We start from the raw sequence: 43,980 nt of genomic DNA, 5'->3' as shown, positions 1-43,980 counted from the left end.
GGTGTCCGGGGGGGCGGGGCGGGGGGGGGGGGGCGGGGGCGGGGGCGGGGGGGGGGGGGGGGGGGGGGCGGGGGGCGGGGGCGGGGGGGGCGGGGGGGGGGGGGGGGGGGGCGGGCCGGGCCCCGGGGCCCCGGGCCCGGCGTCTGTCGGTGCCGGGGACTACCGTGCTGTCCATGGAAGAGCTGCCCCCGCGCGAACGGAGCATTCTCGCCCTGGAGCGCCGCGGCTTCCCCGGCCCCGGCGCCAAGGAGCGCGCCATACGCGAACAACTGGGCCTGGCCCCGGTTCGCTACTACCAGCTCCTGAACGCACTGCTGAACGACCCGCGCGCCCTCGCGCACGACCCCGTCACGGTGAACAGGCTCCGCCGGGTCCGCGAGTCCCGCCGCGACGAACGCTGAGCACGGGCAAGATCCAGCCCCTCCGGCGTTTGAGGAGCGGGGGCCCGGGGGCAGCGCCCCCGTACGGGTCGGGTAGGGGCGGAGGGGGCGAGAGAAGGTCTTGGCGGGGCGGGATCCGGGCATTCAGGGGGGGGAGGGACGCCTGGCCGGGTGGAGTGGGGGTGCGTCCGGCGCCGCCCGGATAGGGTCGGCCCATGGGCAGCCACCCCGAATCCAAGGACTCCTTGCCGACTCCGTCGACCCCCGCAGGGCGCGACGCTCTGGAAGCGATCCTCACGCGCCCCGCCCGGACGGTCGTCGCACTCGACTTCGACGGAACCCTCGCCCCCATCGTCCCCGACCCCGACCAGGCCCGCGCCCACCCCGACGCGGTCCCGGTGCTCGCCGCTCTCGCTCCCGCGGTCGCCTCCGTCGCCGTCGTCACCGGCCGCCCGGCCGGTGTCGCCGTCCGCCACGGAGGCTTCGCGGGCGTGGCGGGGCTGGAGCACCTGGTCGTCCTCGGCCACTACGGCGCCGAGCGCTGGGACGCGGTCAGCGGCACGGTCACCGCGCCCGCCCCGCACCCGGGCGTGGCCGCCGTCCGTGCCGAACTGCCGGGGTTCCTCGACGGGATCGGCGCCTGGCAGGGCACCTGGATCGAGGAGAAGGGCCGGGCGGTCGCCGTGCACACGCGCCGTGCCGCCGATCCGCAGGCCGCGTTCGAGGCGTTGCGGGGGCCGCTGGGTGAACTCGCCGCCCGGCACGGGCTGATCGTCGAGCCGGGGCGCATGGTCCTGGAGCTGCGTCCGCCCGGTATGGACAAGGGGGTCGCCCTGCTGGAGTACGTTCGTGAGATCGGTGCCGAGGCCGTTCTGTACGCGGGTGACGATCTGGGGGATCTGCCCGCGTTCGCCGCCGTCGACAAGCTTCGCTCCGACGGGGTTCCCGGGCTTCTGGTGTGCAGCGGCAGCTCCGAGGTCGCCGAACTCGCCGAGCGCGCCGACCTGGTGGTCGACGGGCCCGCCGGGGTCGTCGGCCTGCTCGCCGCCATCGCGGCCCGACTCGCCTGACCCGGCCGGCTCTCGTCCCCCGGCGGGGGCGGGGCGGGCGCAAGCGTGTTTCGCCCCCGCCGCCCCTACCCGTCCCATCCCGGGGGCTCCGCCCCGGACCCCGCTCCTCAAACGCCGGAGGGGCTGAAACTTTCGCCCGCGGCCGGGGCTGAAACCCTCCACGGCCCGCAGCCGGAATCCGGCGCGAGGGGACGTGCCGGTACATCGATGCCCGTCGCCACCGACGGTCACGTCTCCGTCCAACGGCGACGGGCTGATGCACCGGCACGGCCCCGACCCGCCCACCGGCCGGACCCGCGACCGCCGCACGCTCCTCCTCAGCCCTCCAGTGCGTGCAGTTGGTCCAGGAACCACTGGGCCGGGGGCAGGGCGGTGGCCGCGGCGGCCAGGCGTTTGGTGCGCTCCGCGCGTTCGCCCGGCTGCATGCCGAGCGCCTCGTGCAGCGCCCGCGCCGTCCCGGTCACGTCGTACGGGTTCACGGAGATCGCGTCCTCGCCCAGCTCCTCGTACGCCCCGGCCTCCCGGGACAGGACCAGCACGCAGCCCTCGTCGGAGACGACCGGGATCTCCTTGGCGACGAGGTTCATGCCGTCCCTGATGGGGTTGACGAGGGCGACGTCGGCGAGCCGGTAGGCGGCGAGCGAGCGCGCGAAGTCGTCCTTCACGTGCAGCACCACCGGGGTCCAGCCGGGCGTTCCGTACTGGGAGTTGATCTCGTCGGCGACGCGCTGCACCTCGGCCGTGTAGTCCCGGTACACGGCGAGGTCCTGCCGCGACGGGTAGGCGAACGCCACGTGGACGACCCGCTCGCGCCACTCGGGATGGTCGTCGAGGAGCTGCCGGTACGCCAGCAGTCCCCGCACGATGTTCTTGGACAGCTCGGTCCGGTCGACGCGCACGATCGTCCTGCGGTCCGCGCCGATCTCCTCGCGCAGCGCGGCCATCCGTTCCCCGACGTCCGCGCGGTGCGAGCGCTCGCGCAGGAACTCGGCGTCCGCGCCGAGGCCGTGCACGCCGACGCGGGTCTCGCGCACCGGCGGCCGGGCGCCGTCCAGGTGCTCGATCGTGCGGGAGGCGCCGCCCGAGGGCCAGGTGGCCCGGTAGCGGCCGGCCTCGGTCCCCTCCGCGCAGCGCATGAAGGCGGTGGCCCACCGCCAGGTCAGGAAGGCCACCCGGTCCGCGCCGAGCATGCCCGCCATCAGCTCCGCGCGGATGTCGTCGGGGAGCATCCGGAAGTAGTCCTCGGGCGCCCACGGGGTGTGGGAGAAGTGACCGATGCGCAGGTCGGGGCGCAGCTCGCGGAGCATCCCGGGCACCAGGCACAGGTGGTAGTCCTGGACCAGCACGGCCGCGCCGTCGGCCGCCTCCTCGGCCAGCGCCTCGGCGAAGGCGCGGTTGTAGGTCCGGTACGACTCCCACTGGCGCCGGAACTCCGCGTCGAAGACCGGCTCCAGCGGGGTCTGGTAGAGCAGGTGGTGGACGAACCACAGCACGGAGTTGGCGATGCCGTTGTACGCGTCGGCGTGCGTGGCGGCGTCGATGGCCAGCATCCGTACGCCGTCCTCGTGGACTCCGCGCCGGACGGCCTCCCGGTCGCCGTCGCCGAGGGCGGAGCAGACCCAGAGGGCGCCCGCGTCCGGCCCGATCGCCGAGAGTCCCGAGACGAGGCCGCCGCCGCCGCGTCTGGCGTGCAGCGAGTCGTCCTCCCGTACCTCGTAGGTGACCGGGCCGCGGTTGGAGGCGACCAGAATCCTGTGGGCACCGTGCGTTGAAGCCATGCCTCGAAACCTAGCCCCGTCTCGAAACGCTCAAACGCGCCCTTCGGCCGTATGCGATCGGCGGCCGTCGGCGCCGGACTACGCGGCTCTGCGCGTCTGGTACTCGGAGATTTCGCTCATCGGCGGCCTTTCCTCCGTGTCCACGGAGTACGTGCGCGGCCGGAAACCGTCGCGGTCGCGCTCGAACTGGGTGAGGGCGGGGCGGATCAGGTGTCCGCGCGCGAGCCGGAGCTGTGCGGTGCGGTAGATCGCGGCGGCCATGCGGCCGAGTGCCTGGCCGTCCTGGTGGCGGTGCTTGCGGACCCCGACGTCGACCTGGGCGAGGGCGTCCAGTCCCACCAGGTGCAGGGCGTCGACGAGCATGCCCAGTTCGACGCCGTAGCCGACGGGGAAGGGGAGCTGTTCGAGCAGCGAGCGGCGGGCCGCGTACTCGCCGCCAAGCGGCTGGACGAAGCCCGCGAGCTGCGGCCAGTGCATGTTCAGGAGCGGGCGGGCCATCAGCTCGGTGACCCGGCCGCCCTGCCCGCCGCCGCCGGCCAGCGGGCGGTCGTACATGGCCTTGACCAGGTCGACGCCGGGTTCGGTGAGCAGCGGGCCCACGATTCCGGAGACGAAGTCGGACGAGAACTCCTTGAGGTCCGCGTCGATGAAGCAGACGATGTCACCGCTCGTCACGAGCAGCGACCGCCAGAGCACCTCGCCCTTGCCGGGCACGGCCGGGATCCGCGGGAGGATGTCGTCGCGGTGGACGACGCGAGCGCCCGCGGCGGCGGCGACCGCGGCGGTGCGGTCGGTCGAGCCGGAGTCGACGACGACGATCTCGTCGACGAGGGGCACCTGCTGCATCAGGTCGTGGCGGATGATCGCGACGATCTCTCCGACCGTCTCCTCCTCGTTGAGCGCGGGCAGCACGACACTCACCGTCGACCCGGTGACGCGCTTGGCTGCCATGATCCTGTGGAGCGGGCGGTCGGTCGCGGACCAGGAGCGTGTGCTCAGCCAGCTTTCGACTTCTCTCAGCACCGTCTGCGGCTCCTCACTGTCTGATCACACGCTCTCATCGGCGTGCCCGCTGCGGCCAGCGGCAGATCGATTGCCGTCGTCTCGCGGTTCGGACGACTATCTCAACTGTCCTGGCCTTCGGTTACAGTCTTGAACAACGCGCATGACCATCGCATGTCCTGGATCGTCGGCGCGTATCGTGTTCAACAGTTCAACAATCAAATACCGCTCATCCAGAGGGGCAGAGGGATACGGCCCGATGAAGCCCCGGCAACCCTCCAGCCGGTCTCGTACCGATCGATGTCGATCGCGTCGCGAGGCTCCCGGCTTGGGAAGGTGCCAAATCCGTCTCACGGCGAAGTGCGCCGTGAGGAAGATGAGGAGAAAGGGCCTCGCCTCCATGGCTGCGCAGACAGTTGCAAGCACCACGAACTCCACCGACGCGGTAGACCTCGGACCGGCCTCGGCGCTTTCCTGCCGCGAGTGCGGACACCGCGTCCCGCTCGGCCCGGTCTTCGCCTGCGAGGAGTGTTTCGGCCCGCTGGAGATCGCCTACGACTTCTCGGCCTACGACACCGAAGAACTCCGCAAGCGCATCGAAGCGGGACCCGCGAACATCTGGCGTTACGCGCCGCTGCTGCCCGTCCCCGCGGACGTGGCGGACAAGCCGAACATCAATCCCGGCTGGACCAAGCTCGTCCAGGCCGACAACCTCGCCCGCGAGCTCGGCGTCGACGCCGGAAAGCTCTTCGTCAAGGACGACTCCGGCAACCCGACGCACTCCTTCAAGGACCGCGTCGTCGCCCAGGCCATCGAAGCGGCCCGCGCCTTCGGATTCACCACCCTCTCCTGCTCCTCCACCGGCAACCTCGCCGGAGCGGTGGGAGCCGCGGCGGCCCGCGCCGGCTTCCGTTCCTGCGTGTTCATCCCGCACGACCTGGAGCAGGGCAAGGTCGTCATGGCCGCGGTCTACGGCGGCGAGCTCGTCGGCATCGAGGGCAACTACGACGACGTGAACCGTTTCTGCTCCGAGCTGATCGGCGACCCGGCCGGCGAGGGCTGGGGCTTCGTCAACGTCAACCTGCGGCCCTACTACGCCGAGGGCTCCAAGACCCTGGCGTACGAGATCTGCGAGCAGCTCGGCTGGAGGCTTCCCGACCAGCTCGTCGTGCCGATCGCCTCCGGCTCCCAGCTCACGAAGATCGACAAGGGGCTCCAAGAGCTGATCAAGCTCGGCCTCGTCGAGGACAAGCCGTACAAGATCTTCGGGGCCCAGGCGGAGGGCTGCTCCCCGGTGTCCGTCGCCTACAAGGCCGGCCACGACGTCGTACGGCCGCAGAAGCCGGACACCATCGCCAAGTCGCTCGCCATCGGCAACCCGGCGGACGGCCCGTACGTGCTCGACATCGCCCGGCGCACCGGCGGCGCGGTGGAGGACGTGAACGACGAGCAGATCGTCGACGCGATCAAGCTGCTCGCGCGCACCGAGGGCATCTTCGCGGAGACGGCGGGCGGTGTGACCGTCGGTGTCACCCGCAAGCTGATCGAGAACGGTCTCCTGGACCCGGCCCTCACCACGGTCGTGCTGAACACCGGCGACGGCCTCAAGACTCTGGACGCGGTGGCCTCCGACACCGGACTGACCGCGACCATCCGCCCGAACCTCGACTCCTTCCGAGAGGCTGGCCTCGCATCATGAGCGTCAACGTCCGCATCCCCACCATCCTGCGCACCTACACCGGTGGTGCCGCCGAGGTGACGGCCGAGGGCGCGACCCTCGCCGAGGTCATCAGCGACCTGGAGAAGAAGCACACGGGCATCGCCGCGCGCGTCCTGGACGACCAGGGCAAGCTGCGCCGCTTCGTCAACGTGTACGTCAACGACGACGACGTGCGCTTCGAGCAGGGCCTGGAGACGGCGACTCCGGACGGCGTGGGCGTCTCGATCATTCCGGCCGTCGCCGGAGGCTGATCGTTACCCTCGGTAATGCCGAACACATTGCGTTCACAGAATTGCCCCTTCCGTGAGACAAGCGGAGGGGGCAATTCTGTAGGGTTGAACGCGCTAGAGTTGGGGAAGTCGCTCCAATTTTGATGTTGGTTTCATGCCGGGCGCATATGAGTGACCGTTCGGCGGGCGACAAGAAGTAGCCAAAGTGGCTCACCTTTTTGGGCACTTTATGGCATTTACGGGGCCCGACTTGCCCTGAATCCTTGCGCATTCTCCGCATATCATTGATCGGCCATGCCCAGAATTCTCGTCCGATTGACCTGTTGCAGAGGGCAGTTGGACAGATACATTCAGCCGCGGTCGACGCGTTCCGGCGCACACCCCCAACCGTTGGGGGGTGAGGTCTGACCCGGATCCGCGAAGTGTGGATCTGTGCAAGGGCCAGTAATAGGGGAGTTAGGCATGGCTCAGGGCACCGTCAAGTGGTTCAACGCGGAGAAGGGGTACGGCTTCATCGCGGTCGACGGTGGTGCGGACGTCTTCGTGCACTACAGCGCGATTCAGATGGACGGCTACCGCACCCTTGAAGAGGGTCAGCGAGTGGAGTTCGAGATCTCGCAGGGCCAGAAGGGTCCGCAGGCGGACATGGTCAAACTCGCCGTCTGATCGGGCGCGAACGACCACCGACTCACTCACGCACGAGGGGCCCGCATCCCACCAGGGATGCGGGCCCCTCGTGCGTCCCCGGTCGGCCTCCCCGCCCCGCGTACGCCCGCGCGCCCTCGGCGTGGACCCGTGCGGGGACTGGGCCAGGGGGCTGTTTTCGTGAGAGGCGCTTGCACTCGCAGGGGTCGAGTGCTAATCATTGGCGTTAGCACTCTCCCAGTGAGAGTGACAGAACTTGGATCGGGCCGGCGAGGCCCGCGGGCCTGTGGGGCAAGGAACCACAAGGCTTGCAGGCCGTCCGTCGCGGGCGCGGGCGCGATCCGGAGCAATCCACCCCGTCCGGGAGGACCACTTCACATGGCCAAGATCATCGCGTTCGACGAGGAGGCACGGCGCGGCCTCGAGCGCGGCATGAACCAGCTCGCGGACGCCGTCAAGGTGACGCTCGGCCCCAAGGGCCGCAACGTCGTCCTCGAGAAGAAGTGGGGCGCCCCCACGATCACCAACGATGGTGTCTCCATCGCCAAGGAGATCGAGCTCGAGGACCCGTACGAGAAGATCGGCGCCGAGCTGGTCAAGGAAGTCGCCAAGAAGACGGACGACGTCGCCGGTGACGGTACGACCACGGCGACCGTTCTCGCCCAGGCGCTCGTCCGCGAGGGCCTGCGCAACGTCGCCGCCGGCGCCAACCCGATGGCTCTCAAGCGCGGTATCGAGAAGGCCGTCGAGGCCGTCTCCGGTGCCCTGCTGGAGCAGGCGAAGGATGTCGAGACCAAGGAGCAGATCGCTTCCACGGCCTCCATCTCCGCCGCCGACACCCAGATCGGCGAGCTCATCGCCGAGGCGATGGACAAGGTCGGCAAGGAAGGCGTCATCACCGTCGAGGAGTCCCAGACCTTCGGTCTGGAGCTGGAACTCACCGAGGGTATGCGCTTCGACAAGGGCTACATCTCGGCGTACTTCGCCACCGACATGGAGCGTATGGAGGCCGTCCTCGACGACCCGTACATCCTGATCGCGAACTCCAAGATCGCGAACGTGAAGGACCTGCTCCCGCTCCTCGAGAAGGTCATGCAGGGCGGCAAGCCGCTGCTGATCATCGCCGAGGACGTCGAGGGCGAGGCCCTGTCGACCCTGGTCGTCAACAAGATCCGTGGCACCTTCAAGTCCGTCGCCGTCAAGGCCCCGGGCTTCGGTGACCGCCGCAAGGCCATGCTCGGCGACATCGCCATCCTCACGGGCGGCGAGGTCATCTCCGAGGAGGTCGGCCTCAAGCTGGAGAACGCGGGTCTGGACCTGCTGGGCCGTGCCCGCAAGGTCGTCATCACCAAGGACGAGACCACGATCGTCGACGGCTCCGGCTCTGCCGACCAGGTCGCCGGCCGTGTGAACCAGATCCGTGCCGAGATCGAGAACTCGGACTCGGACTACGACCGCGAGAAGCTCCAGGAGCGTCTGGCGAAGCTGGCCGGCGGCGTGGCCGTCATCAAGGCCGGTGCCGCCACCGAGGTCGAGCTCAAGGAGCGCAAGCACCGCATCGAGGACGCCGTTCGCAACGCGAAGGCGGCCGTCGAGGAGGGCATCGTCGCCGGTGGTGGCGTGGCCCTGCTCCAGGCTTCCTCGGTCTTCGAGAAGCTCGAGCTCACGGGTGACGAGGCGACCGGCGCCAACGCCGTGCGTCTCGCCCTGGAGGCCCCGCTCAAGCAGATCGCCGTCAACGGTGGTCTCGAGGGTGGCGTCATCGTCGAGAAGGTGCGCAACCTGCCCGTCGGCCACGGCCTGAACGCCGCGACCGGTGAGTACGTCGACATGATCGCCGAGGGCATCATCGACCCGGCGAAGGTGACGCGCTCTGCCCTGCAGAACGCGGCCTCCATCGCCGCGCTGTTCCTGACCACCGAGGCCGTCATCGCCGACAAGCCGGAGAAGGCCGCTGCCGGCGGCGCTCCGGGCGGCATGCCGGGCGGTGACATGGACTTCTGATCGACCCCGGTCGATCAACCGTCCTGACGTTCCGAGGGCGGCACCTTCCCGCGAGGGAGGGTGCCGCCCTCGGGCGTTTCCCGGCCCGGCCCGGACGTCTCCCGGGGACGGCCCGGCCCGCGACGTGGCCCGGATCACAGGGATGAGTCCGGGGGCGGCGGAATGCACCGCCCGGTGCGGAGGTTGACGTTGACGAGCAGTTGATGCATGTGCACATACCGCACGGAATCTCCTGTATCGCAGACCACTCGACGTCATACCGACCACCTCTCCGAGGAGCCCCCACGTGACCGCTGACGCCGCGTCCCGCGCAGCCGAGATCCTGTCCCGTCCCGTCACCATCAACGGCCTGACCGTCCCGAACCGGATCGCCATGGCCCCGATGACCCGGATGTTCTCGCCGGGCGGTGTACCGGGAGAGGACGTGGTCGGCTACTACTCCCGCCGTGCCGCCGCGGGCGTCGGCCTGATCGTCACCGAGGGCACCTACGTCGGCCACGACTCGGCCGGACAGAGCGACGCGGTGCCGCGCTTCCACGGCGAGGCCCAGCTCGCCGGATGGGCGAAGGTCGCCGACGCCGTGCACACGGCGGGCGGCACGATCGTCCCGCAGCTCTGGCACATAGGCATGGTCCGCAAGGCGGGCGAGCCGCCCTTCGCGGACGCCCCGGCGGTCGGCCCCTCCGGCCTCTACAAGGAGGGCGCCGAGGTCACCGGCAGGAGCATGAGCCAGCAGGACCTCGACGACGTCATCGAGGCGTTCGCCAAGGCCGCCGCCGACGCCGAGCGCATCGGCTTCGACGGTGTCGAACTGCACGGCGCCCACGGCTATCTGCTCGACCAGTTCCACTGGGCGGGCACCAACCGGCGCGAGGACGCGTACGGCGGCGACCCGGTGGCCCGTACGAAGTTCTCGGCGGAGATCGTCGCCGCGGTGCGGGCGGCCGTCTCGCCCGAGTTCCCCGTCATCTTCCGCTACTCGCAGTGGAAGCAGCAGGCGTACGAGGCGCGGCTCGCGGAGACCCCGGAGGAGCTGGAGGCGATCCTCGCCCCGCTCGCCGCGGCCGGAGTCGACTCCTTCCACGCCTCCACGCGCCGCTACTGGGTGCCCGAGTTCGACGGCTCCGACCTCAACCTCGCCGGCTGGACCAAGAAGCTGACGGGCAAGCCCACCATCACCGTCGGCTCGGTCGGCCTGGACGGCGACTTCATCAAGGCCTTCGTGGGCGAGGGCTCCCCGGTCAAGGGCATCGACGACCTCCTCGACCGCATGGAGCGCGACGAGTTCGACCTCGTCGCCGTCGGTCGCGCGCTGCTCCAGGACCCGGAGTGGGCGTCGAAGGTCCTGGCCGGCCGCTTCGACGAGCTCGCGCCGTACGACGCGGCGGCGCTGAGCACGCTGAGCTGACAGCTTCCCGGAAACGGGGGGAACGGGGGAGGGACGGCGCCCGCTGTGACGCGGGTGCCGTCCCTTTTTTTGCGCTCTTCCGGTCAGCCGAGGTGCGCGACGAAGGCGCCCCAGGCTTCGGAGCCGAAAGCGATCACCGGGCCGGGGTTCTTGGAGTCCCGTACGGGGACGGGGCCGGGGTGGCTTTCGCCGAGGGCAACTTCCAGGCAGTCGCCGCCGCTTGCTCCGCTGTAGCTGGACTTGTGCCAAGTGGCCTTGCTCAGGGCGTACTCAGGGCTGTCGCTCATGCGCGTAATCCTCTGCCACCGAGTGGACCAGAGCCAGTGATTCGTGCGGTGAGAGTGCGCTGGCCGCAAGGAGATGGAAGGTCAGGTCGTGGTGGGCGACAGTGACCGGGTCGTCTTCCAGTCGGCCTGTTCCCAGACCTTGCAGGTAGGCGAGAGGTGCTGCGCCGTCGAAGGTCATCAGCTTGAGGGAGCCCTCCATGGCCATGTGGGCTCCTGCTGCGAAGGGCAGCACTTGCACGATGACCCTGTGCTCTTCGGCCAGGGTGGCAATGTGGCGTAAGGCCTCGGCCATGACCGGCCACGCCCCGACCCTTCGGCGCAGTACAGCCTCGTCAAGGATCGCCCACAACAACGGCGTTGTTGGATCGTCGAGCAGGCGTGCACGGTCCAGCCGGGCCGCGACCAAGTCATCGATGGCCTGCGCTGTTGCCGTCGGGAGACCTCGCCGGAACATCGCCTGGGCATACCCCCGTGTCTGCAACAGACCAGGGATGAGCGCCGGCGCATACTCCCTGATCGCCGCCGCCAAGGCCTCCGCCTCCGCCGCCTCCACGAAGTGGTCCGGGTACTTCGACCTCGCCAGCGCCCTGCAATTGCGCTCGAAGAAGCCCCTGGTCCCGAGGATCTCGTCTATCTGGACGGCGTATTCGAGCTGCAACCGCCTTGTCCCCGACTCCAGTTGGCCGATGAACGAGCCGCTGACGAAGAGCGGTTCGCCCAGTTCGGACTGGCTGAGGCCGGCGTTCTCGCGGGCGTGCCGCAGCTCCGCGCCGATCATGGCGCGTGGGGAGGAGGAGGGGTCGAGGTCCTTGGGGTTGGGCATGGCGACTTCCCGTCCAACAGGTGGGGTTGTTGGAGCGCCGACTCTGGCCAGGCTACGGGCATGCCGGTCACGCTGGGTGGTGAAAGGGAACACTCAGCGTGGAGGGATCGGTGGCCATGGAGATGACGTCCGGCGAGGAGTACGCGATCGACGTGCGGGACGGACGGCTCGGGCAGGTGATGGGGCGCGAGGGCGGTCTCGTACAACTGCGGCCGCCCGGCGGGGGGATCGAGTGGGACTGTCCGCCCGAGGCACTCGGGGAGGCTCCGCCGGGCGAGGTGCTGCGGGCCCGGGTGCGGCGGCTCAACGCGGAGGGGCGGCTGCCCTGACCCGGGGCCGCGGAGGGGGCCCGCTTCCGGGCCCCGGCCTGCCTAGAGATTCCCCATGGGCTCGATGTCGACCTTGACCGGGGTGCCCCAGATGCGCAGCACCTCGTAGTCGGTGAACTCGTGGACGAGGCGGTAGGCCATGCCGGGGCGAGGGGCCCGGCGCTCGGCGGCGAGGAAGCGCTCGGCTTCCTGGCGGTCGCGGCGGGGGGTGCCGCACAGGAGCCAGGTCTGGCCGTTCCAGATCTCCGGGAGCCAGCGCTGCTGGGGCTGGGGGCGGTCGCCGCGCACGCCGTAGCGGGACATCGTGCGGTCGGGCAGCTCGTCCGGGGCGGGCGCCCGGCCGTGCGTGTACGCGTCGTTGACCTCGGTGCGGCGGGCGGTGCGGCGGCGGGTCTCGCAGAGCAGACAGCGGTCCGGGGCGCTCTCGTCCACCGGGCCGTTCGGGTGCTCGGAGCAGCGGGTGGTCGGCTTGGCCGTCGTCACCGTCTCGTCCAGCAGGTCCAGGGCCCGCTTCAGGTCCGCCTTGACCTCGTGCAGCTTGGCGTCGGGGGTGTCGGCGTTCAGAGCGTCGCCGTGCTCTCCGAGCAGCCGCAGAGCACGGCCCAGGGCGGTCAGCTGTGCGTGGTTCATGCCCCCAGCCTCGCACGCGCCACCGACAGCGCGGCTACACGGCGGCCTGCTCCGCCCGCCGGGCCGGTGACCGGCCGTCGAGGCCGCTGTCGAGCCCGGCGTCGAGACCGTTGTCGCGGATGCCGCCGAGGCCGAAGAAGTAGGTGGCCGTGAAACCGACCGCGTACCCCGTCAGCAGACCGCCCGCGTAGATCGCCGCGGTGACGGCGAGGCCCCGGTTGCCGGACAGCAGCGGGAACAGGGCCAGGCCGGAGGGGCCGATGGCGGTCGAGCCGACGTGGTCGCCCAGCATCGAGAAGAAGCCGATGAACGCGCCGCCCGCCGCTCCGCCCGCGCAGGCCGTGACGAAGGGCCGGCCAAGTGGCAGGGAGACTCCGTAGATCAGGGGTTCGCCGACGCCGAGGAGACCGGCCGGGAGCGCCGATCTGATCGTCGTGCGCAGCGAGGTGTCGTGGCGCAGCCGGACGTACACCGCGAGGGCCGCGCCGACCTGCCCCGCGCCCGCCATGGCGAGCACGGGCAGCAGGACGGTGTAGCCCTGCTGCTCGATGAGGGTGGTGTGGATGGGGATGAGGGCCTGGTGCAGGCCGAGCATCACCAGGGGGAGGAACAGGGCGCCGAGGACGAGCCCGGCGAGGGCGCCGGTGGTGGAGAGCAGCCAGGTGGCGGCGGTGCCGATGGCGGCGGAGAGCTCACCGGCCGCGTACATCAGCGCGTACAGCGTCACCAGGCCGGTCAGCAGCACGGTCAGGGTGGGGGTGACCAGGACGTCCAGGGTCGGCGGGACCCAGCGGCGGCACCACTTCTCCACGTACGTCCCGAGCAGGGCCGCGGCCAGGGCGCCCAGGACACCGCCCTGGCCGGGGGCGAGCGTCACACCGAGGACGGTCACCTTGGCGACCCCCGCGTACACGACGACGGCGGCCACCGCGCCGCCGAGGACCGGGGTGCCGCCGAACACCTTGGCCGTGTTGTGGCCCACGAAGACGGCGATCAGCGCCATGAACCCGGAGGCGATGGCGGTCAGCGCGGGGGTGAGGCCCCTCAGCACGCCGAGGTTGATCAGCAGGCCGTTGAGGCCGGCGATCACCCCGCAGCCGATCAGGGCCGGGATCAGCGGCACGAAGACGTCCGCGATCCGCCGCAGGAACAGTTTGAGCGGGGTGGCGTTGCGGCGGGAGCGGGCGGACTTCAGCTCGGCGCCGCGCAGGGCGAGCAGGTCCGAGGTGGTCGTGGGTTCGGTGGCGTCCGGGGTGGCCGGTCCGGCGGCGGGCGCCGGTTCCGTGCCGTGCGGGGCGTTCGCCAGCAGGGCCTCGAACGCGGGGGTCACCCGGGCGACCGTGCCGGGGCCCAGGACGATCTGGTACGAGCCGTCGTCCGCGACGAGGCCGAGGACGGCGGGCAGGGCCCGCAGGCCCGGCTCGTCCACCAGGCCGGGGTCCCGCAGACCCAGCCGGAGCCGGGTCATGCAGTGGGCGACGGTGAGGACGTTCGCGGGACCGCCCACGAGGGGGAGGATCGCCGCTGCTGTGGTGGAGTCGGGGGTGCTCACTCCCCGAGCGTGCTGGTCAGCCGGCCGAAGCCGCCAGCGCGGCGCGCAGATGGCCCCCCGACTCCTCCAGAAGGCGGGCGGCGCTGGGCCCGTCCACTCCGCCGAGGATCGTCAGGATGGCGTTCTTCACCTCGCCGTCGGTGGCGGCGAGCGCGCGCTCGATCTCCTCGTCGGAGGCCCCGGTGGCGAGTTCGACGATGCGCCGGGAGCGGGCCCGCAGCTTCTCGTTCGAGGCCCGCACGTCGACCATCAGGTTCCCGTACGTCTTGCCGAGCCGGATCATCGTGATCGTCGAGAGCATGTTCAGGACGAGCTTCTGCGCGGTGCCGGACTTCAGCCGGGTCGAGCCCGTGAGCAGTTCGGGGCCGACGACGACCTCGATGCCGTGATCGGCGGCGGAGGCGAGCGCGCTGTCCGCGTTGCAGGACAGGCCGATCGTGAGCGCGCCCTGTTTGCGGGCGTGCTCGACCGCGCCGACGGCGTACGGGGTGCGGCCCGAGGCGGAGACACCGACCACGGTGTCGTCGGTCGTCAGGGCGAGCGCGTCCAGGTCGGCCGCCGCGAGTTCCCGCGAGTCCTCGGCGCCCTCAATCGAGGTGACCACGGCGTCGGGGCCGCCCGCGATCAGCCCGACGACCCGGGAGGGATCGGTGTTGAACGTGGGCGGGCACTCCGAGGCGTCCAGGATGCCGAGGCGGCCCGCGGTGCCGGCGCCCGCGTAGATGAGGCGGCCGCCGCGGGACATGCGCTCCGCGATGCCGTCGATCGCGGAGGCGATGTGGGTGAGCTGCGCGGCGACGGCCGCGGGCACCGTCGTGTCCTCGCCGTTCATGAGCCGTGCGATCTCCAGCGTGGGCAGCCGGTCGATCTCCGACAGTTCGGGGCGGAACGCCTCGGTGGTCAGCGTCTCCAGCTCTGCTCGAAGATCGCCGTGGTTGGACATGGAGGTCATGGAGAGGCGGCTCTTTCCGATGAGGTCGTGCGGAGCGGCTACCGGCCGCCGCGCGGGGAGTGGCGGTGCGCCAGGGCCTCGTACGAGGCGGACAGCGCGGGCGCCGCCGTGTCGTAGGTGCGCTGGGCGACCCCCACGAACAGACAGTCCACCACCAGGAGCTGGCTGGTCCGCGACGACATGGCCGCCGGGCGCAGCTCGCTCTCGCGGGCGGCCGAGGTGGTGAGGACGTGGTCGGCGTACTGCGCGACCGGTCCGCCCGGACGGCCGGTGATCGCCACCGTCGTCGCCCCGTGCTCGAAGGCGACGCGGAGCGGTTCGATGACGTCGCCGGTCGAGCCGGAGTGCGTGACGGCTATCGCCACGTCCTTGGCGCGCAGTTGGACCGCGCTGGTCACCGCGAGGTGCGGGTCGATGTGCGCGAAGGCCATGACCCCGATCCGCATGAGTTTCTGCTGGAGGTCCTGGGCGACGAGCCCGGAGGCGCCGACGCCGTAGACGTCGACGCGGCGGGCGGCGGCGATGGCGGCCACGGCGGCGGCGAGCTGGACCGTGTCGAGGGCGGCGGCGGTGTCGGCGAGGGTCTGCTGCTCGTCGTAGGCGAGCTTGGCGACGACGTCGGCGATGGGGTCGTCGACCGCTATGTCCGCGGTGACGGCGGGGGCCCGGCCCGACTGCTGGTGGGCGGCGAGCCCGGCGAGCGCGAGGCGCAGGTCCCGGTAGCCGGGGTAGCCGAGGATGCGGGCCGTGCGCACGACCGTGGCCTCGCTGGTCCCGGTGAGCTCGGCGAGTCCGGTGACCGTGAGGGCCGCGCATCCGGCCGGGTCACCGGCGACGGCCTCGGCGACCCGCTGCATGGAGCGGGTCATCGAGGGTGCGAGGGTCCGCACCTTGGCCGCGAGGGCCGCGGGGGCGGGGGGTGCCGCACCCGCGAAAATTTCCTTCACGTCATGGGTCACACTGTGAAAGATATTTTCCTTTGGGGTGCACGGTCAAGGGTGCGCACAATAGGGGCATGAACCCCACCGGTGACCCCCTCAGCCCCTTGGAGCAGGCGTTGCACGCGGCGCGCGCCCATGTGCTCGCCGACCTCGTCGCGGGCCGGGTGGCCGAGGCGGACGTCGTCTCCCTGGTCGAGGACTCGGTGGTGCAGCGCCGCTGGTGGGTCGAACAGTGGCCGGAGGGCGCCGGATTCGTCGCCGGTCTCGTCGCCCAGGACGTGCAGGACGCGCTCCTGGAGCGGTACGGACGGTGGCCGCTGTGCCCGGTGTGCTCCAGCGGCGATCCGCACGCCCTGGAGGTCGAGCCCGAACTCGGCCCCGACCCGCACTGGGTGTGCCACCAGGCGGGCGTGAAGATCTCCCCGGTCGGCTCGCTCGGCTCGGCGACCGGCACGAACCCGCCCTCGTGACCGTCTACATCGATCCGCCCACCTGGCCGGGGCACGGCCGTGTCTGGTCCCACCTGATCAGTGACGTCTCGTACGACGAACTCCACACGTTCGCCGAGGAGCTGGGCGCGCCCCCGCGGGCCTTCGAGCGCGACCACTACGACATCCCCTCGCACCGCTACGCCGACGCGGTCGCCGCCGGAGCGGTGGAGGTCAGCAGCCGCGAGGTCGTACGGCTGCTGCACGGCGCGGGACTGCGGCGCCGCAAGCGGGGCGCCCGGCCTTAGGGCGGACACGGCCCAGGCCGTGTCCTCAGGCCTCGCGGGAGTACAGCCTCAAGGACTCCTCCAGGCCGTGCAGTTCGTGGGCGGCCCTCTCCACGTCCTCGCCCGCCCGGGTGAACCCGGCGCGGGCGATGACCCGTTGCGAGGCGGCGTTCTCCCGCTCGATGGCGGCGAACAGGAGCTTGACGTCGTCGCGGGCGAGGGCCGTCTCCGCCAGGGCGCCCAGGGCCTCGGTGGCGTAGCCCCGGCCGCGGGCGTCCTCCGCGAGGTCGTAGCCGACCTCGGCGCGCCCCTCGTCGTCAGGCACGCCGTGGAAGCCGATCGCGCCGACCGCGAGTCCGTCCTCGCGCCGTACGAGCACGAACATCCCCCATTCCGGCCGGTGCACCCCCTTCTCGTAGGAGCTCGCGACCATCCCGGCGGCCTCCCGGGTGCCGTGGAACGGGCCGCTCTCGATCCACTCGAAGCCGCCCGTGCCGCCCGCGCGCAGCTCGGCGGCGGCGGCCGGGGTGACACCCTGGAGGGTGAGCCGCTCGGTGCCGATCACCAGGTTGTTGTTCCAGCGCCACTCGGTGAGCGGTTCACGGCCGGGCAGGTCGCCGCGCCCGGTGGCCCACAGGAGCGTGCTCCACGGGGCGTCGGGCTCGGGCCGCACGTGCGGGAAGATCCGGCCGAGGACCCAGGCACACAGCTCGGCCGGCGGCTCGTACGGCAGGTCGAGGCCCTCGGCGATGTCGTGCGTGTGCAGCAGGACCTCGGCGACCCCCATCGCCGCGAAGCCCTCACGGTTCGCGCTGCGGAACGGGTACGGGTGGAAGGCGCGGACCTCGCGCGGGGTCGTGCGGACGGTGGCGGCGAGCAGGGCGCCGGTCGTCTCGATCACGTCGACGACGCCCGCGTTGTCCGTGCCCTCGTCCATCGCGATCTCGAACGGTACGTAGGCCGTGGTGGCCCGGCCGGCCAACTGCCCGGCGTACGCGATGAGATCACCGGCGATGTGCTCGGCGGTGCGCCGGCAGCTCCACTCCAGGCGTCCCGCCCGTACGCCCTCCCAGTCGTGTCCGGCCGCCGCCCGCAGCAGCGTGGCGCAGCTCGCGACGGCTTCCTCGACCTGATCCCCACCCGTGTCAGTCATGCGGCCGAGAATAGGGCGGATCGCCCGGCCGGACCTACGGATTACCCGCCGTACCGCCGCACCAGCCCCACAAGCCTCTTTCGCCCCCTCCGCCCCTGCCCGTCCCGTACCTGGGGCTCCGCCCCAGACCCCGCTCCTCAAACGCCGGAGGGGCTGAAACTTTTCCGCCGGAGGGGCTGAACTCCTCCGCCGGAGGGGCTGAAATGGTCCTGCCGGAGGGCTGGATCACAGCGTTGTCAGTTCGGTCTCGATGTTCCGGCGGGCCGGGGCGGTCCAGGTGTGCCGGCCGTACGTGGTTCTGAACAGCCTCGGCAGGGCGAGGAGTTGGTGGAGAACGGCCGCACGGCCCGCGCGGAAGGCGTCGTCGGGGACGAAGGCGTACTCCTCGCGGACGGCGGCCGTGTAGGCGGCGTACGCGGCCGGGGGCGAGGCCAGGATCGCGAGATCCGCGTCGCACAGGACGGCACCGTCGGTGTCGTCGTCGGCGGGGTCGTGGGAGACGGTGAGGCGGACGAGCCGGGCGACCTCGGCCGTGCGGTCCGGGGCGACGCCCAGTTCGTCCAGCGCGCGTTCGGCGAGCCGGGCGGAGCGCTCCTCGTTCTCCGAGCGGTCCGGGAGGTACACGGCGTCGTGGAACCAGGCGGCCAGGCGTACGGCGGCCGGATCGGCGGCGCGCTCCCCGTGGGCCTCCAGCACGTCGATGTGGCCGAGGACCGCGAGGAGATGATCGGTGGTGTGGTACCGGCGCTGCGGTTCGGCCCAGCGGTCCAGGAGGTTCTCCGCGTACGGCCCCGGCGCGGGTCCGGACCCGTCGCCGTCCCGTGCGGCCAGGACGGTGTCCGCCCAGCGCTTCGTCAGTTCCTCGCGGGCCGGGTGGCGGTCGCTCTCTGCTGCCATGCGTCCATTGTCCCCGCCGGACTCCCCGCCACCGGAACCCCCGTCGTGGTGCCGTCCGTGGTGCCGTCCGCCGGCGCCGGGCCCGTCCGTGAGCGGAAGGTGCGGCGGTAGGCGTCCGGAGGCACGCCCACCGTGCGGTTGAAGTGCCGGCGCAGTGTCGTGGCGGTTCCCATGCCGGTGGCCGCCGCGATGGCCTCGACGCCCGCGTCGGTGGTCTCCAGCAACTCCTGGGCAAGGCGGATCCGTTGGATCAGCAGCCACTGGAGCGGGGTCGTGCCGGTGACGGACCTGAAGTGGCGGCCCAGATTGCGTGAGCTCATCCGCGCCCGGCGGGCCAGGTCCTCCACGGTCAGCGGACGGTCCAGCCGCTCGATGACCCAGGGGAACAGCTCGGCGAGCGGGTGGTGGTCGGGAGCGGGCACCGGAGTGCTGACGAACTGGGCCTGGCCGCCGTCCCGGTGCGGGGGTACGACCAGGTTGCGGGCGACGGCGTTGGCGACCGAGGACCCGTGGTCGAGGCGGACGAGGTGCAGACACAGGTCCATGGCGGCGGCCTTGCCCGCTGAGGTCAGCACGCCGCCGTCGTCCACGTAGAGGACGTCCGGGTCCACCCGCACCCGGGGATGGCGGGCGGCCAGCGTCCGGGTGTGCGCCCAGTGCGTGGTCGCGCGCCTCCCGTCCAGCAGCCCGGCGGCGGCCAGCACGAACGCGCCGGTGCACAGGGACGCCACGCGCGCACCCGCCTCGTGGGCCGCGCGCACCGCGTCGACGAGGTCGGCGGGCGGCTCCCGGTCGATGTCGGCCCAGCCCGGGACGATCACCGTGTCGGCGTGGGGGAGCCGGTCGAGGTCGTGGCCGGGCTCCAGCCGGAACGGGCCGACGCGCACGGCCCCCGGCCCGCAGACCGCGAGGTCGTACCAGGGGACCCGCACGGCGTCCGGCGCGGAGCCGAAGACCTCGCAGGCCAGGCCCAGTTCGAAGTGCAGCATCCCGTCGGTGACGGCCAGCGCGACAGAGGTCATGTCCGGAATTGTATGGGGCATGGCGTTCCGGACACTCGTGCGGGGCGCCCGTTCTCGCCAGGATGTCCTTACGGATCAAGGCAGTTCACTACGAGCACGGGGGAGAACCCATGAAGTCGGGTCAGGCGGTGACGGTGTTCGGCGCGTACGGGCACACGGGCCGGTTCGTGGTGGCCGAACTGCTGGAGCGCGGGTTCACCCCGGTCCTCTCCGGCCGGGACGCCGAGAAGCTGAAGGACCTGGCGGCCTCGTGGCCGGGCCTGGACGTCCGTCCGGCCACGGTCGGGGACCCGGCGTCCCTCGACCACGCGCTGACCGGTGCCGTGGCGGTGGTCAACTGCGCCGGACCCTTCGCCACGACGGCCGCCCCCGTGATCGAGGCGGCCCTGCGCGCGGGCATCCCGTACGTGGACGTGGCGGCCGAGATCGAGGCCAACCTCGACACGTTCACGCACTTCGCCGAGCGGGCCGGGGCGGCGGGAGCGGTGATCGTCCCGGCCATGGCGTTCTACGGCGGCTTCGGCGACCTGCTGGTCACCGCCGCGATGGGTGAGTGGACGGCGGCCGACGAGGCCCACATCGCGTACGGGCTGAGCGGCTGGCACCCCACCCCCGGGACGCGCGAGGCCGGCGCGGTCTCCCGGGAGCGGCGCGGCGGCCGGCGCGTCCGCTACACGAAGGGGCGGCTGGAGTACGTCCAGGACACCCCGCCCACCCTGGAGTGGCCGTTCCCCGACCCGATGGGTCCGCGTGCCGTCATCGGGGAGTTCTCGATGGCCGACGTGGTCACCGTGCCCAGCCACTTCGCCGTCCCCGAGGTGCGCACCTACATGACCGTCGAGGCGGCCGGGGAACTGGCGGCCCCGGACACCCCGGCTCCGCGCGCGGCCGACGAGCGCGGGCGGTCGGAGCAGACCTTCGTCGTCGACGTCGTGGTGCGCTCCGGCGGCGCCGAACGCCGGGCCGTGGCGCGGGGCCGGGACATCTACGCCGTCACCGCGCCGCTCGTGGTGGAGGCGCTCGCCCGCATCCTGAGCGGACGCACCAGGACGACCGGCGTCGCCTCCGCCGGCGAGATCTTCGACGCCCCGGACTTCCTCCGCGCGCTGTCCCCGCACATCTCCGTCGAACTGAGCGGGTAGCGGGGCAACGGACGCCGGGCCCTCGCGGACGGCAGCCATTCGCGTACGCCGACCTCTAGCGTGGAGTCATGATTCCTCAAGACGCACACGATGTACGGGACCCGGAACTGCCCGGTCTGCTCCTGCGCACCGAGCGCGACGCGCTGATCCCGCTGCTGCGGGCCCGCCCGGAGGACGACTTCTCCCGTCCGACGGCCGGGTGTCCGGCGTGGACGGTGCGGGACGTGCTGGCGCACTGCTCGGCCGTGCTCACCCGGGTCGTCGAGCGCCGTTTCGAACCGGGGGTGTTCGAGCCCGAGTCCAACGACCGTGACATCGGCGAGCGCGCCGACTGGCCGACGGAGCGGGTGATCGACGAGCTGGAACGCGGGATGACCGAGGCGGGTCCGGCGATCGCCCGGACCAGGGGCGCCCTCGACGCGGTCGCGCTCGGCGAGTGGATCCACGCCGGAGACGTGCGCGAGGCGTTCGGCGAACCCGGCGCCTACGAGGGCGAGGGACTTCCGCACGCCCTCGCCCTCCTGGTGCGCCACAGTCGGGAGAGCGGCCGGACGCCGCTGCACGCCGACCTCGACCAGCTCGACGACCCGCTCCTCCTGGGCGGCGTCCCCGGCGACCGTCCCCCGGCCCGCTACATCGGCGGCGCCGCGACCCTCGTACGGCTCTGCTCGGGCCGGCCGGTCCCGAAGACGACGGTGTACGAGCTGGTGGGGGCGCGGGAGGAGGAGCTCAACCTGTTCGGGTGACCCGGCCGGCCGGCTGGTCACCGGCTACTTGAGATACACGAGCCCGTCGGCCGTGACCGTGGGCCGGCCGCCGGTGCCGGCGACCACGAGTTTCACCGTGTGCTCGGCGGCGGTGGTCCACGTCTTCGCCCAGAGGGCGTCGCGGTACTTAGTGGTCGTCGACCTCAGATCCAGGGTGGCGGTCTTCTTGCCGTCCACGTACACGTACACCTGGCCGGAGGTCGCGGCGCGCGAGACCACCAGGGCCGCCGAGCGTCCGGTGAACGTCCAGGTCAGCGAGGAGTTCTTCGTGGAGCTGCCGTACGACTTGCCGCCCAGGTGGCTGCTCGACGACTTGGACGTCCAGGTGCCGGACTTCTTGGCCGCGCTCTCCTGGAGGATCACGGGGGTGCCGCTCACCGAGGCCGAGCGGGCGTTGCCGGCCTTGTCGTACGCGGTCATCCTCCAGGCCGTGGCGGCACCGGACTTGGCGGTGAGGCTCGCGCTCGTGACGGTCGGACCGTACGTCCTGGCGACCGGGGCGGTCAGGCGGACCTCCTTCAGCCCCTTCGCGTCGGTGGCCTTCCACTTCAGGGTGACCGGGACGGCCGTGGTGCTCACCGTGCCGGTGCGCAGGGCGAGATTCGGCTTGGTGGAGAAGACGGGCGGGGTGGTGTCGGCGGGGGTGGGGGCCTTCGTGGTGGCTGGGGCCGTGGGCGCGGGGGTGGTGGCCTTGGGGGTGGGTGAGGTGGTCGCGGCGGGCGTCGTGGCCTTGGGAGTGGGCGAGGCCGTCGCCGCGGGGGTCGTCGTCTTCGTCGTGGGCGAGGCCGTCAGGGTGGGAGTGGTGGCGGGAGTGGGTGCGGCCGTCGTGGGCGGGGCGGTCGTGGCGGGGGCCGTGAGGGTCGGGGTGGGCGAGGCGGACTCGGCGACGACGGTGACGTCCTCGGTGACCGCGGTCCTGCCGGACTGGTGGACGCCCCGCACGGCGACCCTGTGGGTCCCCGGGGTCAGGCTCACCTCGGCGGAGGAGGCGGTCCCGGCGACGGTGGCCGCGGCCTCGCCGTCGACCAGGACGTCGTACCGGCCGACCAGCGAGGCCGGGGTGGAGGCCGACCACTTCACGGTGACGGCGGTGTCGGCGGGGAGGGTGGTACCGGACGCGCCGGCACCGGTGACCGAGTCCAGCGTGAGCCCCTCGACCGTCCCGCCCGCCCAGGCACGGACCGTGGGCAGCAGGGCGTAGTAGGCGTCGCCCGGGCACACGGTGTTGTAGCCGTCGCGGTGGCCGTGGATGACGGGGAAGGTCATCCTGGCCCCCGCAGCCCACGTATGGCGGAAGTAGTTCGGCCCGCTCGCACCCGCCGTGAGGGTGGCGGTGCCCGTCGGGTCGACACCGTACTGGCCGAGCTTCCACGCGGCGAGCCGGGCGACCGAGGTCATCGCCTCCCTGGAGGGCGCCACGTCGCTGTAGTCACCGATGACGGCGACACCCGTGGTCTCGGAGTTGAAGCCGTAGGCGTGCGCGCCCATCACGGGCCGGTCCACGCCGCCCTTGCGGCCCTCGTAGATCGTGCCGCACCTGTCGACGAGGAAGTTGTAGCCGATGTCCTTCCAGGTCAACTGCTGCACGTCGTAGGCGTAGACGGCCCGGATGACGGCCGGGGCCTCCGCGCAGGTGTAGTCGTTGGAGGTGGCTGTGTGGTGCAGCACCACGGCCTTGATCCTCCCGCCCGGCAGATAGCCGGGCTCCTCCGGGCTGATGGACTCGTCGGCGCCCCAGCCCGCGCGCGAGGTGATCGGCGGGCGGGGCACGCCGGACTCCGGGGCCGGGGGAACGGTCGCGGTCGGCGAGGCCGGCTCCGGCGCGGAGCCGGTCGGGGAAGGGCTCGCGCTCCCGGTGGACGGCTGCGTCTGCGACTCCGTGGGTACGGCGGACGCCGTCGGGTTGGACGAGGGCTCGGAGGTCAGGGACGGGGACGGGTCGGGAGAGGACGTCTCCGCGGGCTCGTCCGTCGCGGTCGGGCCGGTCGGGTCCGTCGGGTCGGCCGGGTCGGTCGGGTCCGCCGGGTCGGTCGGGCCGGTCGGGTTCGCCGGGTCGGTCGGGTCGTCCGTCGCGGTCGGGTCCGCCGGGTCCGCCGGGCCGGCCGGGTCCATCACGAACCCGGCGGGCTCCAGCCGTGAGGCCGCGTCGCCGCCCGGGTCGATCATGTCCAGTCGCAGGCCCGCGGGCAGCCGCGGCGACGGCGCGCCGGACATCCGCACCTGCACCCCGTCGGACGGGCCCACCCACGCCGGAGCGGTGCCGCCGCGGGACGCGCCCTCCTCGCCCTCGCCGCTGTCACCGTCCAGCCGCAGCCACTCGGACCACGCGTGGCGCGCGGTGTCCCGGGTCCGGACCTCGATCGTGCCGGTCACCCGTGCGGACGGCTCGGCCCAGGTGATCCCGAGCATGCTGAAGGGAGCGGTGTCCCGCCGGTCCAGGCGTGCGGACGTGCCGCCGTCGGCCACGGTCAGCGCGGCGGTCGTCGTACGCGTGCGGATCGGCCCGGATGCGCCGTCGTTCCCGCCGGTCCCGCCGCCGGTCCCCTGGACCACCAGGGTTCCGGAGACCGCCGCGAGCGCCAGAACGGCCGCACCCCACCCACGTCGTCGCACTGCCCCACCCCTCCACACGGCCATCACATGATCTTCACACGCGAGGAGGTTATATGAAAGATCAACTAGAACGCCGGACGGGATCTTCTCGCACCCCCGTCCCCACCCGCGTACTCTTGGATTGGACTAGACCTATAGCGGCCCAAGGGAAGAGGTCCGATGACTGAGCGGAAGAGCGCGGTCCTGGAGGTGATCGCCCTCGGCGTGGAGGACGCGGTCGCCGCTCAGGCCGGCGGTGCGGACCGGCTGGAGCTGGTCACGGACATGGCGGCCGACGGACTGACCCCGTCGGTGGAGACCTTCGCCGGGATCCGCGCTTCCGTCGACATCGCGCTGCGCGTGATGCTGCGCCTGTCCGACGGCTTCTCGGCGGGCGGCACGGCGGGCGTCGACGCCCTCGTACGGGCCGCGGGCGGGCTGCGGGACGCGGGCGCGGACGAGTTCGTGCTCGGCTTCCTCGACGAGCACGGGGGTCCCGACCTGGCCGCCGTCGAGCGGATCGTCGCCGAACTGGACGGCTGCCGCTGGACGTTCCACCGCGCGATCGACCGCGCCGCCGACCGGGACGCGCTGCGCAAGCAGCTCGGTGACCTGCCCGGCCTCGACGCCTATCTGACCGCCGGGTCCCCGGCGGGTGTCGACGACGGGCTCTCCGTCCTCGCGGCCGAGGCCGCCCGCCGCGGTGAACCGGGGTACGAGCCGCGGATCATGGTCGGCGGGGGGCTGCGCCTCGACCATCTGCCGGAGCTGCGCGCGGCGGGTCTCGACGCCTTCCACATCGGCGGTGCCGCGCGTCCGGAGGGCTGGACGGGGCCGGTCTCCGCGGAGTCGGTGCGGGAGTGGCGGACCGCCGTCGACGCGTAGGCGGCCGGTTCTCCGGTCCGGGAGGTCACGGATCCATCTCCGCCTCGTAGTTGTTGTGTTGTGAGAGTCACGTGCCGATCACCGCACGGCTTTTCGCGTGCATATTTGATCTGCCTCGATCGCCCGGGGCATGACAATCACACGGATGTGCGTGCCGGAGAACGCGGTGCGGCAGCACAGCAGCATCAGGGGGACAGGGCTTCATGCCATCCATACGCAGCCGCACGCTCGCGGCGGCCGCCGCCGTGATCGCGGCCGTCATGATCACCACCACGGCCTGTGACAGCAAGAAGGACGACGAGGGAGCCGCCGCGCGGCCCTCGTCGTCCGCCCAGGCCGACAAGGGCGTCGACACCGGCCAGGACGACGGCTCCGCCTCGCTCGGCGGCTACAAGCTGCCCGACGGCCTTCCCACCGAACTCGGCGGCGCCGCCCTGGACAAGTGGAAGAACGGGGGGTGGCAGGACTACAGCGACTGGGCCTCCAAGGCGGAGGACTTCGCCAACCCGTACATCAAGGACTTCTGGTCGCCGGAGAAGATGGCCCAGGCCAAGGCCGGCATCCCCGTCGTCCGGGCGGGCAGCACCAGTTCGGGCTCCGGCAGCGGCGCCACCTCCTACCTGCCCGACGGCAAGGTGACGAAGCAGACCGCCGCCAAGGTCAAGAGCACCTATCACCACTACGCGCCGCCCGTCGGCAAGATGTTCTTCTCCTCGCCCCAGGGCAACATGGTCTGCTCGGCCGCCGTCGTCACCGACCCGGCGCACCCCGGCAAGTCCAACCTGGTGTGGACCGCGGGTCACTGCGTGCACGCGGGCAAGGGCGGCGGCTGGTTCCGCAACATCGCCTTCGTCCCCTCGTACAACAACAGCGCGAGCCTGACCAACCGGCAGATCACCAACCCGCGCGCCAAGTCCGTCTCCCCTTACGGCATTTGGTGGGCCGACTGGGCCACCACGTCCTCCCAGTGGATGAAGGGCGGCGGCCACACCGGCAACGCGGCCTCCGGATACGACTACGCCGTGCTCCACGTCAAGCCCGAGAGCGGCGGCAAGTCCCTTCAGGAGCAGCTCGGTTCGGCCCTGCCGGTGTGGTTCGCCGCGCCGGCCGCCAACAAGGTCGCGTCCATGAAGGTCCGCGGCTACCCGGCCGAGGCGCCCTACGACGGCTCGAAGATGTACGACTGCCACGGCGCCACCAAGCGGTTCGTGCTCGCGAGCAACGTCCCCGCCCAGTACATGATCGGCTGCACCATGAACGGCGGCGCGTCCGGCGGGCCCTGGTTCATGAGCCACAACGGCCGGACCTATCTGGTCTCCAACAACTCCCTGAGCGACCGCAAGACGTTCATCACCGGGCCGCGCCTCGGCGAGAACGCCAAGCAGGTCTACCTGGCGACCAGCCGAAAGTTCAAGTAGCCCCTCGCGCACATCGGTTCACGGCCCCCGGCATCCGTGCCGGGGGCCGTCCGCGTCCGTACCGGGGGCGCCCGGGTCCGCGCCGGGTCGTCGGCCGGTCAGGCCAGTTCGGCCGGGAGCGGGGCCGCGTGGGTCACGATCAGCCCCGAGACCGCCCGGGTCAGCGCCACGTACAGGCGGCGCAGCCCGGTGCGCTCGTCCGGCTCGCCGTCCACGACGGCGCCCGGCTCGTCCAGCACCACGTAGTCGTACTCCAGGCCCTTCGCGAGGGAGGCCGGCACCAGCGTCAGCCGGGTCTCGGCCGTCGTCTCCTCGCCCGGACCGATGTACGTCCGCCCGGCCGCCGTCAGCGCCTCGGCGAGCACCGGGATCCGGGCGTCGGCGGCGATCAGTCCGACCGACCCCTCCTGGGCCAGCAGTTCCTCCACCGCGCCCAGGACGTCGGCGTCCGCCGTACGCGCGCGCACCTCGAAGAAGCCCGGGTTCTCACGCACCGAGGCGACCGGCGTGAGACCGGGCGCGATGTGCGGCAGCAGCCGGGACGCGTAGGTGATGACGTCCGTGGGGACACGGAAACCCGCGGTCAGCTCCTCGACGATCGCGTCGCCCTTGCCCAGATGCCCTAGGGCCTCCTCCCAGCTCCGGGTCGCCCACGGGGTCGTCCCCTGCGCCAGGTCCCCGAGCACGGTCGCCGACCCCGTCGTACAGCGCCGGCCCACGGCGCGGTACTGCATCGGCGACAGGTCCTGCGCCTCGTCGAGCACCACGTGCCCGAGGGAGTGGGTGCGCTGGACGAGATCGGTGGCCTCGTCGATCAGCACGGCGTCGGCGGCCGACCACTTCGCGCTCTTCACGCTGCGCACCGGCTTCGCCCAGAGGATCTCCTTCTGCTCGGCCTCGTCCAGCAGCCCCTCCGCGTGCGCGGCGAGGAACCCGGCGTCGGTCAGCAGCCGCAGCACCAGCTTCGCGGGGTCGACCTGCGGCCAGATCGCCTTCACGGCGGCCTTCACGGCGGGGTTGCGGGCGACGGCGTCCTGCACCCGGTCGTCCGGCGCCTCACCGGAGCGCTCCATCTGGACCAGCACGGCGTGCGCGATCCGCTGCGGAAGGGCCTGGTGGGCGGCGCCGTACCGGATGTCCCGCTCCAGCAGCTCCCGGACGATCTCCTCCAGCTCGTACGCGGGAACGCGCCAGCGCCGTGACCCCCTGACCACCATCACGGGCTCGGTGGGGACGGTCACGTGCGAGCGCACGGCCCGGCGCAGCACCTCGGCCATCCGGGCGTCGCCCTTGATCACGGCCGCCGGCGCGTCGTCGCTTCCGCGCACCTCGACATGCCCGACGAGGTCGTCGACGGTCGCCTGCCTGACCTCCAGCTCGCCCAGCGCCGGGAGGACCTGCTCGATGTAGTGCAGGAAGGACTTGTTCGGTCCGATCACCAGGGTGCCGGTGCGGGCGAGCCGTTCCCGGTGCGCGTACAGCAGATAGGCGACCCGGTGCAGGCCGACGGCGGTCTTTCCGGTGCCGGGACCTCCCTGCACACAGACCGAACCGGACAGCCCGGACCGTACGATCTCGTCCTGTTCGGGCTGGATGGTCGCCACGATGTCGCGCATCGGGCCGACGCGCGGGCGCTCGATCTCCTGCTGGAGCAGCTTGCTGGTGGCCGCCGCCTCGCCCGGGTCGGAGAGGTGCTCGTCCTCGTACGCCGTGAGGTCGCCTGCGGTGTAGCCGAACCGTCGGCGCAGCCCGACGTCCATCGGGTCCTTCTTCGAGGCCCGGTAGAACGGCTGTGACACCGGCGCGCGCCAGTCGATGACCATGGGGTCGCCGTCGGCGTCGTGGACATGCCGTCGCCCGATGTAGAACCGCTCGCCCTCGGCGCCCTCCGCCAGGTCGGAGCCCGGGGCGTGCAGATAGTCGAGCCGCCCGAAGAAGAGCGGGGTGTGGCTGAGGTCGGCGAGGGCTTTGATGCGCTCGGTGATCTGGCGGTGCAGCACCTCGGCGTTCACCCAGTTCGCGGTGACGTCGCGGATGTCGAGGTTCTCCGCGTCCTCACGCATCGCGCGGAGCGCCGAACGGGAGTGGGTGAGGTGGGAGCGCTCGCGGGAGAGGGGATCGTCGGACTCGGAAGGGGCGCCGGACGGACCTTCGGACAGGGTGGACACGGGGAATTGCCTCCGGGAAACCTGCTGTGGGGGTGCTGCGGGAGTGCCGTGGTGCTTTGGCAGTGCTGCGTGAGTGATGCAGATCGTGAATCGCCACGGATTCCGTCGGGAATCCGCCGGGATTCCCTGCGGATTCCGTGGGGAATCCGGGTGCCGTCCGGTTTCCGGCCGGGCGGCGGCACTCCGTCGAGGGAGGCGGGCAAGACCGAAGATTCTAGGCGAAGGGTGGATGCCGGGGCCAATGGTTTTTCCGGCGCCCGGGCGCCGCGTCCTTCCGGCGGCCGTGTGGCGCCTCAGGGTCCGGCCCGGGAGTCCCTAGGGGGAGGGGTCCGTCGTGAGGCGTACGGCGGGTGGCCCGGAGCGGTACCTGAGGGGTGGGCGAGGTTCGGTCCATGGACCGACGCCGTTCGGGTCGGTGTGGCCGCACCATGGAGATATGAGCGCAGCCACTTTCACCCCAGGTCCTGCCCATCCCGGGCCTGTCGCGCGTGGCGCGACGGCCGTCACCTCCATCCAGCACCGCCATCGCTTCGGCGACGCGCTGAAGGCCGTCAAGGTGTTCGGGCGCGCGGCCGTCGAGGTCGTTCTGCTCGGCGAGTACGGCGAAGAAGCGGGCGTTCGGCGCCGCTGACGCCTCTTTGCCCCGGGCCCGCCAGGACTCCGGTCCGGGCCCCCCGACAGACGGCTCGGCCCCGTCTGACCTACCGCCCCCGGGGCTCCGCCCCGGACCCCGCTCCTCGAACGCCGGAGGGGCTGAAATCTTGCCGGCGTCGGAGGGGCTGGGAATGTCCCCGGCCGGGGCCGAAGGGTCGGCGGAGGCGGTGAGACTGCCTGCCGGACGGCTACTCGGTGTCGGCCAGGATCTCGTCGGCGTCCATGATCCGGTAGGCGTAGCCCTGTTCCGCGAGGAAGCGCTGGCGGTGGGCGGCGAAGTCCTGGTCGATCGTGTCGCGGGCCACCACGGAGTAGAAGTGAGCCTTGTGGCCGTCGGCCTTCGGGCGCAGGACACGGCCCAGACGCTGGGCCTCCTCCTGGCGGGAGCCGAAGGTCCCCGACACCTGGATGGCCACCGTGGCCTCCGGCAGGTCGATGGAGAAGTTCGCGACCTTGGACACGACGAGCACGCTGATCTCGCCCTCCCGGAAGGCGTCGAACAGTTTCTCCCGCTGCGCGTTGCTGGTCTCGCCCTTGATCACGGGTGCGTTCAGGTGTTCACCCAGCTCGTCGAGCTGGTCGATGTACTGGCCGATCACGAGGATCTGCTGACCGGCGAACCTGCGCACCAGCGCCTCGGTCACCTTGCGCTTGGTCGCGGTGGTGGCGCAGAAGCGGTACTTCTCCTCGTTCTCGGCGGTGGCGTACGCGAGCCGCTCGGAGTCGGTGAGGTTCACCCGCACCTCCACACAGTCGGCCGGCGCGATGTAGCCCTGCGCCTCGATCTCCTTCCAGGGCGCGTCGAACCGCTTGGGCCCGATGAGCGAGAAGACGTCCGACTCGCGCCCGTCCTCCCGTACCAGCGTGGCGGTCAGCCCCAGCCGGCGCCGGGCCTGGAGGTCGGCGGTGAACTTGAAGACCGGCGCGGGCAGCAGATGGACCTCGTCGTAGAGGATGAGGCCCCAGTCGCGGGAGTCGAAGAGCTCCAGGTGCGGGTAGACGCCCTTCCGCCGGGTCGTCAGCACCTGGTAGGTGGCGATGGTGACCGGACGGATCTCCTTACGGGTGCCGCTGTACTCGCCGATCTCGTCCTCGGTCAGCGAGGTCCGCTTCACCAGCTCGTGCTTCCACTGCCGGGCGGAGACGGTGTTGGTGACGAGGATGAGCGTGGTCGCCTTGGCCTCCGCCATCGCACCGGCCCCGACCAGCGTCTTGCCCGCGCCGCAGGGCAGCACGACCACACCGGAGCCGCCGTGCCAGAAGTTCTCCACGGCCTGCCGCTGGTAGGGCCGCAGCGCCCAGCCGGTCTCGTCGAGCTCGATGGCGTGCGCCTCGCCGTCGACGTACCCGGCGAGGTCCTCGGCCGGCCAGCCCAGCTTCAGCAGGGTCTGCTTGATCTGGCCTCGCTCGGAGGGGTGCACGGCCACGGTGTCCGGGTCGATCCGGTTGCCGACGAGCGGGGCGATCCGCTTGGAGCGCAGCACCTCTTCGAGGACGGGCCGGTCGGTGGTGGTCAGGACGAGCCCGTGGGCCGGGTGCTTGCTCAGCGTGAGGCGTCCGTAGCGGTCCATCGTCTCGGCGATGTCCACGAGCAGCGCGTGCGGGACCGGATAGCGGCTGAACTCCACCAGCGCGTTCACGACCTGCTCGGCGTCGTGCCCGGCGGCCCGCGCGTTCCACAGGCCGAGCGGGGTCACCCGGTAGGTGTGGATGTGCTCGGGCGCCCGCTCCAGCTCGGCGAAGGGGGCGATGACCCGACGGCAGGCGTCGGCCAGATCGTGATCGACTTCCAGCAGCAGCGTTTTGTCGGACTGGACGATGAGGGGTCCGTTCACACCCGTCCCTTTCGTGGTGGCGGCACCCGGCGCGGATGCTCGGCCAAACGTCCAGTGTGCCCTACCGGCGGGCGGTCACGGCTGGTCGTCGGCGAGCTCCGCGACCCCCGTGACCCTGTGCAGCGGATAGGTGCGGACCTCGTCCGCCGTGTGGTCGTACGCCGTCACGAAGCCGCCCTCGACCCTGATGGGGGCGATGACGCGCTGGCTGGCCGCGCCCTCGGCGTTGACGTAGCCGATCCACACCGCCTCGCCCGTCATGACGGCGGCCTGCATGGTCGCGAGGGTCTCGGCGGAGCTGGTGCGGGGCAGGGCGCCGTTGCCGGGGCGCCCGGCGGCCGGGTCGTCCTTGCGCGGAGCCGTGGAGGCGAGGTCACCGGCCCGGATCGCGCGGACCGCGGCACCCAGGAGCGTGGCGTCGGGGACCGGCGGGCCGTCCGGGACGGGCTCGGGCGCCGTGCGCGGCGGGGTGCGGTGGGCGTGGGCCCGGCTGATCAGCACGTCGCCCTCCGCCGACTCGGCGGCCGGCGCGAAGCCCATCGTCCTCAGGCCGGTCAGGAGGTTCGACGGGTCGGTCTGCGCGACCAGCACCGTCGGCGCGATCCGCCGCAGCCCGAACTCCTGGGAGCGCTTGTCGGCGAGGATCTCGTTGAGCACCGCCTCGTCGTCGCAGCGGACGTACGCCGACGCCGACCCGATCCGCAGATGACCGTGCCGGCGCGCCATGTCGTCGATCAGGTAGGCGAGGGGCTGCGGGACCGGCGTACGGGAGTGGGCGGCGAGGAACGCGTGCAGGTCGGACGCCGAACGGCCCGCGTCGAGCGCCCGCCGCACCGAGGCCGGGGTGAAGCGGTAGACCGTCGCCCCGCCCTTGGACTCGACGTCCGCGAGCACCCCGAGCGTGTCGGCCAGCGGACGCTCCAGCGGGCCGGGCGCGACCGCCGTCAGATCCGCCTGGAGCAGGACGTGGTCGAGCGGCTCGGGCAGCAGCGGCGCGAGGAGGGCGACCGCCCGAGCCGCCGCCGCGGCCTGCTCGGCGGGGGAGGACGTCACGGCAGCCGTCACGGCGGCGGCCACCGGGGAGCGCCGCTTGTGCGCGGGAAGCTTGTCGCCCGGACCGTCCGGCTCCGCCTCCCGCGCGGCCGCCGGGGCGGGCAGGCCCATCAGCGCCCGCCCCTGCGCGGACAGCGCGCCCCGGCCGGTCACCCCGAGCAGCTCCGCCTCGGAGAGCGTCCAGCGGGCCAGCCGGGCCCGCAGGTCGTCCGGTGAGGGCCGGACACTGCGCGAGGGCCGTTCCCAGTACAGCCGGGCGAGGAGCGAGTCCGGGTCGGGGGAGGCGCCCTCGGGGAGCTCGGCGAGCAGGGCGAGGACACGGTGGCGGACCTCGGGTGCCGCGGAGCGGTCGAGGTTCGGGCCGAGCGCCGAGAGCGTACGGTCCTTCGCGTCCCGTCCGCCGACGAGACCGGCCGTACGGGTCGCCGTGAGCCACGCCGTGGCCAGCCGCGCCCAGCGCTCCGCGGCGGGCAGCTCCAGCCACGTGTCGTACGCGGGTGTCGCCGCGTAGCGTTCGTCCGCCTCGCCGTCCGAGGCCACCAGGCCCGCCGCGTAGGCGAGTTCCACCCAGAACGCGGCGACCGGTTCGGGTACGTCGAGCGCCACCGCCGTCCGCTTCAGGTCCCGCACGCTCAGACCGCCCGCGCGCAGCACGGCGGGGCCGCCCTCGTGCCAGTCCTTCAGCAGTTCCTCGACGGTCGCCAGCGTCGTGTACGCCTGACCGGCCGCGGCGGCGTCCACAGCCTGTGGACGGTGGGACGTCGCGGCCTCGACCGCGGGCGCCGACGGTTCGGTCACCCGGTGCGCGCGGCCCGCCCGCAGATGCAGGGCGACCTCCCGGGGCAGCACGACCGTGCCCGGCGCCGTCGGCAGCAGCAGCCCCCGCGTGATCAGCCAGCGCAGATGCGCCGCGGGTTCGGCCGTCACCTGCCCGTACGGCGGACCCCACACCAGCCGGGACAGCACCTCCACCGCATCGGCGGGCGCCTCGTCCAGCAGTGCCGACATCCGGCTCCGGTCGGAGAACAGGCCGCTCAGCGAGGCCACCGCCGACACGGCGTCATGGGTGGACGCCAGCCCCGCCGCGGCCACGATCTCCTGGATGCGTCCCGGCGACATGCCCGCGGTGGCCTCGCCGACGGTCGGTCCGAGCCCCGTCGGGGACGGGTGCTGAGGGGAGGGGGCGAGCAGTTCACGTGCCGTGCGGACGAGCCGGAGCCGGTCGTCGGGCCCCCACAGGAGCGCCTGCTCGCGCAGTGTCCCGAGCGCGTGCGGGAAGGCCGCCGTGACCGCCGGGTCGCCGTCGTCGCCCGCCAGCAGCCCGAGCAGTTCGTCGTAGGTCGCCGGTTCCCGCGCCACCGCCAGCGCCTCGGCCGTCCGGAGCGTGAAGCGGTCCAGACGCTCCAGGGCGCGTACGACCGACGCCCGGGTGCCCGCCCGTGTGGCGAGCTGGGTGAGATCCGTGGGGACGGGGGTGATCAGGTCCGGCCGGGACCGCAGGAGGGCGGACAGCGAGGCGTCGTCCCGCGCGCGGAGTGCTTCCGCCAGGGACCGCGGGGCGGTCGTCTCGGGGCTCATCCTGTCAACGGTAGCGGGTGGCACGCCCGCCGGACCCGGCCCCCGGCCGGTGGACCGCCGGGCGGCCCCGCGATCCAGGACCTGTCGTCACATTCCCGCCCGCCCCGGCCCCCCGCACGTCTCCCGGCGACCGTTCTCCGATGTCCCGCACGTCTCCCGGTGCCCGGCCCCCCCGGCACCCTGCACGTCTCCCGGTGCCCGGCTCCCGCGTCCCACGCATCCGCCGGTGGCCCGCCCCGGGGTCCCGCACGTCTCCCGGTGCCGGCTCCTGCGTCCCGCGCGTCCACCGGTGGCCCGCCCCGGCGTTCCGCACGTCTCCCGGCGGCCGGTCCCCTGCACCCTGCACGTCTCCCGGTGCCCGGCTCCCGCGTCCCGCGCGTCCACCGGTGGCCCGCCCCGGCGTTCCGCGCGTCTCCCGGTGCCCGGCCCCCGTTCACCGTGCACGTCTCCCGGTGCCCGGCTCCCGCGTCCCGCGCGTCCGTCGGTGGCCCGCCCCGGCGTCCCGCACGTCTCCCGGTGCCCGGACCCCGGCGGGACGGCGCGCCTCGCACGGCAGGCCGAGCCCCGGACCGGACGCTCTCGCACGGGGGAAAACCGGTACCTTCGTCCCCACGGGGTATCCAACGCACCGGCCCCGGAGGGGACTTCGTGGGGATCGAGAGCGACCAGCTTGTCTTCGACTACCTGAGCCGGGTCGGCGACCTGGCCCATCAGCGCCAGTTGCCGTCGGGCACCCGCATGCGCCTGGTCACGGAACTGCGCGAGGAGATCGGCCGCCGCCGGGCCGGAGCCGGCGCAGACACCCCCGCCGCGGTCCGCCGCATCCTCGACCGCCTCGGCACCCCCGACGAGATCGTCGCGGCGGCCGGACGGGGCACCCGGGACGGCGAGTCCGGCGCCCGGACCCGGGCCGCCGTGCCCTCCCAGCGCGCCGCCGCCGAACCGCAGGAGCGCCCCAAGGGACTGCGCCGCGTCGTCCCCCGCCCCCGCCCGGCCCAGGAGCGGCCCGCCGAGAGCGCCGCCGCCGACGTGCCGTCCCCGCCCCATCTGGCGAGCGCGGCCGAACTGGGCGACAGCGCGACCCGGCCCGACTGGTGGCGCGGCACCGACAGCCCCTTCGGACTCGGAGACAGCGTGCCGGGGTTCGTCGGCGGCGTGGAGATCCCCGAACTGCTCAAGCCGCCGCCGGGGGACAAGGGCGGCGGCTCCGGGAAGGAGACGAACCCGGCCGAGGAGACGGCGGCACCGGACCCCGAGGACGAGCCGGCCGCCGAGGCCACCCCCGCACGCCGCCTGCCCCGCCGGCTCCTCCCGCGACTCGGCGGCTACACCAACCCGCTGCTCCTGCTCGCCGCCGCCCTCCTCGTCGCGGGCGCGGTCCTCGGCAACTGGTTCGCGCTCGGCCTCGGCTGGCTGATCGCCTACGGCTCGCGCCGGCTGACCCGGGCGGAGTCGAAGTGGGCCGTCCTCGTCCTGCCGGGACTGTCCGCCACGGTCGGCATCGTCTGGCTCTGGGGCCGTTCGGTCGGCCGGTGGGGCGACCCCGTCGCCGCGGGCCACATGAACGAGGCGATGGCCGAGACCTGGCCCTTCGTCGTCCGCGGCGCGGCGATCGCCTCGGCCCTGTACCTGGTCTGGCGCTCCCAGCGAAGGCGCTGACGCCCGGCCTCGGCGAAAAGGCGTGGACCGGTCTCCCGGGGGTCTGGGCACAATGGCGCATATGACCTCACCTGGGATGACCTCACCTGCGCTGACCGTCGGCTTCGACCTCGACATGACCCTGATCGACTCCCGTCCCGGGATCCACGCCTGCTTCGAGGCGATGGCGGCACGGACGGGGACGTACATCGACTCCGATCTCGTGGTCACGCGGCTCGGGCCCCCGCTGGAGCAGGAACTCGCCCACTGGTTCCCGGCCGAGGACATAGCGGCGATGGCCGGTCTCTATCGCGAGATGTACCCGGAGCACGCGATCACCGGCACGCTCGCGATGCCCGGCGCGCGCGAGGCCGTCACGGCGGTACAGGCGGCGGGCGGCCGCGCGGTCGTCGTGACCGCGAAGTGGGAGCCCAACGCCAGGCTGCACCTGGACCACCTCGCCATCGAGGCGGACGAAGTGGTCGGCAACCTGTGGGCCGAGCAGAAGGCGGTCGCGCTGCGCGAGCACGGCGCGAGCGTGTACGTCGGCGACCACACCGGCGACGTACGCGGGGCGCGCACGGCACAGGCGTACAGCGTGGCCGTGGCGACCGGGCCGTGCGACGCGGAGGAACTGCGCGCGGCGGGCGCGGACGTCGTCCTCGGCGATCTCACCGAGTTCCCGGCATGGCTGGAGAACCACCGCTGAGGGCATGCCGGACCAGGCACCGGCCCGAACCGCCGCTGCCTTCAGGGGCGACCGCCGTCAGGGGCGACCGCGTCGGAAACGACCGCCGTCAGGAACGGGCGGCTCGGGCGCGGCGGCGGCCCTGCGCGGCGGACTGGAGCACGCCCGCGCCGGCCAGCAGGAATCCGACGCCCATGAGCATGCTCAAGCCGAACATGTAGAACGGAAAGGGCTTCGTGCCGAACAGCAGCGGGGCCACGGTGACCAGTGTGGCCAACGCTCCGATGAAGAACACGATGGCACCGGCACGGATCAGCCCGTCACCGGCTTCAGGGGAATTCGCTTGGGTTTTGTCACGCACCCCGCCAGGGTAGTTCCCTGCGCGAAGGAACAATCCAGCGACGTCTTGTCACGAGCCGACGGACCATTGGCCCCATCCGAGCCGTTCCCCGAGAAGTCTCCGACGAGTACGAGGACGAGGACAGGCGTGCCCACCGGCAAAGACGAGTCGGTTACCCAGGCACACAGATTTCGCTAGCCTCGCTCCCATGACGAATTCCTCTGGCCGGACAGCAGGTCTGCGCTACGTCTCGTGCCTGCGCCTCTCTGCCGACTCGGACAGCTCGACGTCCATCGAGTGGCAGCGTGGCGTGATCCGTCACCACGTGGCCTCTCCGCTGCTGGCCGGCCTTCTGGTGGGGGAGGCGGAGGACACGGATGTCTCAGGATCCATCTCCCCGTTCAAGCGTCCCAAGCTGGGCAAGTGGCTCACGTCCAGGGCGGATGAGTTCGACGTCCTGATCGCAGCCAAGATGGACAGGCTCACCCGACGCTCGATGCACTTCAACGAACTGTTGGAGTGGGCGCAGGAGAACGGGAAGTTCATCGTGTGCGTGGAGGAGGGGTTCGACCTCTCCACTCCTCAGGGCAAGATGATGGCTCGCATGACAGCCGTCTTCGCCGAGGCTGAGTGGGACACGATCCAGGCCCGCATCATCAACGGCGTACAGAGCCGTCTTGAGAACCGTTCCTGGCTGGTAGGTGCTCCGCCAACCGGCTACAGCATCAAGGCTGTTGAGGGCGGGAAGCGCAAGATCCTGGAGATCGACCAGGACTTCTACCCCTACGTGGAAGAGATCTTCCAGCGCATCCGTGAGGGACAGTCCACACACCGGATCGCACGGGACTTCAACGCCAGAGGTGTACGCACGTGGGGAGACCACCTGCGGAAGCTCAAGGGGGAGAAGACCAAGGGGACTCAATGGCAGTCCATGATCATCAACAAGTTCATCCGCTCCTCATGGGTCCCCGGTCTCTACACGTACAAGGGAGAGGCTGTCCTGGACGACCAGGGAGAGCCTGTGATCCTCCCTGAGAAGCCGCTGGCCACGATGGACGAGTGGACAGACCTGGTGGACCGGATCAAGCAGGCTCCCAGGACGGAGGGAGCAGAGAAGCGCGTCAGCACCAGGAGCCTTCTGGCCGGCATCGCACGGTGCGGAGCGTGTGGAGCGGCCGTTACCTCTCTTCTGAACTCCGGACACGTCAAAAAGGACGGCACCAGGGTTCCGGGGCGCAGGTACTACCGCTGCTCCGCCAAGTTCAAGGGCGGCACGTGCGCAGAGGGTTTCTCCGTACGCGCTGACATCCTGGACGCTTGGGTCGACCAGCAGATCCAGGGGAGCGTGGGCCGGTGGGACATGTACGAGCGGGCAGGAGTCGGACCCTCTCAGGCAAGGGAACTCCAGTCGGCAAGGACACGGCTGGAGAAGCTGGAAGCTGACTTCCTGTCAGGAGAGTACGACGGAGAGGGGCAGGAAGAGTCCTACCGCCGTATGCACAAGGGGCTCTCTGCCAAAGTCTCGCTACTCGCGAAGCAGGAAGCGGAGAGGGCGCACCCGGGTGTCAAGGCCACGGGGAGGAAGTACGGAGAGGTCTGGGAAGCCAAGGACCAGGAAGACCGCAGGGAGTTCCTGAGGGCCTATCGGATCAAGGTCTGGGGATGGAGCAAGGGAGCCGACGAGAGCACGGCCGGACTGGTCATGGACCTTGGAGATATCCAGACCATGGCTGAAGAACTCTTTCCCGACCGTATTGGCGTGAAGAGGGTTCAAAAGGTCTTCAGTCGCAACGCGCAAGCGGAGCAGCGAAACAAGATCATCGATGCTCTGGCGAAGCCCGGGGAGATCCTGTCGCCGCCAGGCACGGCATCGGGCGGGCAACGGTCTTCCGTATCAAGGGAGAAGCCGAGGGAGACTAAACCTCTCCAACCACTTTGAGCCCTTGCCGTACTGGTTGGGGCTCACTCCCGTTTTAAGGCGTGTTCTGCTGGAGAGACCCCCGGTAGGCTGTCATGACGGCAGTTCAGTAAGGGTGCACCGGCCTCCAGGAGCGTCCGGGACCGATAGAGGGAGCGTGTGCTTTGCCGACTGGCAAGGTCAAGTGGTTCAACACTGAGAAGGGCTTCGGCTTTCTCTCCCGTGACGACGGCGGCGACGTCTTCGTCCATTCCTCGGTCCTGCCCGCCGGAGTAGACGCCCTCAAGCCCGGCCAGCGTGTCGAGTTCGGCGTCGTCGCCGGTCAGCGCGGCGACCAGGCCCTTTCGGTGACCCTTCTGGAACCGGCCCCGTCGGTCGCGGCCGCCCAGCGCCGTAAACCGGACGAACTGGCGTCCATCGTCCAGGACCTGACGACCCTGCTCGAAAACATCACGCCCACCCTGGAACAGGGCCGCTACCCGGACAAGACCTCCGGAAAGCAGATCGCCGGTCTGCTGCGCGCGGTCGCCGACCAGCTCGACGTGTGAGGCCCGGGCGAGAACCGGGGATCAGGGAAACGCCAGCGCGTCCGGTCCGAGGGGCGGCACCAGCCCCTCGGCCGCCGCACGGGTGAGCAGCCCGCGGACCGCCGCGTATCCGGGCTCGCCCAGATCGGCCGTGAACTCGTTGACGTACAGGCCGATGTGCTGGTCCGCGACGGCCGGGTCCATCTCCTGGGCGTGCTCCAGGACGTAGGCGCGGGAGGCCTCGGGGTCGTCCCAGGCGGCGCGGACCGAGGCGCGGGCGGCCTCGGCGAGCTCCAGGAGCCGCTCGGTTCCCAGCGACCGCCTGGCGATGATCGCGCCCAGCGGGATCGGCAGCCCGGTGGTCCGCTCCCAGTGCTCGCCCAGGTCGGCGAGCTTGTGCAGCCCGTAGTTCTGGTACGTGAAACGCGCCTCGTGGATGACGAGCCCCGCGTCGACCTTCCCGTCCCGTACGGCGGGCATGATCTCGTGGAACGGCATGACCACGATCTCGCCGACCCCGCCGGGCACCGTTTCCGCCGCCCACAGCCGGAACAGCAGATACGCCGTCGACCGCTCGCTCGGCACGGCGACCGTACGGCCCGTCAGTCCCCCGGGCTCTCGGCTTCGCTCGAGCAGGGAGGTGCCCCCAGTGCCGGCCTCCTTCGTCAGCACCAGCGGACCGCAGCCCCGCCCGAGCGCGCCGCCGCACGGCAGCAGCGCGTAGTCGTCGAGGACGTACGGCAGCACGGCGTACGACACCTTCAGCACGTCGAACTCGCCGCGCTCGGCCATGCCGTTGGTGATGTCGATGTCCGCGAAGGTCACGTCCAGCGAGGGTGCCCCCGGGATACGGCCGTGCGCCCAGGCGTCGAAGACGAACGTGTCGTTGGGGCAGGGCGAGTAGGCGATCCGCAGGGCTTCGGCGGATTCAGGCAGTGCGCTCATGTGGGTTCCAACTCTCCAGGAGGGGCCCCAGCTTCCCGAATGCCCCGGTGAGGGCCGCGAGGGCTTCGCCGATGCGCCACGCGGCGCGGTCCCGCGGGCCGACGGGATTGGACACTGCGCGGATCTCCAGCACCGGCACACCGTGCGCGCCGGCCGCCTCGGCCACTCCGAAACCCTCCATCGCCTCGGCGAGGGCGCGCGGGTGCCGGGCGCGCAGTTCGGCGGCGCGTGCCGCGCTGCCGGTCACGGTCGACACGGTGAGGACGGTGCCGGTGCGGGCGCCGGTGGCGGCCGCGATCTCTCGTACGAGTGATTCCGGAGGTCGGTGGCTGACGGTTCCGAAGCCGAGCTCGGTGACCGGAAGGAACCCCTCCGGCGTCTCGGCGCCCAGGTCGGCCGCGACGATGTCGTCGGCGACCACGAGCGAGCCCAGGGGCGCCCCGGGCTGGAACCCGCCGGCGATCCCCGCGCAGACGACGAGGCCGTAGGGCGCGCCGTCGAGGGCGGCGGCGGTCAGTGCGGCGGAGACGGAGGCGGCGGCGAGGGCGGGGCCGACACCGGCGGCGAGCAGATCGAGCCCGCCGGTCCGGTGGAGTGTCGCCCCCGGGAGCCGTATCTCCCGCGCCGTGCCGGACGACGCCGCGGCCACCGCTTCCCGCTCCACGGAGACGGCGGTGGCCACGAGCACCCTCGGCCCGGCGGCGGCGATCAGTTGTCCGTGTCCTTCTTGAACTTGAAGGACCACAGGCCGGTGACCGTCTTGTCGCCCTCCTTGACGGAGACGAGCGTCGAGCTGCCGGTGGCGCCGTACTGCTGGTTGAAGAAGACGCTGCCCGGAATCGTCAGGTACGTCTTGTTGGTGGTCTCGGGCAGAAGCTGCTGCCCGTTCATCAGGATCGTCCAGCCCTTGTCCGCGATCTTCGGGTCCACACCGAACCGCACGGTCTCGTCGGGGTCGACGGTGATGGACTTGATGTCCTTGGACCGCAGGCAGCTCGTCGGGTCCGTCTTCAGGGTGTTGCCGTCGTTGTAGCAGTCGGCCTCGGAGCTCACCGACTTGGTTCCGACCGTGACGGTGGCCATCGGGGTCGGCTTGTCGCAGGCGGACAGGGCGAGGAGTCCGGCGGAAACGGCGCCGACCGTGGCGACGGCGCGGCGGCGGCGCGCAGCGCCTTGTCCATTGGCGGCTCTGCCGCGGGGCAGGGAGGTCATGACCGAAGGCTATCGGGCACGCCGACCGGTGCCCCCACGTGGGGTGCGGCGTGCCGTGGGAGGCCCCCGCGCGGCTCAGGAGACACGGCTGCGGGCGGATCCCCCGCGCCGAGCCACCAGGAGCAGTCCCCGCACGGTCGTCAGCCATCCGACGGCGACGATCCCGGCCGCCACGGAGAGGCCGAGCGGGCCGTTGAGAGGCATCGCGATGCCGATGGCTCCGCCGAGCACCCAGGCCATCTGGAGCAGTGTCTCGGAGCGTGCGAACGCCGAATTTCGGACAAGTTCCGGGACGTCTCGCTGGATCAGGGCGTCCAGGGACAACTTGGCGAGAGCCTGGGCGAAGCCGGCGATCGCCGCGAGGCACGCGACCATCAGGGTGCCGAAGAAGAGCGCCGCCGTGATCGCTGCGGCCACCACGACCGCCACCACCGTCACGACGATGATCTCCGGGGAGCGCTGCTTCAGCCAGGCTCCGACGGCGGTGCCGATCGCGTTGCCCACGCCCGCCGAGACGACCACCAGGCCGAGCGAGACCGCGGCGCTCTTGCCGGCGAGCGGGTGCTCGCGCAGCAGGAAGGCGAGGAAGAAGATCAGGAAGCCGGACAGGCAGCGCAGCGAGGCGTTGGCGCCGAGGGCGTGGGTGACGGCCGTCCCCACGGTCCGCAGCCCGGGGCGCGGGGGTTTCTTCAGGCGCGGGCCGTGCAGGTGGTCCGGGTCGGCGGCGAGCAGCGCCGTGTCCTCACCCTTGGCGGAGTCGACCTTGGGCGGCAGCGAGAACGACAGGAATGTGCCCAGGATGAAGATCGTGAAGGCGCCGTAGAGCGGATAGCGCGCGCCCGCCGACTGGAGCAGGACGGCGATCGGCCCGGCCACACCGGTGGCCAGGAGTCCACCCAGAGTGACCCGCGAATTGGCCTTGACCAGGGAGAACGTGGGTGGCAGGAGTCGGGGTACGACGGCGCTGCGCACCACGCCGTACGCCTTGGAGGCGACGAGCACGCCGAGCGCGGCGGGATACAGCTCGAAGGTGCCGGTGACGACGGCGCTCGCCAGAATCAGCGCGAGCATCGCCCGTGCGAGCATCGAGCCCGCCATCGCGGCCCGCCGGCCGTGCGGCAGCCGGTCGAGCAGCGGGCCGATCACGGGGGCGAGGACGGCGAAGGGCGCCATGGTGATGCCCAGGTAGAGGGCGACCCTGCTGCGGGCCTCGTCGGTCGGCACGGAGAAGAAAACGGTGGATGCCAGGGCCACCGTGATCATGACGTCGCCGGCGCCGTTCACCGCGTGCAGCTCGATCAGTTTCCCGAGGCCCGACTCGCCCGCTCCGTGCGCGTGCGTGGCCTTGCGGATGCCGCGGGCGGTCCGCGACACGGGGAAGTGCAGGGCACGCCCCACCGCACGGACGGACCCGGTCACCCGGCCCGATCCGCCACTCCGGTTGCTCCCCTTGGCGCCACCGACTCCGGTTGCTCCCTGGGGTGACCTTGCGGACGCCACTCCGTCATAGTGCCCCGAGTTCGGGGTGCGTAGTGCGGTTACCGCGCGTATCGGGGCCGAGTGGGGCCCATCGGACTGGGCGAGACGGGTGGGCGCGTGGAAAACATTCGTCGCGCGGCGCGGCGGAGTGGCGGACTCCGGGGGCCGGGGAGCGCCGAAGATCCCGGCACGGAGCACCGAAGAGGGCCGCCGGTGTGGGCCCAGGCGCCAGGAGAAGGTAGCGTGCGTAACGCGCCTGCGGCGATTGTTCTCGGCCGCGCGCCTCTCGGCCATCCCGCAGAATGGATGGCGTAGGTGCGCCCGAGTGCGATCGGGCGCGGACGTCGACGCGGCCCACCGGTCCGCTCCGTCCGCACCCCCGCCGAGGACTGGCGCACCCGTGAGACGGCGTAGGAGAGAAGCGATACCTGTGAGCGCAGCGACAACGCGAAGCCGCACCCCGGACCGTCTGTGCGCCGAGGCCGTCGACCTCGCCCGCGCGGCAGCCGAGGAAGCCGCCTACCCCGGCATCGTCGGCGAGCACCTCGGGATGGTCTCCGAGGGGGACCGCGTTGTCACGCACTACTTCGAGTGCAAGGAACCCGGATACCGCGGCTGGCGCTGGGCGTCGACCGTGGCCCGTGCCTCCCGGGCGAAGATCGTCACCCTCGACGAGACGGTGCTGCTGCCCGGTACGGACGCTCTGCTGGCCCCGGAGTGGGTGCCGTGGAGCGAGCGGCTCCGCCCCGGCGACATGGGCCCCGGGGACCTGCTCCCCACGGACGCCGAGGATCTCCGGCTGGAGCCGGGCTGGTCCGGCGAGGACGAGCCCGCGCCGAACTCCGCGGTCTCCGAGGACATGGCCGAGCTGGTGGAGGCGGAGGACGCCGAGGTGACCGCGGGCACGCCCGCGCATCTGCCGATGGCTCCGCGCCGGGGCTCGATCGCCGCCGTCGCCGAGGAGCTGGGGCTCCGCCGGGCCCGGGTGCTCTCCCGGTACGGGCTGCATGTCGCGGCCGACCGCTGGGAGGACTCGTTCGGCGCCAAGACGGCGATGGCGCAGGCCGCGCCCGCCACGTGCGTGAGCTGTGGCTTCCTGAACCGGATCGGGGGCTCGCTCGGGCAGGCGTTCGGTGTTTGTGCGAATGAGTTCTCGCCCGCGGACGGGCGTGTGGTGTCGCTCGCTTACGGGTGTGGGGGGCACTCCGAGGCTGCCGTCATGCCGACGCCGCCGCGGCCGCCGCTTCCCGTGATCGACGAGACCCAGGTGGACCCGTTCCCGCTGCGTCCGTCCCCCGACTCGGGTTCGGTCCCGTCGACCACGGACGAATCCCAGGCGGAACTGGGCCACTCGTAGTTTTCACTGGAGTTTTCACCAGCCCCGGGGTCGAGACCGCCCCGGTGAACGGGCGGCCGAACCCCGGGCCCGTGGAACCGGCCGCCCCGGTGAACGGGCGGTCGAACCCCGGCCCGTGGAACCGGCGCTTCCACCTTCCCCGGCACGGACGCGCCCCAGCCGTTCCTCGCCCCCTCCGCCCCTACCCGACCCATACCTGGGGCTCCCCCCCAGACCCCGCTCCTCAAACGCCGGAGGGGCTGAAAC

40 protein-coding genes and 1 riboswitch are annotated in these 43,980 nt (G+C 71.8%); of the genes, 20 read left to right on the top strand and 20 right to left on the bottom strand.

What is annotated here, in order from left to right; genetic code table 11:
- Positions 1 to 173: 173 nt before the first annotated feature.
- Together ACFXGX_RS07890 and otsB are read left to right on the top strand one after the other, a co-directional pair.
- Positions 174 to 401: a DUF3263 domain-containing protein gene (locus ACFXGX_RS07890; protein ID WP_384786283.1), complete on the top strand. Its 228-nt coding sequence runs from the start codon at positions 174 to 176 to the stop codon at positions 399 to 401.
- Between the two features lie 194 nt (positions 402 to 595).
- Positions 596 to 1,450 carry a trehalose-phosphatase gene (otsB, locus tag ACFXGX_RS07885; RefSeq protein WP_384786280.1) on the top strand — a complete coding sequence of 285 codons (855 nt, stop codon included), beginning with the start codon at positions 596 to 598 and terminating at the stop codon, positions 1,448 to 1,450.
- Between the two features lie 317 nt (positions 1,451 to 1,767).
- Here the strand turns inward: otsB and ACFXGX_RS07880 are convergent, their stop codons facing one another.
- Complete coding sequence (locus tag ACFXGX_RS07880) at positions 1,768 to 3,228, bottom strand: trehalose-6-phosphate synthase (protein ID WP_384786277.1); 1,461 nt, start codon at positions 3,226 to 3,228, stop codon at positions 1,768 to 1,770.
- A 78-nt stretch (positions 3,229 to 3,306) separates the two neighbouring features.
- Positions 3,307 to 4,251 carry a glucosyl-3-phosphoglycerate synthase gene (locus ACFXGX_RS07875; RefSeq protein ID WP_384786274.1) on the bottom strand — a complete coding sequence of 315 codons (945 nt, stop codon included), beginning with the start codon at positions 4,249 to 4,251 and terminating at the stop codon, positions 3,307 to 3,309.
- Between the two features lie 205 nt (positions 4,252 to 4,456).
- Positions 4,457 to 4,613: riboswitch (SAM riboswitch) on the top strand.
- 17 nt (positions 4,614 to 4,630) lie between these two features.
- Here ACFXGX_RS07875 and thrC point away from each other — a divergent pair.
- From thrC to ACFXGX_RS07850, 5 genes are all read left to right on the top strand, one after another.
- Positions 4,631 to 5,929 (top strand): threonine synthase, encoded by a 1,299-nt coding sequence (gene thrC, locus ACFXGX_RS07870; protein WP_384786271.1) that lies wholly within the window; start codon positions 4,631 to 4,633, stop codon positions 5,927 to 5,929.
- Positions 5,926 to 6,201: a MoaD/ThiS family protein gene (locus ACFXGX_RS07865; RefSeq protein ID WP_384786268.1), complete on the top strand. Its 276-nt coding sequence runs from the start codon at positions 5,926 to 5,928 to the stop codon at positions 6,199 to 6,201. The genes thrC and ACFXGX_RS07865 overlap by 4 nt, the downstream gene beginning before the upstream one ends.
- A 441-nt stretch (positions 6,202 to 6,642) precedes the next feature.
- Positions 6,643 to 6,846: a cold-shock protein gene (locus tag ACFXGX_RS07860; RefSeq protein WP_005315736.1), complete on the top strand. Its 204-nt coding sequence runs from the start codon at positions 6,643 to 6,645 to the stop codon at positions 6,844 to 6,846.
- Positions 6,847 to 7,203: 357 nt separating this feature from the next.
- The gene (gene groL / locus ACFXGX_RS07855) at positions 7,204 to 8,829 is read left to right on the top strand and encodes a chaperonin GroEL (protein WP_365871436.1); all 1,626 of its coding nucleotides are present in this window, start codon (positions 7,204 to 7,206) and stop codon (positions 8,827 to 8,829) included.
- 286 nt (positions 8,830 to 9,115) lie between these two features.
- Positions 9,116 to 10,237 carry an NADH:flavin oxidoreductase gene (locus tag ACFXGX_RS07850; RefSeq protein WP_384786264.1) on the top strand — a complete coding sequence of 374 codons (1,122 nt, stop codon included), beginning with the start codon at positions 9,116 to 9,118 and terminating at the stop codon, positions 10,235 to 10,237.
- Between the two features lie 83 nt (positions 10,238 to 10,320).
- On the opposite strand, the gene ACFXGX_RS07845 is transcribed toward ACFXGX_RS07850, so the two are convergent.
- Entirely contained in the window at positions 10,321 to 10,524 is a 204-nt protein-coding gene (locus tag ACFXGX_RS07845; RefSeq protein ID WP_384786261.1) for a DUF397 domain-containing protein, read from the bottom strand.
- Complete coding sequence (locus ACFXGX_RS07840; protein WP_384786258.1) at positions 10,508 to 11,347, bottom strand: helix-turn-helix domain-containing protein; 840 nt, start codon at positions 11,345 to 11,347, stop codon at positions 10,508 to 10,510. The genes ACFXGX_RS07845 and ACFXGX_RS07840 overlap by 17 nt, the downstream gene beginning before the upstream one ends.
- A gap of 122 nt (positions 11,348 to 11,469) precedes the next feature.
- Between ACFXGX_RS07840 and ACFXGX_RS07835 the strand changes: the two genes are divergently transcribed.
- Positions 11,470 to 11,676 carry a hypothetical protein gene (locus ACFXGX_RS07835; protein ID WP_355766823.1) on the top strand — a complete coding sequence of 69 codons (207 nt, stop codon included), beginning with the start codon at positions 11,470 to 11,472 and terminating at the stop codon, positions 11,674 to 11,676.
- 42 nt (positions 11,677 to 11,718) lie between these two features.
- On the opposite strand, the gene ACFXGX_RS07830 is transcribed toward ACFXGX_RS07835, so the two are convergent.
- Genes ACFXGX_RS07830 through ACFXGX_RS07815 form a run of 4 tightly spaced genes read right to left on the bottom strand, consistent with a single transcriptional unit; the run spans position 11,719 to position 15,769 of the window.
- Positions 11,719 to 12,306 (bottom strand): hypothetical protein, encoded by a 588-nt coding sequence (locus ACFXGX_RS07830; RefSeq protein ID WP_384786255.1) that lies wholly within the window; start codon positions 12,304 to 12,306, stop codon positions 11,719 to 11,721.
- 34 nt (positions 12,307 to 12,340) lie between these two features.
- Complete coding sequence (locus tag ACFXGX_RS07825) at positions 12,341 to 13,858, bottom strand: PTS transporter subunit EIIC (protein WP_384786252.1); 1,518 nt, start codon at positions 13,856 to 13,858, stop codon at positions 12,341 to 12,343.
- Positions 13,859 to 13,874: 16 nt separating this feature from the next.
- A complete protein-coding gene (gene murQ / locus ACFXGX_RS07820; protein WP_384786250.1) occupies positions 13,875 to 14,810 on the bottom strand; it encodes an N-acetylmuramic acid 6-phosphate etherase in 936 nt (311 codons plus the stop codon).
- A gap of 38 nt (positions 14,811 to 14,848) precedes the next feature.
- Positions 14,849 to 15,769: a MurR/RpiR family transcriptional regulator gene (locus ACFXGX_RS07815; RefSeq protein ID WP_384786247.1), complete on the bottom strand. Its 921-nt coding sequence runs from the start codon at positions 15,767 to 15,769 to the stop codon at positions 14,849 to 14,851.
- 56 nt (positions 15,770 to 15,825) lie between these two features.
- Here ACFXGX_RS07815 and ACFXGX_RS07810 point away from each other — a divergent pair, with 56 nt between their 5' ends.
- Both ACFXGX_RS07810 and ACFXGX_RS07805 read left to right on the top strand, forming a co-directional pair.
- Positions 15,826 to 16,221 (top strand): hypothetical protein, encoded by a 396-nt coding sequence (locus ACFXGX_RS07810; protein ID WP_384786244.1) that lies wholly within the window; start codon positions 15,826 to 15,828, stop codon positions 16,219 to 16,221.
- Entirely contained in the window at positions 16,218 to 16,487 is a 270-nt protein-coding gene (locus ACFXGX_RS07805; RefSeq protein ID WP_384786241.1) for a DUF4031 domain-containing protein, read from the top strand. The genes ACFXGX_RS07810 and ACFXGX_RS07805 overlap by 4 nt, the downstream gene beginning before the upstream one ends.
- Positions 16,488 to 16,512: 25 nt before the next feature.
- Here the strand turns inward: ACFXGX_RS07805 and ACFXGX_RS07800 are convergent, their stop codons facing one another.
- The 3 genes from ACFXGX_RS07800 to ACFXGX_RS07790 all read right to left on the bottom strand — a co-directional run bounded on the left by ACFXGX_RS07800 (position 16,513) and on the right by ACFXGX_RS07790 (position 19,538).
- A complete protein-coding gene (locus ACFXGX_RS07800; protein WP_384786238.1) occupies positions 16,513 to 17,619 on the bottom strand; it encodes a GNAT family N-acetyltransferase in 1,107 nt (368 codons plus the stop codon).
- Positions 17,620 to 17,844: 225 nt separating this feature from the next.
- Positions 17,845 to 18,516, bottom strand: coding sequence for a hypothetical protein (locus ACFXGX_RS07795; protein ID WP_384786235.1), 672 nt, complete (start codon positions 18,514 to 18,516; stop codon positions 17,845 to 17,847).
- On the bottom strand, positions 18,474 to 19,538 hold the full coding sequence (locus ACFXGX_RS07790) for a helix-turn-helix domain-containing protein (protein WP_384786232.1): 1,065 nt from the start codon (positions 19,536 to 19,538) through the stop codon (positions 18,474 to 18,476). Before ACFXGX_RS07790 ends, ACFXGX_RS07795 begins: the two co-directional genes overlap by 43 nt.
- Before the next feature lie 110 nt (positions 19,539 to 19,648).
- On the opposite strand from ACFXGX_RS07790, the gene ACFXGX_RS07785 reads away from it, so the two are divergent.
- Positions 19,649 to 20,680 (top strand): saccharopine dehydrogenase family protein, encoded by a 1,032-nt coding sequence (locus ACFXGX_RS07785; RefSeq protein ID WP_384786229.1) that lies wholly within the window; start codon positions 19,649 to 19,651, stop codon positions 20,678 to 20,680.
- A gap of 68 nt (positions 20,681 to 20,748) precedes the next feature.
- Positions 20,749 to 21,426, top strand: a complete 678-nt coding sequence (locus ACFXGX_RS07780; RefSeq protein WP_384786226.1) for a maleylpyruvate isomerase family mycothiol-dependent enzyme — start codon at positions 20,749 to 20,751, stop codon at positions 21,424 to 21,426.
- A 24-nt stretch (positions 21,427 to 21,450) separates the two neighbouring features.
- On the opposite strand, the gene ACFXGX_RS07775 is transcribed toward ACFXGX_RS07780, so the two are convergent.
- Positions 21,451 to 24,060 (bottom strand): N-acetylmuramoyl-L-alanine amidase, encoded by a 2,610-nt coding sequence (locus ACFXGX_RS07775; protein ID WP_384786223.1) that lies wholly within the window; start codon positions 24,058 to 24,060, stop codon positions 21,451 to 21,453.
- Positions 24,061 to 24,219: 159 nt separating this feature from the next.
- On the opposite strand from ACFXGX_RS07775, the gene ACFXGX_RS07770 reads away from it, so the two are divergent.
- Complete coding sequence (locus tag ACFXGX_RS07770) at positions 24,220 to 24,924, top strand: copper homeostasis protein CutC (RefSeq protein WP_384786219.1); 705 nt, start codon at positions 24,220 to 24,222, stop codon at positions 24,922 to 24,924.
- A gap of 203 nt (positions 24,925 to 25,127) precedes the next feature.
- Entirely contained in the window at positions 25,128 to 26,342 is a 1,215-nt protein-coding gene (locus ACFXGX_RS07765; RefSeq protein WP_384786216.1) for a trypsin-like serine peptidase, read from the top strand.
- A gap of 98 nt (positions 26,343 to 26,440) precedes the next feature.
- On the opposite strand, the gene ACFXGX_RS07760 is transcribed toward ACFXGX_RS07765, so the two are convergent.
- Positions 26,441 to 28,510 (bottom strand): HelD family protein, encoded by a 2,070-nt coding sequence (locus ACFXGX_RS07760; protein ID WP_384786213.1) that lies wholly within the window; start codon positions 28,508 to 28,510, stop codon positions 26,441 to 26,443.
- 436 nt (positions 28,511 to 28,946) lie between these two features.
- On the opposite strand from ACFXGX_RS07760, the gene ACFXGX_RS07755 reads away from it, so the two are divergent.
- Positions 28,947 to 29,141, top strand: a complete 195-nt coding sequence (locus tag ACFXGX_RS07755; protein WP_384786210.1) for a hypothetical protein — start codon at positions 28,947 to 28,949, stop codon at positions 29,139 to 29,141.
- A 211-nt stretch (positions 29,142 to 29,352) separates the two neighbouring features.
- Here the strand turns inward: ACFXGX_RS07755 and ACFXGX_RS07750 are convergent, their stop codons facing one another.
- Complete coding sequence (locus tag ACFXGX_RS07750; protein ID WP_384786207.1) at positions 29,353 to 30,999, bottom strand: DNA repair helicase XPB; 1,647 nt, start codon at positions 30,997 to 30,999, stop codon at positions 29,353 to 29,355.
- Between the two features lie 75 nt (positions 31,000 to 31,074).
- Positions 31,075 to 33,630: a helicase-associated domain-containing protein gene (locus tag ACFXGX_RS07745; protein ID WP_384786204.1), complete on the bottom strand. Its 2,556-nt coding sequence runs from the start codon at positions 33,628 to 33,630 to the stop codon at positions 31,075 to 31,077.
- A 648-nt stretch (positions 33,631 to 34,278) separates the two neighbouring features.
- Between ACFXGX_RS07745 and ACFXGX_RS07740 the strand changes: the two genes are divergently transcribed.
- Positions 34,279 to 35,289, top strand: coding sequence for a hypothetical protein (locus ACFXGX_RS07740; protein ID WP_384786201.1), 1,011 nt, complete (start codon positions 34,279 to 34,281; stop codon positions 35,287 to 35,289).
- Positions 35,290 to 35,341: 52 nt separating this feature from the next.
- Positions 35,342 to 35,977: an HAD family hydrolase gene (locus ACFXGX_RS07735; protein ID WP_384786198.1), complete on the top strand. Its 636-nt coding sequence runs from the start codon at positions 35,342 to 35,344 to the stop codon at positions 35,975 to 35,977.
- 88 nt (positions 35,978 to 36,065) lie between these two features.
- Here ACFXGX_RS07735 and ACFXGX_RS07730 read toward each other — a convergent pair whose 3' ends face one another.
- Positions 36,066 to 36,317 (bottom strand): hypothetical protein, encoded by a 252-nt coding sequence (locus tag ACFXGX_RS07730; protein ID WP_384786195.1) that lies wholly within the window; start codon positions 36,315 to 36,317, stop codon positions 36,066 to 36,068.
- A 187-nt stretch (positions 36,318 to 36,504) separates the two neighbouring features.
- Here ACFXGX_RS07730 and ACFXGX_RS07725 point away from each other — a divergent pair, with 187 nt between their 5' ends.
- Together ACFXGX_RS07725 and ACFXGX_RS07720 are read left to right on the top strand one after the other, a co-directional pair.
- The gene (locus ACFXGX_RS07725; protein ID WP_384786192.1) at positions 36,505 to 38,235 is read left to right on the top strand and encodes a recombinase family protein; all 1,731 of its coding nucleotides are present in this window, start codon (positions 36,505 to 36,507) and stop codon (positions 38,233 to 38,235) included.
- A gap of 143 nt (positions 38,236 to 38,378) precedes the next feature.
- A complete protein-coding gene (locus ACFXGX_RS07720) occupies positions 38,379 to 38,762 on the top strand; it encodes a cold-shock protein (RefSeq protein ID WP_339130057.1) in 384 nt (127 codons plus the stop codon).
- 21 nt (positions 38,763 to 38,783) lie between these two features.
- On the opposite strand, the gene ACFXGX_RS07715 is transcribed toward ACFXGX_RS07720, so the two are convergent.
- The 4 genes from ACFXGX_RS07715 to ACFXGX_RS07700 all read right to left on the bottom strand — a co-directional run bounded on the left by ACFXGX_RS07715 (position 38,784) and on the right by ACFXGX_RS07700 (position 42,398).
- On the bottom strand, positions 38,784 to 39,686 hold the full coding sequence (locus tag ACFXGX_RS07715; protein ID WP_384786189.1) for a 1,4-dihydroxy-6-naphthoate synthase: 903 nt from the start codon (positions 39,684 to 39,686) through the stop codon (positions 38,784 to 38,786).
- The gene (locus ACFXGX_RS07710; RefSeq protein ID WP_384786186.1) at positions 39,670 to 40,368 is read right to left on the bottom strand and encodes a futalosine hydrolase; all 699 of its coding nucleotides are present in this window, start codon (positions 40,366 to 40,368) and stop codon (positions 39,670 to 39,672) included. Before ACFXGX_RS07710 ends, ACFXGX_RS07715 begins: the two co-directional genes overlap by 17 nt.
- 26 nt (positions 40,369 to 40,394) lie before the next feature.
- Positions 40,395 to 40,898, bottom strand: coding sequence for a DUF2771 domain-containing protein (locus ACFXGX_RS07705; RefSeq protein WP_384786183.1), 504 nt, complete (start codon positions 40,896 to 40,898; stop codon positions 40,395 to 40,397).
- 75 nt (positions 40,899 to 40,973) lie between these two features.
- Complete coding sequence (locus ACFXGX_RS07700) at positions 40,974 to 42,398, bottom strand: MFS transporter (protein ID WP_384786180.1); 1,425 nt, start codon at positions 42,396 to 42,398, stop codon at positions 40,974 to 40,976.
- A gap of 409 nt (positions 42,399 to 42,807) precedes the next feature.
- Here ACFXGX_RS07700 and ACFXGX_RS07695 point away from each other — a divergent pair, with 409 nt between their 5' ends.
- Positions 42,808 to 43,734: a DUF3027 domain-containing protein gene (locus tag ACFXGX_RS07695; RefSeq protein ID WP_384786178.1), complete on the top strand. Its 927-nt coding sequence runs from the start codon at positions 42,808 to 42,810 to the stop codon at positions 43,732 to 43,734.
- Positions 43,735 to 43,980 lie beyond the last annotated feature (246 nt).

Source organism: Streptomyces sp. NPDC059371, assembly GCF_042751995.1.
In the GTDB taxonomy this organism is placed as follows: Bacteria; Actinomycetota; Actinomycetes; order Streptomycetales; family Streptomycetaceae; genus Streptomyces.
This window is presented reverse-complemented; position numbering and strand designations above follow the sequence as displayed.

What these genes read in the sequence shown, in the direction of transcription:
- ACFXGX_RS07745 (WP_384786204.1), bottom strand. Translation starts at nt 33,630, where the DNA reads ATGAGCCCCGAGACGACCGCCCCGCGGTCCCTGGCGGAAGCACTCCGC.
- ACFXGX_RS07860 (WP_005315736.1), top strand. Translation starts at nt 6,643, where the DNA reads ATGGCTCAGGGCACCGTCAAGTGGTTCAACGCGGAGAAGGGGTACGGC.
- ACFXGX_RS07785 (WP_384786229.1), top strand. Translation starts at nt 19,649, where the DNA reads ATGAAGTCGGGTCAGGCGGTGACGGTGTTCGGCGCGTACGGGCACACG.
- ACFXGX_RS07810 (WP_384786244.1), top strand. Translation starts at nt 15,826, where the DNA reads ATGAACCCCACCGGTGACCCCCTCAGCCCCTTGGAGCAGGCGTTGCAC.
- ACFXGX_RS07790 (WP_384786232.1), bottom strand. Translation starts at nt 19,538, where the DNA reads ATGACCTCTGTCGCGCTGGCCGTCACCGACGGGATGCTGCACTTCGAA.
- ACFXGX_RS07890 (WP_384786283.1), top strand. Translation starts at nt 174, where the DNA reads ATGGAAGAGCTGCCCCCGCGCGAACGGAGCATTCTCGCCCTGGAGCGC.
- ACFXGX_RS07755 (WP_384786210.1), top strand. Translation starts at nt 28,947, where the DNA reads ATGAGCGCAGCCACTTTCACCCCAGGTCCTGCCCATCCCGGGCCTGTC.
- ACFXGX_RS07770 (WP_384786219.1), top strand. Translation starts at nt 24,220, where the DNA reads ATGACTGAGCGGAAGAGCGCGGTCCTGGAGGTGATCGCCCTCGGCGTG.
- ACFXGX_RS07780 (WP_384786226.1), top strand. Translation starts at nt 20,749, where the DNA reads ATGATTCCTCAAGACGCACACGATGTACGGGACCCGGAACTGCCCGGT.
- ACFXGX_RS07840 (WP_384786258.1), bottom strand. Translation starts at nt 11,347, where the DNA reads ATGCCCAACCCCAAGGACCTCGACCCCTCCTCCTCCCCACGCGCCATG.
- groL (WP_365871436.1), top strand. Translation starts at nt 7,204, where the DNA reads ATGGCCAAGATCATCGCGTTCGACGAGGAGGCACGGCGCGGCCTCGAG.
- ACFXGX_RS07705 (WP_384786183.1), bottom strand. Translation starts at nt 40,898, where the DNA reads ATGACCTCCCTGCCCCGCGGCAGAGCCGCCAATGGACAAGGCGCTGCG.
- ACFXGX_RS07800 (WP_384786238.1), bottom strand. Translation starts at nt 17,619, where the DNA reads ATGACTGACACGGGTGGGGATCAGGTCGAGGAAGCCGTCGCGAGCTGC.
- ACFXGX_RS07735 (WP_384786198.1), top strand. Translation starts at nt 35,342, where the DNA reads ATGGCGCATATGACCTCACCTGGGATGACCTCACCTGCGCTGACCGTC.
- ACFXGX_RS07845 (WP_384786261.1), bottom strand. Translation starts at nt 10,524, where the DNA reads ATGAGCGACAGCCCTGAGTACGCCCTGAGCAAGGCCACTTGGCACAAG.
- ACFXGX_RS07835 (WP_355766823.1), top strand. Translation starts at nt 11,470, where the DNA reads ATGACGTCCGGCGAGGAGTACGCGATCGACGTGCGGGACGGACGGCTC.
- ACFXGX_RS07725 (WP_384786192.1), top strand. Translation starts at nt 36,505, where the DNA reads ATGACGAATTCCTCTGGCCGGACAGCAGGTCTGCGCTACGTCTCGTGC.
- otsB (WP_384786280.1), top strand. Translation starts at nt 596, where the DNA reads ATGGGCAGCCACCCCGAATCCAAGGACTCCTTGCCGACTCCGTCGACC.
- ACFXGX_RS07795 (WP_384786235.1), bottom strand. Translation starts at nt 18,516, where the DNA reads ATGGCAGCAGAGAGCGACCGCCACCCGGCCCGCGAGGAACTGACGAAG.
- ACFXGX_RS07830 (WP_384786255.1), bottom strand. Translation starts at nt 12,306, where the DNA reads ATGAACCACGCACAGCTGACCGCCCTGGGCCGTGCTCTGCGGCTGCTC.
- thrC (WP_384786271.1), top strand. Translation starts at nt 4,631, where the DNA reads ATGGCTGCGCAGACAGTTGCAAGCACCACGAACTCCACCGACGCGGTA.
- ACFXGX_RS07715 (WP_384786189.1), bottom strand. Translation starts at nt 39,686, where the DNA reads ATGAGCGCACTGCCTGAATCCGCCGAAGCCCTGCGGATCGCCTACTCG.
- ACFXGX_RS07865 (WP_384786268.1), top strand. Translation starts at nt 5,926, where the DNA reads ATGAGCGTCAACGTCCGCATCCCCACCATCCTGCGCACCTACACCGGT.
- murQ (WP_384786250.1), bottom strand. Translation starts at nt 14,810, where the DNA reads ATGACCTCCATGTCCAACCACGGCGATCTTCGAGCAGAGCTGGAGACG.
- ACFXGX_RS07880 (WP_384786277.1), bottom strand. Translation starts at nt 3,228, where the DNA reads ATGGCTTCAACGCACGGTGCCCACAGGATTCTGGTCGCCTCCAACCGC.
- ACFXGX_RS07765 (WP_384786216.1), top strand. Translation starts at nt 25,128, where the DNA reads ATGCCATCCATACGCAGCCGCACGCTCGCGGCGGCCGCCGCCGTGATC.